52 protein-coding genes and 1 tRNA gene (2 of these 53 cut by a window edge) are annotated in these 57,305 nt (G+C 61.0%); 47 read left to right on the forward strand and 6 right to left on the reverse strand.

What is annotated here, in order from left to right:
• Positions 1-580 carry the start of an insulinase family protein gene (locus tag B3H65_RS05425; RefSeq protein WP_286684439.1) on the reverse strand. Its footprint begins 2,468 nt before the window's first position, so 580 of the gene's 3,048 nt are visible here — the first part of the coding sequence; it begins with the start codon at positions 578-580; the stop codon falls past the left edge of the window.
• A gap of 517 nt (positions 581-1,097) precedes the next feature.
• On the opposite strand from B3H65_RS05425, the gene B3H65_RS05430 reads away from it, so the two are divergent.
• A complete protein-coding gene (locus B3H65_RS05430) occupies positions 1,098-1,574 on the forward strand; it encodes a hypothetical protein (protein ID WP_286684440.1) in 477 nt (158 codons plus the stop codon).
• Here B3H65_RS05430 and B3H65_RS05435 read toward each other — a convergent pair.
• Positions 1,535-1,891 (reverse strand): hypothetical protein, encoded by a 357-nt coding sequence (locus B3H65_RS05435; protein ID WP_286684441.1) that lies wholly within the window; start codon positions 1,889-1,891, stop codon positions 1,535-1,537. The genes B3H65_RS05430 and B3H65_RS05435 overlap by 40 nt on opposite strands.
• A gap of 209 nt (positions 1,892-2,100) precedes the next feature.
• Here B3H65_RS05435 and B3H65_RS05440 point away from each other — a divergent pair, with 209 nt between their 5' ends.
• A complete protein-coding gene (locus B3H65_RS05440; protein WP_278563526.1) occupies positions 2,101-3,138 on the forward strand; it encodes a DMT family transporter in 1,038 nt (345 codons plus the stop codon).
• Positions 3,139-3,270: 132 nt separating this feature from the next.
• Here B3H65_RS05440 and B3H65_RS05445 read toward each other — a convergent pair whose 3' ends face one another.
• Entirely contained in the window at positions 3,271-4,236 is a 966-nt protein-coding gene (locus B3H65_RS05445) for an SPFH domain-containing protein (protein WP_286684442.1), read from the reverse strand.
• 276 nt (positions 4,237-4,512) lie between these two features.
• Positions 4,513-6,171, reverse strand: coding sequence for a carboxypeptidase M32 (locus B3H65_RS05450; RefSeq protein WP_286684443.1), 1,659 nt, complete (start codon positions 6,169-6,171; stop codon positions 4,513-4,515).
• A gap of 965 nt (positions 6,172-7,136) precedes the next feature.
• Between B3H65_RS05450 and B3H65_RS05455 the strand changes: the two genes are divergently transcribed.
• The 7 genes from B3H65_RS05455 to B3H65_RS05485 all read left to right on the forward strand — a co-directional run bounded on the left by B3H65_RS05455 (position 7,137) and on the right by B3H65_RS05485 (position 15,210).
• Positions 7,137-7,913: a DUF1016 N-terminal domain-containing protein gene (locus tag B3H65_RS05455; RefSeq protein WP_286684444.1), complete on the forward strand. Its 777-nt coding sequence runs from the start codon at positions 7,137-7,139 to the stop codon at positions 7,911-7,913.
• Between the two features lie 172 nt (positions 7,914-8,085).
• Positions 8,086-8,319, forward strand: coding sequence for a hypothetical protein (locus tag B3H65_RS05460; protein WP_286684445.1), 234 nt, complete (start codon positions 8,086-8,088; stop codon positions 8,317-8,319).
• A 310-nt stretch (positions 8,320-8,629) separates the two neighbouring features.
• Positions 8,630-8,902 carry a DUF1778 domain-containing protein gene (locus B3H65_RS05465; protein ID WP_009140962.1) on the forward strand — a complete coding sequence of 91 codons (273 nt, stop codon included), beginning with the start codon at positions 8,630-8,632 and terminating at the stop codon, positions 8,900-8,902.
• A complete protein-coding gene (locus B3H65_RS10480) occupies positions 8,899-9,375 on the forward strand; it encodes a GNAT family N-acetyltransferase (RefSeq protein WP_414630710.1) in 477 nt (158 codons plus the stop codon). Before B3H65_RS05465 ends, B3H65_RS10480 begins: the two co-directional genes overlap by 4 nt.
• 1,299 nt (positions 9,376-10,674) lie before the next feature.
• Positions 10,675-11,751, forward strand: coding sequence for a phenylalanine--tRNA ligase subunit alpha (gene pheS / locus B3H65_RS05475; RefSeq protein WP_270481130.1), 1,077 nt, complete (start codon positions 10,675-10,677; stop codon positions 11,749-11,751).
• Positions 11,752-11,796: 45 nt separating this feature from the next.
• Positions 11,797-14,262: a phenylalanine--tRNA ligase subunit beta gene (gene pheT, locus B3H65_RS05480; RefSeq protein WP_286684447.1), complete on the forward strand. Its 2,466-nt coding sequence runs from the start codon at positions 11,797-11,799 to the stop codon at positions 14,260-14,262.
• Positions 14,263-14,397: 135 nt separating this feature from the next.
• On the forward strand, positions 14,398-15,210 hold the full coding sequence (locus tag B3H65_RS05485; protein WP_286684448.1) for a hypothetical protein: 813 nt from the start codon (positions 14,398-14,400) through the stop codon (positions 15,208-15,210).
• Positions 15,211-15,325: 115 nt separating this feature from the next.
• On the opposite strand, the gene pyk is transcribed toward B3H65_RS05485, so the two are convergent.
• The gene (gene pyk, locus B3H65_RS05490) at positions 15,326-16,786 is read right to left on the reverse strand and encodes a pyruvate kinase (RefSeq protein WP_117679184.1); all 1,461 of its coding nucleotides are present in this window, start codon (positions 16,784-16,786) and stop codon (positions 15,326-15,328) included.
• A gap of 666 nt (positions 16,787-17,452) precedes the next feature.
• Here pyk and B3H65_RS05495 point away from each other — a divergent pair.
• The 34 genes from B3H65_RS05495 (at position 17,453) to B3H65_RS05655 (ending at position 51,006) form a co-directional block, all read left to right on the forward strand.
• Positions 17,453-20,131, forward strand: a complete 2,679-nt coding sequence (locus B3H65_RS05495; protein ID WP_286684449.1) for a cation-translocating P-type ATPase — start codon at positions 17,453-17,455, stop codon at positions 20,129-20,131.
• Between the two features lie 454 nt (positions 20,132-20,585).
• Positions 20,586-21,797 carry a ribosome small subunit-dependent GTPase A gene (gene rsgA / locus B3H65_RS05500; protein ID WP_286684450.1) on the forward strand — a complete coding sequence of 404 codons (1,212 nt, stop codon included), beginning with the start codon at positions 20,586-20,588 and terminating at the stop codon, positions 21,795-21,797.
• Between the two features lie 293 nt (positions 21,798-22,090).
• On the forward strand, positions 22,091-22,744 hold the full coding sequence (cpaB, locus tag B3H65_RS05505) for a Flp pilus assembly protein CpaB (protein ID WP_009140951.1): 654 nt from the start codon (positions 22,091-22,093) through the stop codon (positions 22,742-22,744).
• 122 nt (positions 22,745-22,866) lie between these two features.
• On the forward strand, positions 22,867-24,180 hold the full coding sequence (locus tag B3H65_RS05510; RefSeq protein WP_281695045.1) for a P-loop NTPase: 1,314 nt from the start codon (positions 22,867-22,869) through the stop codon (positions 24,178-24,180).
• The gene (locus B3H65_RS05515) at positions 24,177-25,514 is read left to right on the forward strand and encodes a CpaF family protein (protein ID WP_286684451.1); all 1,338 of its coding nucleotides are present in this window, start codon (positions 24,177-24,179) and stop codon (positions 25,512-25,514) included. The genes B3H65_RS05510 and B3H65_RS05515 overlap by 4 nt, the downstream gene beginning before the upstream one ends.
• Positions 25,487-26,443 carry a type II secretion system F family protein gene (locus tag B3H65_RS05520; RefSeq protein WP_286684452.1) on the forward strand — a complete coding sequence of 319 codons (957 nt, stop codon included), beginning with the start codon at positions 25,487-25,489 and terminating at the stop codon, positions 26,441-26,443. Before B3H65_RS05515 ends, B3H65_RS05520 begins: the two co-directional genes overlap by 28 nt.
• Positions 26,443-27,093 (forward strand): type II secretion system F family protein, encoded by a 651-nt coding sequence (locus B3H65_RS05525; protein ID WP_117679198.1) that lies wholly within the window; start codon positions 26,443-26,445, stop codon positions 27,091-27,093. Before B3H65_RS05520 ends, B3H65_RS05525 begins: the two co-directional genes overlap by 1 nt.
• 9 nt (positions 27,094-27,102) lie before the next feature.
• Positions 27,103-27,453 carry a hypothetical protein gene (locus B3H65_RS05530; RefSeq protein ID WP_286684759.1) on the forward strand — a complete coding sequence of 117 codons (351 nt, stop codon included), beginning with the start codon at positions 27,103-27,105 and terminating at the stop codon, positions 27,451-27,453.
• A 162-nt stretch (positions 27,454-27,615) separates the two neighbouring features.
• A complete protein-coding gene (locus B3H65_RS05535; protein WP_147327629.1) occupies positions 27,616-28,032 on the forward strand; it encodes a hypothetical protein in 417 nt (138 codons plus the stop codon).
• A 40-nt stretch (positions 28,033-28,072) separates the two neighbouring features.
• Complete coding sequence (locus B3H65_RS05540; protein ID WP_040362326.1) at positions 28,073-28,294, forward strand: hypothetical protein; 222 nt, start codon at positions 28,073-28,075, stop codon at positions 28,292-28,294.
• Positions 28,251-28,811 carry a TadE/TadG family type IV pilus assembly protein gene (locus B3H65_RS05545; RefSeq protein ID WP_286684453.1) on the forward strand — a complete coding sequence of 187 codons (561 nt, stop codon included), beginning with the start codon at positions 28,251-28,253 and terminating at the stop codon, positions 28,809-28,811. The genes B3H65_RS05540 and B3H65_RS05545 overlap by 44 nt, the downstream gene beginning before the upstream one ends.
• Before the next feature lie 37 nt (positions 28,812-28,848).
• Positions 28,849-30,858 carry a hypothetical protein gene (locus B3H65_RS05550; RefSeq protein ID WP_286684454.1) on the forward strand — a complete coding sequence of 670 codons (2,010 nt, stop codon included), beginning with the start codon at positions 28,849-28,851 and terminating at the stop codon, positions 30,856-30,858.
• The gene (locus B3H65_RS05555; protein ID WP_286684455.1) at positions 30,858-31,385 is read left to right on the forward strand and encodes a hypothetical protein; all 528 of its coding nucleotides are present in this window, start codon (positions 30,858-30,860) and stop codon (positions 31,383-31,385) included. Before B3H65_RS05550 ends, B3H65_RS05555 begins: the two co-directional genes overlap by 1 nt.
• Before the next feature lie 47 nt (positions 31,386-31,432).
• Positions 31,433-31,717, forward strand: coding sequence for a DUF192 domain-containing protein (locus B3H65_RS10485; RefSeq protein ID WP_414630713.1), 285 nt, complete (start codon positions 31,433-31,435; stop codon positions 31,715-31,717).
• Positions 31,718-31,775: 58 nt separating this feature from the next.
• Positions 31,776-32,519: a class I SAM-dependent methyltransferase gene (locus B3H65_RS05560; protein WP_286684456.1), complete on the forward strand. Its 744-nt coding sequence runs from the start codon at positions 31,776-31,778 to the stop codon at positions 32,517-32,519.
• A gap of 394 nt (positions 32,520-32,913) precedes the next feature.
• Positions 32,914-32,986: transfer RNA gene (locus B3H65_RS05565), tRNA-Phe, on the forward strand.
• A 267-nt stretch (positions 32,987-33,253) separates the two neighbouring features.
• Entirely contained in the window at positions 33,254-34,318 is a 1,065-nt protein-coding gene (locus B3H65_RS05570; protein ID WP_117679207.1) for a glycoside hydrolase family 5 protein, read from the forward strand.
• Between the two features lie 53 nt (positions 34,319-34,371).
• Positions 34,372-35,277 carry a 16S rRNA (cytidine(1402)-2'-O)-methyltransferase gene (rsmI, locus tag B3H65_RS05575; protein WP_286684457.1) on the forward strand — a complete coding sequence of 302 codons (906 nt, stop codon included), beginning with the start codon at positions 34,372-34,374 and terminating at the stop codon, positions 35,275-35,277.
• Positions 35,278-35,447: 170 nt separating this feature from the next.
• Complete coding sequence (metG, locus tag B3H65_RS05580) at positions 35,448-37,070, forward strand: methionine--tRNA ligase (RefSeq protein ID WP_286684458.1); 1,623 nt, start codon at positions 35,448-35,450, stop codon at positions 37,068-37,070.
• Between the two features lie 113 nt (positions 37,071-37,183).
• Positions 37,184-38,074, forward strand: a complete 891-nt coding sequence (gene rsmA / locus B3H65_RS05585; RefSeq protein ID WP_286684459.1) for a 16S rRNA (adenine(1518)-N(6)/adenine(1519)-N(6))-dimethyltransferase RsmA — start codon at positions 37,184-37,186, stop codon at positions 38,072-38,074.
• A gap of 12 nt (positions 38,075-38,086) precedes the next feature.
• Positions 38,087-39,115 carry a TatD family hydrolase gene (locus B3H65_RS05590; protein ID WP_286684460.1) on the forward strand — a complete coding sequence of 343 codons (1,029 nt, stop codon included), beginning with the start codon at positions 38,087-38,089 and terminating at the stop codon, positions 39,113-39,115.
• Positions 39,116-39,541, forward strand: a complete 426-nt coding sequence (locus B3H65_RS05595) for a hypothetical protein (RefSeq protein ID WP_286684461.1) — start codon at positions 39,116-39,118, stop codon at positions 39,539-39,541.
• 311 nt (positions 39,542-39,852) lie between these two features.
• Complete coding sequence (locus B3H65_RS05600) at positions 39,853-40,986, forward strand: phosphate/phosphite/phosphonate ABC transporter substrate-binding protein (protein WP_220395551.1); 1,134 nt, start codon at positions 39,853-39,855, stop codon at positions 40,984-40,986.
• Between the two features lie 100 nt (positions 40,987-41,086).
• Positions 41,087-41,971, forward strand: a complete 885-nt coding sequence (phnC, locus tag B3H65_RS05605) for a phosphonate ABC transporter ATP-binding protein (protein WP_009140930.1) — start codon at positions 41,087-41,089, stop codon at positions 41,969-41,971.
• Positions 41,968-42,804 carry a PhnE/PtxC family ABC transporter permease gene (locus tag B3H65_RS05610; RefSeq protein ID WP_286684462.1) on the forward strand — a complete coding sequence of 279 codons (837 nt, stop codon included), beginning with the start codon at positions 41,968-41,970 and terminating at the stop codon, positions 42,802-42,804. Before phnC ends, B3H65_RS05610 begins: the two co-directional genes overlap by 4 nt.
• Positions 42,804-43,682, forward strand: a complete 879-nt coding sequence (locus tag B3H65_RS05615) for a PhnE/PtxC family ABC transporter permease (RefSeq protein WP_286684463.1) — start codon at positions 42,804-42,806, stop codon at positions 43,680-43,682. Before B3H65_RS05610 ends, B3H65_RS05615 begins: the two co-directional genes overlap by 1 nt.
• Positions 43,683-43,745: 63 nt before the next feature.
• Complete coding sequence (locus tag B3H65_RS05620; RefSeq protein ID WP_286684464.1) at positions 43,746-44,225, forward strand: phosphonate C-P lyase system protein PhnG; 480 nt, start codon at positions 43,746-43,748, stop codon at positions 44,223-44,225.
• Positions 44,222-44,995, forward strand: a complete 774-nt coding sequence (gene phnH, locus B3H65_RS05625) for a phosphonate C-P lyase system protein PhnH (RefSeq protein ID WP_286684465.1) — start codon at positions 44,222-44,224, stop codon at positions 44,993-44,995. The genes B3H65_RS05620 and phnH overlap by 4 nt, the downstream gene beginning before the upstream one ends.
• Entirely contained in the window at positions 44,983-46,131 is a 1,149-nt protein-coding gene (locus B3H65_RS05630; protein WP_286684466.1) for a carbon-phosphorus lyase complex subunit PhnI, read from the forward strand. The genes phnH and B3H65_RS05630 overlap by 13 nt, the downstream gene beginning before the upstream one ends.
• On the forward strand, positions 46,121-46,975 hold the full coding sequence (locus B3H65_RS05635) for an alpha-D-ribose 1-methylphosphonate 5-phosphate C-P-lyase PhnJ (protein ID WP_117679219.1): 855 nt from the start codon (positions 46,121-46,123) through the stop codon (positions 46,973-46,975). The genes B3H65_RS05630 and B3H65_RS05635 overlap by 11 nt, the downstream gene beginning before the upstream one ends.
• Positions 46,976-47,893 carry an ATP-binding cassette domain-containing protein gene (locus B3H65_RS05640; protein ID WP_286684467.1) on the forward strand — a complete coding sequence of 306 codons (918 nt, stop codon included), beginning with the start codon at positions 46,976-46,978 and terminating at the stop codon, positions 47,891-47,893.
• 93 nt (positions 47,894-47,986) lie between these two features.
• Complete coding sequence (locus B3H65_RS05645) at positions 47,987-49,267, forward strand: alpha-D-ribose 1-methylphosphonate 5-triphosphate diphosphatase (RefSeq protein WP_270480911.1); 1,281 nt, start codon at positions 47,987-47,989, stop codon at positions 49,265-49,267.
• Entirely contained in the window at positions 49,264-50,028 is a 765-nt protein-coding gene (locus B3H65_RS05650) for a phosphonate C-P lyase system protein PhnL (RefSeq protein ID WP_286684468.1), read from the forward strand. Before B3H65_RS05645 ends, B3H65_RS05650 begins: the two co-directional genes overlap by 4 nt.
• 81 nt (positions 50,029-50,109) lie before the next feature.
• A complete protein-coding gene (locus B3H65_RS05655; protein WP_286684469.1) occupies positions 50,110-51,006 on the forward strand; it encodes a PHP domain-containing protein in 897 nt (298 codons plus the stop codon).
• Here the strand turns inward: B3H65_RS05655 and B3H65_RS05660 are convergent.
• Complete coding sequence (locus tag B3H65_RS05660; protein WP_286684470.1) at positions 50,999-52,438, reverse strand: D-alanyl-D-alanine carboxypeptidase family protein; 1,440 nt, start codon at positions 52,436-52,438, stop codon at positions 50,999-51,001. The two genes, B3H65_RS05655 and B3H65_RS05660, sit on opposite strands and share 8 nt — an antisense overlap.
• Positions 52,439-52,589: 151 nt before the next feature.
• Between B3H65_RS05660 and B3H65_RS05665 the strand changes: the two genes are divergently transcribed.
• The 4 genes from B3H65_RS05665 to pstB form a co-directional block, all read left to right on the forward strand.
• On the forward strand, positions 52,590-53,291 hold the full coding sequence (locus B3H65_RS05665; protein ID WP_009140918.1) for a response regulator transcription factor: 702 nt from the start codon (positions 52,590-52,592) through the stop codon (positions 53,289-53,291).
• Positions 53,292-53,459: 168 nt separating this feature from the next.
• A complete protein-coding gene (locus B3H65_RS05670) occupies positions 53,460-54,821 on the forward strand; it encodes an ATP-binding protein (protein ID WP_286684471.1) in 1,362 nt (453 codons plus the stop codon).
• A 129-nt stretch (positions 54,822-54,950) separates the two neighbouring features.
• The gene (locus B3H65_RS05675; RefSeq protein WP_270480921.1) at positions 54,951-56,390 is read left to right on the forward strand and encodes a sensor histidine kinase; all 1,440 of its coding nucleotides are present in this window, start codon (positions 54,951-54,953) and stop codon (positions 56,388-56,390) included.
• 356 nt (positions 56,391-56,746) lie between these two features.
• A protein-coding gene (gene pstB / locus B3H65_RS05680) for a phosphate ABC transporter ATP-binding protein PstB (RefSeq protein WP_422652258.1) crosses the window boundary here: on the forward strand, positions 56,747-57,305 show its 5' portion. Its footprint extends 248 nt past the window's final position; 559 of the gene's 807 nt are visible here — the first part of the coding sequence; the start codon lies at positions 56,747-56,749; its stop codon lies off the right edge, out of view.

A 57,305-nucleotide genomic window follows, 5' to 3' on the forward strand; every position in this document is an offset into this window, starting at 1 on the left:
GGTCGGAAAGGGCGCCCTTCATCTCGTTGAAGACCACGCCGTTGTAGCGCAGGGTGCCGTCTTCAAGCTGGCCGCCCTGGGGAACGTCCAGCTCGTAGTGCCAGCCCTCCTGCTCGAAGATGGCGGGCTTGGTGTAGATGGCGGGGTTGAGCACGGCGTCCATGTAGACGCTCGCCAGGTTCATGAGGTCCTGCTCGTTAGTGGAGGCGACCGGGTAGACGGTCTTGTCCGGGTAGGTCATGGCGTTGAGGAACGTCTGCATGGAGCTCTTGATGAGGTCGACGAAGGGCTCCTTGACGGGATAGCGCTCGGAGCCGCACAAAACCGAGTGCTCCAGGATGTGGAAGACGCCGGTGTCGTCTGCGGGCGGGGTCTTGAAACCGATGGAGAACGACTTGTTCTCGTCCTCGCAGGGCAGGTACAGCAGGCGCGCGCCCGATGCGTCATGGCGCATGACGTAGGCGTGGGCGTCGAGCTCGGGGACGTCTTGGTCGCTAAGGACGGTGAAGCCGTGGAGGACGGGGTTTTTGCCCAGAAGCGCGGCGGCGCGCTGGATGGCGCCGGTTTGCGATGCGGTCATGGTGCTCCTATTCTGCGGTGGCGGGTCGCGGGCGGCGGGGCTTGCGGCGCGCGGCGTGCGTTATGCGGCATGCACGCGCTTGGCGCTCGCGGCGATGCGATCCGATGTGAATTTGCCTAAGGCATAGCTTACCCGTTAGAGGGTGCGTGGTTGCAGTGCGGGGACAATTGGGCCTTGGCGGTGCTTGCGGAATGCTCACGGCTCTTGTTTTTGCCACCGTTTGTCGGCGTCACCTGGTACCCGCCGCCGAAACAGGGTGTTGCGGCTTGAAGCGCGATGGTATCCTGCGATAACCAACGATATCGATAGGGGTTTTACAGATGAAGCGCTTTACCACTGCGGAGGGTCGCGGCCAGGCGGTCGTCGCCATGGTTGGCTGCGCGTTTCTCTTCGCCGCCCTGGGCACGCTTGTGTACAGCCGGTTTTGCACGAGCATTGGCGCGGCGGGGCTGTATAACCGCGCGTCCGTTGGCGTTGGCTTTATTCTGTTTGGCATCTCGATGGCGCTCTTCACGCCGTGCCTCTATTTGCAGCGCTTGCATCGATCCCATATCGACCCGTCCAGCTTGGCAGGGAGCTCAAGGGCGTTGTCCTGGGATCTCTTTGCTACGGCGTGGCGTTTGTCTTTGCCATGGGGGCGCTTTCTTCTGCGGACGAGACCGGCGTGGTTGGAATTGCGCTCGCAATCGCCTGTGTCGCGGTGGCCGTTTGCTATCGCCGTTACCGCAAGAAGAACCCCATAGCGTATAAGCATACCGGTTCGGCCGCCCTTGTGGTGTTTTGCGGCGCGATGGCGGCGTTCTCCGTTGTGGCCGGTGCACTTTCATTCGGCGAGGTCCTCGACGACCTCTCTGGCGGGTGGAGGCAGAACGAGTTCGCGTTCTACGGCGCGAGCGTCAACCGTCCGAGCGGCCGCGGCTCCATGCTTACGCCCACCACGATCGAGGTCGATCTTTACGAGGACGTCGCGGCGGCGGATACGGCAAGCGGGTAGCGATCTTCGAGCGGCACCTCGTCCACGTTGTCGAGCGTCGCTTGGACGAGGTCTTCGCTGCAGCCCAGAGCAGAGGCGAGGACCGCGGGAGGGTAGGCGAAGCTGCCGTCTTGCTGGGTGAGCGTCTTGAGGGCGCCGACAAGCCAGCTGTTGGGGGAGACGTTGAGCTGGAGCGCGGATGAGATCTCTTGTTTCTTGAGGGAGATGAGCGCTTCGCGGTGATAGGAGCTCGCCTGCGCCAGGCGCTCGTCCACGATCTCGCCGATGGCGGAATCGCTTGCGATGATATCGATGGCCTCTTGCATGGTGCGGTCCATGTTATCCTCCGTTTGCCGATGGGCGGCGTTCGAGCTGGGCGGGCGTCGGACTCGTGTCCTTCTTGTCCCAGTATATGCTTTAGCGTGGTGCATCGTTTTGGGTGGCGCTATAAAAAACTTGCCGTGACCTTGCTTTTTGGTGTTGTTGCAGTGCGTGGTTGTGCGATATGGTGGACGCCTATGGGGACGAATGATGGGAGAAGAATCGCATGACAAGCAAGCTCGCCGGGCCGGAGAATCAGACAGGGGCGCATGCCGCGGAGGCTATTGCCGAGGAAGCGGCGGACGAGGAGCGCGTGCCGTCTGACGGTCGCGACGCCATGTCGCGTGCTCAGCGTAAGGCATGGCGTGAACGTCTGAATGATAAGGCGGCCCGCCAAGCGCTGGTGGGCGTTGTCGCGACGCTCGCCGGCGGTACGTTTTGGGGATTCTCGGGCACGTGCGCCAGCTTTTTATTTGAGAATTACGACATCGACACCATGTGGCTCACCTGCATGCGCCAGATTCTTGCGGGCGCCACATTTTTGATTGTGGTGCTGATGTTCGACCGTAAGCGTCTGTTCGGGTTGCTCACCACGCCCAAGCACCTTAAGACGTTGCTGATGCTCGCCGCGTTCGGCGTGTTCTTCAATCAGTTCTTCTACCTGTTGGCAGTGCGCCTTACCAACGCTGGAACGGCCACGGTGCTGCAATGCCTGCAGCTGGTACTGATTATGGCGTACACGTGCGTGACCGTGCGGCGCCTGCCGCGTCGCCGCGAGCTTGCCGGCTTGCTTTTGGCATTTGGCGGCACGTACCTTATCGCTACGGGTGGCGACCCCACCCAGCTGGCGATTCCGCCCGAGGGCTTGGCGGTTGGACTTATCGCCGCGGTGGGCGCTGCGTGCATGTCCATCATTCCCACCAGCATTCTGCCCATCTACGGTTCCGCCATCGTTACGGGTACGGCGATGTTTATCTCGGGTATTGTGAGCTCGATTTTTATCCAGCCGTGGAACAACGTGCCCGCTTTGGACGGCGTGGGCTGGGGCGCGTTGCTGGTGCTGATCTTTGTGGGATCTTGTTTGGCGTACGCGCTGTACCTGCAGGGCGTGAAGGACATTGGCTCTGTGCGCGCCAGCCTGCTGGGTACGGTGGAACCCGTTTCCGCCACGGTGACCAGCGCCTTGTTCCTGGGCACCTTCTTCGCTCCCACGGACATCATCGGTTTCGCCCTCATCATCTTCATGGTGTTCCTGACGGCGTAGGAGCGTGCTGGCGAATACTCGTCTAAATAGGCGTTTGTGCAAAAGACGGCCCCGACCTCCATTGCGAGATCGGGGCCGTTGCCGTTTGGCGCGCTTGACGCCGGGAGTCACCTTGCGCGAGCGGGCGAGGTGCTACTCGGTTGGGTCCACGGCGGGAACCTTGATGCCCTCGCCGGCTTGGTCTGCGGTGATGATCTGCTCGAACATGCTGGTGGAGTCGCGGAAGTCCGTGGGCAGCACCACCGTCGCGGCCTTGCCGCTCTTGGCGAACTCGCTCATCATCTCGGTCCATTGGGTGAACATGAACAGCTGGTTGGCCTCGTCGTTGCCAACGCCGGTCTCCTGGATGGTCTCCAGGGAGTCCTTGATGCCCAGGGCGATGGCCTTGCGCTGGTTGGCGATACCCTCGCCGGCCTTCTCCATGGCCTCCGCCTCCGCCTTGGCCTCGGTGACGCGGCGGATGCGGTCCGCCTCGGCCAGGTCCTGCGCCGCGGCCTTGGTGCGCTGGGCGGCGTTGATCTGGTTCATGGAATCCTCGACCTCCGCCGGCAGCGCGATCTTGGTGATCAGCGTGGAGACCAGGGTGAAGCCGTAGGCGTCCATCTGCTCGGAGACGGTGGCGTTGACGTCCTTGGCGATGTCGTCCTTTTTGGCAAAGACCTCGTCCAACGTGTAGACGGGGATGGAGGAGCGCAGGGCGTCCGTGATGAAGTCGCGCATCTGGGCGACGGGCTGCTGCAACATGTAGTAGCTCTTGTACACGCCTGAATCCGCGGGGCCGGAGCCCATGTCATAGCTGACGTGGTACTGGGCGGAGACTTCCAGGCCGATGGTGACGTTGTCCTCGGTCTTCACGTCGATATCGAATCCGTTCTTCATGGTGCGAAGGCTTACCGTGGCGGCCTTGCGGTCGATGAAGGGGATCTTAGCGTGGAACCCCGCGCCGACGATGCGGTGGAACTTGCCCAGGCGCTCGATGATGACGGCGTGCTGCTGCTTGACCACAAAGAAGACGTTGCCGGTGAGCGCTGCGATCACAAGCAGGATGAGGACGAGGCCTATAAGGCCGCCAAAGAGGTTGAAGATTGCGTAGAGCATAGGTGCTCCTTCGAACGGGTTCTGGGCTCAAGGACGGTGCCGCGCGCTGGCTACGGGGCGTCGCGGGCGCCGCTCGGCTTCAGAACGGTCTACGTTAGGCAACAGGATACCCATTTGCATCGGTGAGAAATGCCATCTGCCGCTCGCCGCTTCACGGTGCCGTTCGCCGTCGCGTTCCAAAGAAAAGGGCGACCCGCGCGGGGCCGCCCAAAGCGATGCTCGTCCAAAGACGCAAGCTGATGCGGCGAAAAACAGCAGCGCCGTACTGCCGTGTTTCTAGAGCTTGTACAGGTCGCGGAACTTGGTGGAGAGGTAATCGCAGAAGAACGTGGCGTCAAAGGGGGCGCCGCAAGCGCCGGCGATGAGCTCGGGTGCGTCCTTGCCGCGGCCAAAGCGCCAGATGTTGTCGCCCAGCCAGGTGCGCACCGGGGCCAGGTCGCCGGATGCGCAGGCGCCCTCGAGGTCGATGCCCGCTGCGCGCATGGCGGGAACGTACTGCGCGTCGTAGGCGCTGCCCAGGGCGTAGCTGGGGAAGTAGCCAAACGCGCCACCGGACCAGTGGGTGTCCTGCAGGGCGCCCTCGGTGTGGGTAGGAACGTCCAGACCAAGGTACCGCTTGGTCTTTTGCGCCCACAGGGCGGGAACGTCCTTGGCCGTGGCCTCGCCGGAGAAGAGCATGCGCTCGATCTCGTAGCGGATCATGATGTGCAGCGGGTAGGTGAGCTCGTCTGCCTCGGTGCGGATGAGCGAGGGCTGGGCGATGTTGACGGCGCGGTAGAGCGCATCCTCGTCCACGTTGTTGTAGACCTCCGGCGCGTGCTTGCGAAGCAGCGCGAGCAGGGGGCCCATAAAGGCGCGGGAGCGGCCGACGGTGTTCTCGAAGAAGCGGCTCTGGCTCTCATGGATGCCCATGGAGGTGCCGCCCTCAAGGCAGGTGAAGGCGTAGGCGGGGTCGACGCCCAACTCGTAGATGGCGTGGCCGGCCTCATGGATGACGGAGTAGACGTTGCTCATGAGGTTGTCCTCGTAGATGTGCGTCGCCACGCGCGCATCGCCCACGCTGAAGCCCTCCGAGAAGGGATGCTCGGTAAACGCCAGGGTGGTGGAGGCCATGTCCAAGCCAACCAGCTTCATAAGGTCGAAGGACAGGTTGCGCTGGACGCTCTCCGGCACGCGCGCGGTGAGGAAATCCGCCTGGGGCTGCTCGCCGCGCTCGGCGATATCGCGGACCAGTGGAACCACGGTTTCGCGGACCTGGGAGAAGAACTTGTCGTAAGAGGCGGCGTCCATGCCGCGCTCGTACTGGTCCAGCCAGACGTCGTAGGGATCGCGGGAGCTGTCGAGGTAGCCCGCCTGGCGCTTGAGCGCATCGACCATGCGGTCGATGTAGGGCTCGAAAGAATCCCAATCATTGGCGAGCTTTGCCTTGTGCCACACGGCGTCTGCCTCGCACGTGAGGCGGCTCCATGCCTCGACCTCTTCCTGGGGGAATGCCATGGCCTCGCGTTGGTCGCGCTCGAAGACGCGGACCTCGTCGGCGAGCTGGGCGTCGTCGAGCTTGCCCTTGGAGAGTGCCTTGTTGAGCTTATGGACCAGCTTTTGGGCGCGTTCGCTGGTGAGGATCTGGTGGTGCTCGCCGGCGAGCGCGGCCATCGCTTCGCCGCGGGCGGGGGCGGCGTTCTCCGGTGCAACCGTGGCCCCGTCGAACTCGGTGATCTTTAGCAGGTAAGAGCGGGTCCACAGCTCGCGCTGCAGGGCGCGGAACTCCTCGGCGCGCTTGGGCGCCTGGCAGACATGGCCTTCTTCGTGGCCGTGGCAGCAGCAATCGCCGTCGCCGTGTTCGTGCCTATGCTCGTGCTTGCCGCAGCATTCGCCGTGCTTGTGCTCATGCTTATGGTCGTGTTTGCAGGTGCAGTCATCTTTGTGTTTACCCATGGTGCCTCCTGGCGCGTACGTGGGGGTTTGTTTGACGATTGAGAGTGTACCCAGCGGGCGGGGAAACTGTCTATGAAAGCGCTGTCGGGTGCTATGCATGCGCGCCCAGCATAGTGCAAGGTCAGGCGGGTGCCTACATTTCAACAATGCATAGATAAAAGGGCGCTGGAAACCGTTGCCGGTCGCTGTGGCAGTTGAGGACCACGAGGTGGGTAAGGCAAGGTCCGCAGGCCCCAGTTTTTGCGCGAGAAGGGCTTTATCTTTGGCAGAAAGGGCGGCACGGCGGCAGTCGGGCAAGGTGCAAGTGAATTCTAAGAGACGGGCATGCTAGTTATGTCTCCAATCTATCTCTAGAATCTTGCCCCCATCGAGGCCCTTCTTTGCGATGGTCATGGCGGAGAGGGCCGTTTTGAGTATGCACGGCCCTGAAGCACCCGCCTCGTGGCCCTCAGCTGCCATCCCCAGCGGAGGCGGTTTGTCGAATGGGGTTAGCTGGCCATCTCGATGCCCTGGCGAATGCCGTCGACTCCCAGCCTGCCCTGTCCGTAGGCCGCCAGGTCGCCTTCCTTGACGACAAAGTGGGTAACAGGCACGCCGGTTACGCCCCTAACTAGGCGCGCTCCTCGGGTTCGAAGCCCCCGAAGTCGTTCTGATGGTTGTAGTGGCGCCACCCCGAGCGCAGGGCTGATCCCAATAGACCGATATCGCCGTAGCATGGGCGGAGAGCGGCTATCGCGGGCGCGGGCGATGTCGCTTGTTGAGCGGATTTGCGTATCGGGGGTAAGTGAGGCAGAGGGAACGCATCATCGCATCTGGAGGTAACGCTCCTAAGCGCTCGCTTCCCAAGCTCATTTCCGGTGAGATTGAGGTGCGATGTTATATCCGGTCGGCGTGCTATGCTCGCCTGAGCTGGGTGCCACATTGTGTGCCATTCGTTGCACAGTCTATAAACTGGATGATCTGCAATGTCGCTGAACACGGGTGAATACAAAGAGTCTCTTAGTCGTGTGGTCAAGGTCATCTCTTCCACGCGGTCGAATGCGGCGCAGAAGGCTTCTGCAGAGATGATTCGCATGTACTGGCTCATAGGCAACGAGCTTGTGGCGCGTTCGGAGTGGGGCAACAAATACATCGAAACTCTGTCGAAGGACATTAGGGCTGCATTCCCCGGCATCAGGGGATTCTCGGTCCGTAGTCTCAAGTACATGGCAAAGTTCGCTCGTGAGGTGGATTCTGAATTGTGCAGCAGTTGCTGCACAATTCCATGGGGTCATATGATGCTGCCCCTCGACAAGACCGAGCCCGGGGAAGAGCGATTGTGGTACCTGAACGCGACTATCGAAAATGGCTGGTCGCGTGTGGTCCTTGACCATCAGATCGATTTGCGGCTCTACGAGCGCCAGAAGCTTGCCGGCAAGGTGACCAACTTCTCTCGCACCTTGCCCGCACCGGAGAGCGAACTTGCCCAACAGGCGCTCAAAGACCCGTACGTGTTCGACTTCATCACCACCAGGCAGGGCCACCAGGAGCATGAGATCGAACAGCAGATGGTCGAGAACGCAACTGCTCGAACGCGACGCATCGCGATCCTAGCGGCATCGACATCTAGGCGTTCAGCCTCAATCGAAGATCGCGTACCATATCCAGGCGGACGGGGTGTTTCCCGAGAAAGGTTGCTACGCGAAGTAGCGCCAGTGCGCTTGCAGTCGCAAGACTCCTGCAATGTCAGTTATCTATTTTAGCGTCTATCATTAAGGCCAATTTAAAATGGACAGTGTGCAATTTATCGGCGCGCGTTCAGAGTATGGAGGCGGCTCATGATCCCCATAGATGCATTCATGGCGCTTTATGACGCGCTCCCCGGCAGCGACGAGATCGAGCTTCAGTTTTTTTGGCGAGCGGCCTCATGACTACATGGTTATCAAGGATGAGGATTGTGCCATATTCCAGGCCTATGGGAATGGCGAGCGTGCCTGGGTTTCGTTTCCGTCTATTGGGGACCTCATCGCCGCTGATCTGCCCGATGGCATCTGCCTCGCGCGCGACTGGGACGAGCTTGAGGTGGTCATCGTCGACAGCACATGGGTGCTGCCCAATGAGTGGGACATCGCGGATCTTGAGAAGCGCTTTTCTATCTCGCTTGGCTAGCCAGCGTACGCCGTGTTTAGCGCTTGTTGCGTAAGCGAACTGATGCTTCATCGATGGTCCGAGAAGGGGCACCGATCCAATGGAGCGCACCTTGCTCCCGTGTGCTCGCTACAAATCCCGCAGTCTGAGGATGCTTGCAATGCCGGCGACGAAGGTGTCGAATTCCAGCGGGCAGGCGTTCGATCCAGAATGCTCGGCTCCATGCCGTATATGGTGCTCGCTGCAACGCCATGTGGACGCGCTGGTCCCTCAGCGCTACAATCGTACGTAGTAATTCCGTACAAATGTCACGCTTAAAGAGGGGGACGACATGGCAGCGCCCGCTTTGGAAAAGCCCTGCAGGATGGACCTGAGGCTCACCAGCTCCCAGCGAGCCAATTATGAGGAGGCGGCGGCGCTCAGGGGCCAGACGCTCACGCAGTGGTCGACTTCCAAGCTCGATGAGGCGGCGGCAGCAGATATAGAGGCAGCGCGCCTTACGCGGCTCACGGGGCCCGCGTTCGAGGAGTTCTGCTCGATGCTCGACGCCCCGCTACCGGAGTCGACCCGCGAGCTCCTGGCCCGTGAGGAGATCTGGGCATGACGGCTGGGTTCTCCCGGCCCGTTCAGCTTGCGGCGGGGGAGGGCATAGAGGGCTTCCATTGCGGCGTCGAAATCGTTGATTCGTGGGCCGCGCGCCATGCCGCAACCGCTCGCGTGCGGGGAACGGCCGTGGTCTACGTGTCGCGCTGCGCCGGGCGCGTGGCAGGCTTCTATGCGCTGAGCACTCATTCCGTCGTGCGGTCCGACATCGGCGGGGGATGGCTCTCCCGCAACGCCCCCTCCCAGGTCCCCGCCGTGCTTCTGGGGATGTTGGGCGTGGACGACGATTTTAAAGGAATAGGGCTTGGCGCCGCCCTGCTACGCGATGCGATCGTCAACGCCTCCAAGGTCGCAGCGATCGCCGGTGCTCGGGCGCTCGTGGTCGATCCCGTGGACGATTCGGCGGCGGCGTTTTATGCCCGTTTCGGGTTCAGCCGCATAGGAGATTCGGGCCGTATGGCCATCAAACTGTAGATCGAATGCGGGTATGGTTCTTTTGAAATGAGGGGTGCGCATGGGGTTCGGCTCAGCCGCGCTGCCGCCCCTTGGACCCCGCCGACTTACGACTACCGCGAGACCGTCCGCCGCATCGACGAGGCCATGTTCTAGTTCGCCCTGCCGTTCCGAACCCATGGCGTCCTCTTTAGCCATCTTGAAGGCGGCCCATGCGGGGTCGCCGGCGTAGAAGGCGATGCGGGTGAGGATCTCTGCCATCTCGGACTTGGCGGCGCCGCTATCGAGCCGCTCGCTGCCGGCGAAGTAGGCCAGGTAGATGGGCAGCATGGGCAGTAGGCGGGGGGAGATGAAGTTGATGATGCCCTCGAGAAAGGATGCGAGGTAGGTCACGGGCCGTCCTGTTCGCGAGATGGGGCGGTTTTCACTGCGGCAATTAGATTGGCGTTCACGGTCTTTGCGCATTGTAGAAAATATGTTCGATATGCCGCGCAATTGTCGATGACTTGGTCACGGTGTGTGGGTGCTTCGTAACGCGCATCGTTGCGTTTGGCGATGAAGCCCTTCTTGGTAGGGGCGTCGCATCAAGAAATAACAAGGTCGCTTCGTATGGGCAAAAGGCGGTCTGGCTGTCTTATCTTGCGATAAATACTATTTCCACTACAAAAACGATAATAACGATAAAAGCGATAATGGCGAATAGCTTCTGGTGTCGTGCCAGATTGTCGAGCCCACGGCGCGTGGGTATGTGACGTTTTCGATTCCGTTTATGCGCGAGTGGCTTGTTCAAAATCGCAGGAGCCTACTCGCGAGGTATGGGGTTGAGTTATAGACGGAGAGGGACGAGGCTTGTCCGACTTGTTTGCAAGTTCTGCAAGTTCTGTCGGCTTAAAGGGTGATGCACTCTTTTAGTCTGATTGCGTTGTGTTATCCTTCTGCCGATTGCGTTGACGGAGAGGTTGGGCCTCGCCGCATCGTTGCCAAGAGAGGGAGGGTCGCCGGCTGCAAGCCCGCCTGCAACGATAGAAGCCTGAGTTCACTCCCGAGCTGCGACTTGAACGGTGGTTCCGCGATACGGGCGTGTAAGACGATATTTGCGCTCGTTTCCGCGTGTTCGTACTGAGTAGGGAAGCCGCCCGCCTGAGCGACATCGGGCAAAAGAGGGTTCGCCGGGAGGACAGCCGGCGGCCAATCAAGGTGGTACCGCGGAAATCCGATCCGTCCTTGGGAGTGTGAGCGATCACATGATTCCAAGGGCGGATTTTTCTATGGAACAGGTTGGTGCCGTGATGCGGCGCCGCTTGGAAAGAGAGGGAACAGATGAGTTTGATCGATGAACTTGAAGAGCTCGAACAGCGAGCGAAGGAGCTGATCGAGGGTGCGGAGACGAGCGACAAGCTCGAGGCCGCGCGCGTGGCGCTTCTTGGCCGCAAGGGCGAGATCACCGGCCTGATGCGCATGATGGGCAAGATCTCTCCCGAGGAGCGCCCCGTTTTGGGCAAGCGAGCCAACGAGATGCGCCGCATGGCCGAGACGCTGCTGGACAACCGTACCCAGCAGCTCAAGCGCGCCGCCATTAGCGAGCTCATGGCAACCGAGGCCGTGGACATCACCCTGCCGGGCGCTCGTCCTAAGATTGGCCACCAGCACCTCATCAACCAGATCATCGAGGAGATCGAGGATGTCTTCTGCGGTATCGGCTACACCGTGGAGACCGGCCCGCAGGTCGAGAGCAGCTGGTATAACTTCACCGCGCTGAACGCCCCGCTGGACCACCCCAGCCGTTCCGCCCGCGACACCTTCTACGTGAAGGACAACGCTCCCGGCACCGCCGCCCATCCCGAGCAGCATGCCCATGGCGAGTCCGACGTGCTGCTGCGCACCCAGACCTCTGGTGTTCAGATCCATACCATGGAGTCCCAGAAGCCTCCTATCTACATGATCGCCCCCGGCCGCGTGTACCGTCCCGATACGGCGGACGCCTGCCATCTGCCGCAGTTCCATCAGGTAGAGGGCCTGGTCGTTGACAAGGGAATTACCTTTGGCGACCTCAAGGGCACGCTCGACTACTTTGTTAAGTGCATGTTTGGCGAGGACCGCGCCACGCGCTATCGTCCGCACTTCTTCCCGTTCACCGAGCCCTCTTGCGAGGTCGACGTCTCCTGCGGCGTGTGCGGCGGCAAGGGCTGCCCCTTCTGCAAGCACTCCGGCTGGATCGAGATCCTGGGCTGCGGCATGGTCGACCCCAACGTCCTTATCAACTGCGGCATCGACCCCGACGTGTACTCCGGTTTCGCCTTTGGCGCCGGCGTGGAGCGCATCGCCGCGCTTCGCTACGACCTGCCCGACCTGCGCGCCCTGGTTACGGGCGACATGCGCTTCCTCGAGCAGTTCTAAACACGCCCAATCCAAACGCTGATTTCATTCCAAAGGAGTACATAGATGAAGGTTTCATACGACTGGCTTTCCAGCATGGTCGAGGTTCCGGAGGATCCTTCCGAGCTCGCGACCGAATTCATTCGCACCGGTACCGAGGTCGAGGCTATCGAGACCGTGGGCGAGTCCTTTGACCACATTGTGACTGCCAAGGTGCTTTCCAAGGAGCCGCACCCGGACTCCGACCATATGTGGGTCACCAAGGTTGACGTGGGCGCCTGTAACGTGGATGCCGACGGCAATCCCGAGCCCCTGCAGATTGTCTGCGGCGCTCAGAACTTCAACGAAGGTGACCACATTGTGACCGCCATGATCGGCGCCGAGCTGCCGGGCGACATCAAGATCAAGAAGAGCAAGCTGCGCGGCGTGGTCTCCATGGGCATGAACTGCTCCGCTCGCGAGCTGGGGCTTTCCAGCGATCACACGGGCATTATGATCCTGCCCCAGGACGCTCCCGTTGGTATGCCGTTCTCCCAGTACCACGGCACGTCTGATACCGTGCTCGACTGCGAGATCACGCCCAACCGCGCCGACTGCCTTTCTATGATCGGCATCGCCCGCGAGGTCGGCGCCATCTACGACCGCGACTTCCATGTTGAGCTGCCCGCTATCAAGGCCGAGGTCGGCCGCGCTACCGCCGATGAGGTCACGGTTGAACTTGCGGACGAGAACCTCTGCAGCCGCTACGTGGCCCGCATCGTCCGCAACGTGAAGGTTGGCCCTTCGCCCGAGTGGCTGGTGGAGCGCCTGAACGCCTGCGGCATCCGTCCCCACAACAACATCGTCGACATCACCAACTATGTGATGATGCTTACCGGCCAGCCGCTACACGCATTCGACCTGTCCACCTTCGCCGAGCGCGACGGCAAGCGTTCCGTAGTGGTTCGCGCCGCGCACGAGGGCGAAACCTTCCGCACCCTGGACGATGTGGAGCGCACCCTGGCCGAGGGCATGGCGCTGATCACTGACGGCGAGCGCCCCGTCGCTCTTGCCGGCGTCATGGGCGGCATGGATTCCGAGATCGAGGACGATACCGTCGACGTGCTGGTTGAGAGCGCCTGCTTCAACGCCGGCCGTACCTCGCACACCAGCCGCGACCTCTCGCTTATCTCCGACGCCTCCATTCGCTTCGAGCGTCAGGTGGACGAGACCGGCTGCGTGGACGTCGCCAACGTCACCTGCGCCCTTATCGAGGAGCTTGCCGGCGGCGAGGTCGCTCCGGGTTACGTGGACGTCTACCCCGCGCCCAAGACCATCGAGTCCATCGAGTTGCGCTACGCCCGCGTGCGCGACTTGTGCGGCGCCCCCATCGAGATCGACTTCATTCAGCGCTCCCTGATCCGTCTTGGCTGCAGCGTCGAGACCGCAGGAGAGGGCCGCGAGACCGTTTTCACCGTGACGCCGCCCTCCTTCCGCCCCGACCTGCCGCGTGAAATCGACCTTATCGAGGAGGTCTTGCGTCTGTGGGGCATGGGCCGCGTCGAAGCGACCATCCCTGCCGCCAAGAACCACATCGGCGGCCTCACCCATCGCCAGCAGCAGATTCGCAAGGTCGGCCGCGTGCTGCGTTCCTGCGGCCTCAACGAGACCATGAACTTCTCATTCGCTGCTCCGGGCGACCTTGAGCGCATTGGCATGGGCGAGGAGGGGCTTGGCTGCCCCGTGGTCCTTATGAACCCGCTGGTGGCCGAACAGACCGAGATGCGCCGCTCGCTTATTCCGGCGCTTCTGCAGGCTGTTGAGTACAACATCTCCCACAGCACCGCCAACGTGCAGCTCTACGAGACCGGCACCGTCTTCATTGGTCGCGAAAACGCCAGCGCCCCCAAGGAGCGCGAGAACGTCGCCGGCGTCATGTCTGGTGCTATGGGCGAGATCTCCTGGATCAAAAAGCCCATGCCGCTTCGCTTCTTCGACGGCAAGGGCGTGGTCGAGGAGCTGCTTGACCAGATGCGCGTGCCCAAGGTACGTTTCCGTCCCGCCGAGGGCGAGGGCTATGCCTTCCTGCAGCCCGGCCGCTGCGCCGAGGTCCTGTCCGGCGGCGTAGTGCTCGGCTGGGTTGGAGAGATCCATCCGGATGCGCGCGACGTCTACGGTATCGATATTCCCGTGGTCGCCTTCGAGCTCAATCTGGACGCGCTGCTGAGCGTTGCCGGCTCTCAGGAGGCCTACCACGAGTTCTCGCAGTTCCCCAGCGTTGAGCATGACCTGGCCATCGTTGTGGACGACAGCGTTACCTGCGAGGACCTTGAACGCCGTCTGCGCAGTGCCGGCGGCAAGCTGCTGGTTGGCGTGCGCTTGTTCGACGTCTATCGCGACAAGGAGCGCGTGGGCGAGGGCAAGAAGTCCATGGCGTTCGCGCTGACCTATCGCTCCGACGACCACACGTTGACGTCCGAAGAGGTCGAGAAGACCCATCAGAAGCTGGTCACCAAGGTGTGCAAGGCCGTTGGCGGCGAGGTCCGCAGCTAATCGTCCACATACATGCCGTTGATGCGGTGGTCGTATAATGCTCCGGTGCGCGTAGCGGCGTGCCGGAGCCTTTTGTAAGAGGATGCCCGTGCCGGGCGCCGCGCTGATATGAATGCGAATCTAAGGGGTGCGTTCATGCCAAGTTGGAACATCCATATTGCCCAGACTCAAGAGGTGCTGGCGCGCGATTGCTCGCTCACGCGCGCGGTTCGCGACCAAAATGCCTTTTTGTTTGGCAATCTTGTGCCGGATATTCGTGTTGGCTACATGGTGCCGGGGATAGCCGCTCCCATTCCTTATCGCATTACCCATTTTGCCAAGCCGGAGCCTATCCCTAAGCCGCGTGAGGACGAGTTTTGGCGTACCTACGTTGCGCCCGTCCTGCACGGCTTGGATGGTTCGCGCGTTGTCGCCCTCAGTATCGAGGCGGAGCGAGATCGCATCAACCGTATTCACTACCCGGCTCGTTATGAGAACGAGCCTGCGATAAAGGAGGATCCCCGGCAGGTGGCTGCGGCGAATTCCACCGCAGTGGCTGACGTGGAGGCATCGTGCGTAGATTTGACGCTTGGCACGTGGGCCCATTTGTTGGCGGACAACATTTGGAACACCCGCGTGAACGAGTATCTTGAAGCGCATGGCGGGCGCCCCAGCGACTCCTTCCGCATCAAAAAGCAGAGTGATTTCGATTGGTTTGGCCGTTCTCGTCCTCTGCACCTCATTCCCGTTGCATCTGCGCGTCTTATCGAGGCGGCGGCGCGATTTGCCCAATACCCCATTGAAAGGGACCTGGTTATCGCCACGGCCGGCGTAGCTCATGAGACGGCACGAGTGAACGAGGGGACCGATCAACACCCGCCTTACCAGCTTCTTTCGGACGAGTTCTTTGCACAGACGTTTGCAGAGGTGGTCGAGCAGACCATAAGTCTGTTTGAGGAACGCGCTTAAACAAGCTCGTGAGGTTTTGTATAAGGCTCCTATCAAACAGCGTTAAAAAAGAAGCCCCCCGCTGGACCTTCTCAATCCAGCGGGGGGGCTTTATTTGCACGGTTGGTGTTAAACCTTAGCGGACCTGGGCCACGCAGCAGACGTTGGTCGAGGTGATCTTGTCCTCCAGGGTGACGGAGGTAGCGGGGTCGCCGGCGGTAACAACGGTGATGTCGCCCTTCTTGAGGAATCCGCGATCACGTGCGGCGTCGATGGCGTGAGCAGCGGTCAGGCTGACATCCTCGCCCTCGGTCTCAACATGGAAGGGAACAACGCCCCAGTACATGAGCATCTTGGCAACAGCCCAGTCATTGCGGGTGAAGGCGACGATGGGCATGTTGGGACGGAAGTGGGACACCAGGCGAGCGGAGCGGCCGGTGGTGGTGGGGACGGTGATGCACTTGGCCTTGACGGTGGTGGCCATGTTCACAGCGGAGAGGCCCACAACGTTGTTGATCACGCGGGTACCCTTGGCGCCCTCGGGAACCTTGAGCTCGCGGTGGGCGGGCAGGTGGCGCTCGGTCTCCATGGCGATGCTGGCCTGCATCTTAACGGCCTCAACCGGGTACTGGCCGGCGGCGGACTCGCCGGAGAGCATGACGGCGTCGGTGCCGTCATAGATGGCGTTGGCGACGTCGGCAACCTCTGCGCGGGTGGGGCGGGGGTTACGCTGCATGGAGTCGAGCATCTGGGTAGCGGTGATGACCGGCTTGTAAGCGGCGTTGCACTTGGCGATGATCTCCTTCTGGATGAAGGGGACCAGCTGCGGGGCGATCTCGATGCCTAGGTCGCCACGAGCAACCATGATGCCGTCGGACTCCTCGAGGATCTCGTCGAAGTTGTCGACGCCCAGGGAGCTCTCGATCTTGGGGAAGATGGAGATGTGCTCGCCGCCGTTGCTGTCGAGCAGCTCGCGGATCTCGCGGACGGCCTTGCCGCTGCGGATGAAGGAGGCGGCGACGTAGTTGACGTTCTCGGAGATGCCAAACAGGATGTCCTGACGGTCGCGCTCGGTGATGGCGGGCAGGCTCAGGTCGACGTTGGGGATGTTGACGCCCTTGCGCTCGCCAATCTCGCCGTTGTTCATGACGATGCAGTGCATGTCGGCGCCCTCGACGTGGTCGACCTTGAGGTCGATCAGGCCGTCGTCGATCAGGATGTGGGAGCCGGGCTTAACCTCGTTGGGGAGGTTGAGGTAGTCAAGGGAGATGTGGCTGGAGTTGCCAAGGTTCTCCTCGGTAGTGGGCTCAGCGGTGACGATGATGGAATCGCCGGCGGTGACGGAGACCTTCTTGTGGCCCTCGAGCAGGCCGGTGCGGACCTCGGGACCCTTGGTGTCGAGCAGGATGCCAATGGGCTGGCCAAGCTCGGCGGCGATGCGACGGACGCGCTCGATGCGGCCGTGGTGCTCCTCATAGGAGCCATGGGAGAAGTTGAAGCGGGCGACGTTCATGCCCGCCTTGATCATCTCGCGCAGGATATCATCGTTATCGCAGGCGGGACCCATCGTGCATACAATCTTGGTGCGCTTGAACATTCAGACCTCCATCTGACGTGGCTTTTAGCGCTAATACAACCGATAAGCATTATAGGGGAATGAAGGCGGCTCGGATATTACTTTTACCGCATCAATGTCAACCCTCTACTACGCGAACGGGTGGTTAAACCCGTTGGGCGTAATCGATTTAATAATGCGCGTGTTTGGACAAAAGATTTCTCGGTGGCGGTAAATTTCTACGTAGTTCCACAATTATGTTTGCTTTCGCGCGTCTTATGTTTGGGACTGTTCGAGAAGTTTGCAGAGCGTGGTGCGCGATACGCCCAAAATGCCCGCCGCCTCTGGTCTGATTCCATCAAGAATACCTTTTAGGTTGTGGGCGATCAGTATCGGGACGAAGCCTCGCTGCTGCGTCGAAAAGGGCAAGGGGGTTCCGTGTGGCAGCTGAGAGGGAGAGCCTGTCTCAAGACGAGCGCGCGGAATGGCCTTGCGCCGCGTAATAAGAATAAATTATCATCAGTTGTGGCGAGCTGGCACCAAATCTGGAACCTCTGTTGGTTTCTATACTAGGACGGTAAGGGTTGGGTACCATATCGACCTATGACAAGCCCTTGCCCCTCCTGGGGGAATTATAATCGGGTGTCAGACTGTTGGAGTGGGGTGCGGACGCACCGCATCCCAAGAGAAAGTTCCAGGAGGGATTTTATGGAGAAGGAGTACCTGGCTTCGGCCGAGGATGTGCTCGCTGCACAGTCCTCTAACGCCGAGACAGGCCTGTCCGCGGCTGAGGCCGCCTCGCGCCTTGCGAGCGTTGGTCCTAACAAGCTGGACGAAGAAGAGAAGACACCCATGTGGAAGCGCTTCTTCGAGCAGATGGCAGACCCCATGGTCATCATGCTGCTCGTTGCTGCTGCCATCTCGGTGATCACCGGCTTCATCCAGGGCGAGCCCGAGTGGGCGGACGCTGTGATCATTCTGTCCGTCGTTATCTTGAACTCGGTTCTGGGCGTGGTCCAGGAGGCCAAGTCCGAGCAGGCCCTTGAGGCCCTGCAGGAGATGAGCGCCGCCCAGTCCAAGGTTATGCGCGACGGCAAGCTCGTCCACATGCCCAGCTCCGAGCTGGTTCCCGGCGATATCGTCCTGCTCGAGGCGGGCGACTCCGTGCCGGCAGACTGCCGCGTTCTCGAGAGCGCTTCCATGAAGATCGAGGAGGCCGCCCTTACCGGCGAGTCCGTCCCGGTAGAGAAGCACGCCGATCAGATCGCCCTTGCCGCCGATACCGATGATGTGCCGCTGGGCGACCGCAAGAACATGTGCTACATGGGTTCCACCGTGGTGTACGGTCGCGGCCGCGCCGTTGTTGTTGGCACCGGCATGAAGACCGAGATGGGTAAGATCGCCACCGCCCTCACCCAGGCTAAGAAGGAGCTCACCCCGCTTCAGATGAAGCTCAACGAGCTTTCCGGCATCCTTACCAAGCTCGTTCTCGCTATCTGCGTGATCATCTTCGCCGTCGACATCTTCCGCCACTTCGGCGATCTCGGTTCCAACCCCGCCATGCTGCTCGACACCTTCATGGTCGCCGTGTCCCTGGCCGTTGCCGCTATTCCCGAGGGCCTGGTTGCTGTCGTCACCATCGTGCTGTCCATGGGCGTCACCAAGATGTCCAAGCGCCAGGCGATCATTCGCAAGATGACCGCTGTCGAGACCCTTGGTTGCACCCAGATCATCTGCTCCGATAAGACCGGTACCCTTACCCAGAACAAGATGACCGTCGTCAAACACGAGCTCGCCTGCTCCGAGGAGAAGTTCCTTGCTGGCATGGCCCTGTGCTCCGATGCTAAGTGGGACGAGGAGAAGGGCGAGGCCGTTGGCGAGCCCACCGAGTGCGCTCTGGTCAACGATGCCGCCAAGGCTGGCATGAAGGGCCTCGACGTCGAGCACCCGCGTGTGGGCGAGGCTCCGTTCGATTCCGGCCGCAAGATGATGTCCGTTGTGGTCGAGGAGGCCGACGGCACCTTTGAGCAGTACACCAAGGGCGGCCCGGACGTTGTTCTGTCCCGCTGCACCCATGTGTACGAGAACGGCGAGATCGTCCCCATGACCGACGCCCGCCGCGAGGAGATCCTCACGGCAAACAAGGCCATGGCCGATCAGGCCCTGCGCGTTCTGGCCCTGTCCAGCCGCACCTATACCGAGAAGCCTTCTGACTTCAGCCCCGCGGCCCTTGAGCACGATTTGGTGTTCTGCGGCCTGTCCGGCATGATCGACCCGGTCCGCCCCGAGGTCACCGCTGCTATCGCGGAGGCCAAGGAGGCCGGTATTCGCGCCGTCATGATCACCGGCGACCACATCGACACCGCCGTCGCCATCGCCAAGGACCTGGGTATCGTTACGGACGCCTCCCAGGCCATTACCGGCGCTCAGCTCGACAAGATTTCTGACGAGGACTTCAAGGAGAAGGTCACCGACATCTCCGTCTACGCCCGCGTCCAGCCCGAGCACAAGGCTCGTATCGTCGATGCCTGGAAGAGCCGCGGCAACATCGTCGCCATGACCGGCGACGGCGTTAACGACGCTCCGTCTATCAAGCGCGCCGACATCGGCGTCGGCATGGGCATCACCGGTACCGACGTCACCAAGAACGTCGCGGACATGGTTCTCGCCGACGACAACTTCGCCACCATCATCAACGCGGTGGAGGAAGGCCGTCGTATCTACGACAACATCCGCAAGGTTATCCAGTTCCTGCTGTCCGCCAACATCGCCGAGGTTCTCTCCGTCTTTGTCGCGACCCTGATCGGCTTCACCATCTTCCAGCCGGTTCAGCTGCTGTGGATCAACCTCATTACCGACTCCCTGCCCGCGCTCGCGCTTGGCATGGAGGAGGCCGAGGGCGACGTTATGAAGCGCAAGCCGCGTAACGCCTCCGACGGCGTCTTCGCTGGCGGCATGGGTCTCGATATCGCCTTCCAGGGCGTCATCATCACCCTGCTGGTGCTCGCCTCCTTCTTCGCGGGCGTCTACTTCGACATGGGCTACATCGACATCGCCGACATGATCGCCGGCAATGCCGACGCCGAGGGCGTCACCATGGCATTCATCACCCTGTCCATGGTCGAGATCTTCCACTCCTTCAACATGCGCAGCCGCCGCGCCTCCATCTTCTCCATGAAGAAGCAGAACAAGTGGCTGTGGGGCGCCGCCGCCCTCGCGCTGGCGCTGACCGTCGTTCCCGTCGAGGTCGACTTCCTGGCCGAGGTCTTCGGCTTCATGCCGCTGCCCGTCCACGCGCTGCTGACCGCTCTTGGCTTGGCATTCCTGATCATCCCGATTATGGAGGTCTACAAGGCAATCATGCGCAAGGTCGAGAAGGACGCGTAAAACCGTTTTTGTTCGCTTGCACATAGCGACCCATTAGGGGGTGCGGCTTCAAAGCCGTGCCCCCTTTTTATGAGCGCTCCTTATTGGGTTGTGGCGGATTTATCTTCTGGACCTTGAGCGGCGTTTGATTCTGATGCGGTCCTTGGTTGTGCGTGCGCGCAGCTGAGCCGTTGCTGTGAGCTTTTGTGCGATTCAATGTGTTTCGTATGACATGTGCGAATAAGTGATGCAAACACGCAACTTTAGAGAACAATAGCCTTAGAGCCAAGGAAACTAACTCTACCTCCAGCGGCTCCACATGTGCAGGTCGCCCCGTGCTCGGAACGCGGGACGACCGTTTTTTATGAATGGACATTGGTGCGCCCCGAGCGCGTTGGCTATACTCACAGACGTAGAATCAGCTAGTATGAGCGGCTTATTTGACGTATGGATGCCGCGTGCGATAGGAGCTTCTGTGGCAAAGCAAAAGGCAAAGAAGACTAAGGCGGCAAAGGGCCGTTCGCGCGCCCGCCGAGCGGAGGTGCAGGCGCTGCGGTCTGCCGGCTCCGATTCATCGATGGACGAATCGCTGATAGAGGTCCTGCCTAAAATCGATGCGCTGCAAGATGTTCCTTCCTTTGGCGATATGCGCGTGGACCAGTCCCAGGCGGCTGCCTTCCAAACGTTTGTGGACGAGCTTCTCGCGGCGGGCGAGGATGCCATGGCGGGCGCCATGCGCATGGGCGTTGTGGTTAGGCTTGATCGCGGCTTTCCTTTGGTGGCGACGGAAGGACTGACGTTGCGCGCCGAGCACGCCGTTGCGTTTGCGAAGGGGGCGGACATGCTGCCCGCCGTGGGAGACGTGGTGGCCGTGAGGTGCGATCCCGGTCACGACATGGGGGTAATCGAGCGCGTCTTGCCCCGCCGTACCACGTTTGAGCGCTGGCGCGGCAAGAACCGCGGCGAGCGTCAGGTGCTTGCCGCCAACGTCGACATCATCTTCATCGTCCAGCCCTTGGGCGCGGCGCGCGACAGCGTCAAGCTTATGTGCGACCGCATTTCAAGATCGCTCGTTCTGGTCAACGATTGCGGCGCGACTCCCGTTGTGGTTCTCACCAAGGCGGACCGCTGCGATGAAGACGAGCTCTCAAGTGCGGTACGCCATATAGAGAATTTGGTGGGCGAGGGGGTTCGCGTTCTTGTGACCTCTTCTGCTGACGGGCGAGGTTTGGATGAGGTCCGCGCCTGTATTCCCAAGGGGACCTGCGGCATGATCTTGGGCGAATCGGGAGCGGGGAAATCGACCATGCTCAACGCGCTGTTGGGACACGATGCCCTGGCGACAAGCGGCGTGCGCGAGCGCGATGATATGGGGCGCCATACAACCGTTGCCCGCGTTATGGTGGCGCTTCCGGATCCGTGCGGCGTTATAGCAGATGCCCCGGGCTTGCGCAGCCTGCCCCTGGTTGGCCATGAGCGCGGTCTTGCTCGAACGTTTCCCGAGGTAGTCGAAGCCGCCCGCGCTTGCCGCTTCAATGACTGCACGCACACCCATGAGCCTGGCTGCGCGGTTCTCGAAGCGGTCGCGGCCGAGGAGATTAACCGCGCTCGCGTTGACGCGTTTTTGGCTTTGGCTGGTGAGATGCGCGTAAGTGCCCAGTCCCTGGATCCGGATATTCATTTGTAGAGACGCCTTGCTGGCGAATAATGATGCTTTGCGGCACCGTTGCGTGAAAACGGGTGCAATTAGACGCCTTCTTGCATGGTGGCGCGCGCTGCGTTAGTACAATTTGTTCGCTCGATATGCCCCCAATCTTTCAGGCGGTGGAAGATTGGGGGCATACATTTGTAAGACCGCGTTTCACTTTCTTAAATGGCTCTCTGTAGCATGCGGCATCCCTTCCACAATGGAATCCACGCACCGACAGTTGGTGGCTGAGGTCGCCTTGATCGGGCGCTGGTGAACGAGGGGAGTATGGTGTGAAACGCAGGACGAGAATAGCTTTAAGCGTGATTTCGGGCGTCGCGGCGGCTATAGCTGCGTTGCTTTATGCATCGTCTGTTCAGGCGGAGGCCCAGAAAGCGCAGCAAGATGCCCTTGCCCGCTACGGCGGAGAGGTTGTTTCGGTATGCGTGGCAACGCGTGATATCGAACCCGGAGACGTGGTGGACGAGAGCTGCATCGCAATGGAGGAATGGCTTGCGAGCCTGCTTCCCTCGAGCGCGGTGACGTCGATGGACGACGTGCTGGGGAAAACCGCGACCTCGCGCATTCCGAATCGCGCCCCCTTGAGCGCCGCTTATTTCAAGAAGGACGAGAACGCCGTCGAGGTTCCTTCGGGCAAGGTCGCCGTGTCCGTTTCAAGCGATCCCGAGCACGCAGTCGGAGGGGCTTTGGTGCGAAACGCGGTGGTCGATGTCTATGTATCACGGGACTCGATTGCCGACCGCTTGGTGCGCGCCCGCGTGCTGGATACGAGCTCGCTTGCCAACGGCGGCGGGGATATCTCATGGGTGACCCTGGCGGTGGACCCCGCATCGGTAAAGGAGTTGCTGGCTGCTACAACGCAGGGTGCGGTGACGCTTGTGGTTCCGGGCGATCTTGAGCAGGACGAGCAAGGGGGCGCCGCATGATGGGCTCCGTGTGGTTGACATGTTGTTCGCGCGAAGCTTATGCGCGGCTTTTTACCGAGGTGCGGGCGAGGGATGCTCAGGCCAACGTGCTGAGATTTGGTGGAATGGGAGATCTCTCGCACATGATCGACGGGTTTCCCAATCAAGACGTGAACGCTGCCCTTGTGGCGGAAGCGGGGGACGAGGATGCTCTTGCTGCCGTTGAGTCGATATCGCGCGGCGGACGAGCAGGGCAAATTCTCGTCCTCGCCGATTCACGGGATCCGGCATGGTTCGCCCGGCTGTTCTACGCCGGGGCTACCGAGGTTATTGCGGCGGGCCCGCTGGCGGCGTCGTCGATTGAATCGAATGAGGCATGTGCGGTGAGAGGGCCAAATGATGCCGCGGCCGTTGCGCGGCCCGCTTGCAATAACGAAGAGCCGACTGCTGCCCTGGCGTCAGCAGCGGCGCCCGCGATGGAGATGCCTGCAGGACGGCTGCCCACCGAAAAGGCCGCAGGGCCGGAACCGAGGGAGGCGTCGCGAGGTGCCTCCTCGACCGTCTCCTCTCTAGGGATGGGGCGGCGCGCCCTGCGCTCGCAAGGCGATGCCGGGCAACAGGCGGGCGCTCCGCTGGTGGCGGCCATATCCGGTAGGGGAGGCGTGGGGAAGTCGACGCTGGTAGCGTCCCTTGCATATTGCAGCGCCCATATGGGGTTGCGGGCGGCAGTCATAGACGCCGATCTGATGTTTGGAAACCAGCACGAGCTTTTAGGCGTCGATGCACCGCTTGATCTTGGCTTGCTTCTTGATAAGGGGGTGTCGGTCTCGCCCGAGGCCGCCGCCGAGGCGACCGCCATGAAAATAGCACCCGGCCTTACGTTGTGGGGCCCGCTTGAAGCTCCGGAAATGGCGGAGGTTATGGCTGCGCCCGTTGATGAATTGGTGCGCGTGCTCCGCGGGGCGGCAGACGTGCTCTTTGTGGATACATCGACATTTTGGGGCGATTGCGTCGCCTCCCTGGTGGCGTCATGCGACCGGTGCCTGGTTGTGGGCGCGCCGGGTGCCTGCGCTGTCTCTTCGTCAATAAAAGCAATGGGCCTGGCGTCGCGCGTGGGAGTTCCCGGCACCAAGATGACCGGCGTGTTCAACCGCTTTGGCGGAGAGGGGGCGGGGGAGGAGCAGGCCATGCGCTATGAGATGGGCGTTGCGCTGCATTCGCGCGCGAGGATTGCGGATGGAGGCGATGAGGTGCGCGGTATGGCGGCGTTCGGCCATCTGGACAGCTTGCTTCTGGGTCCTGGGGCCTTTGCGACCAGCGTCCGCTCTTTTGCGCGAGAGTTGCTGCGCGAATTGGGATGTCCAATCGAGGCGGATGATCTTGGGATGAAAGCGGCGGCGGGGGTGCGCCCCCGCATACGGTTGCCATGGAAAAAGAGGGTTGGTGATGCGGCATGACGGTGATGGGGAGGGTGAAGGAGGCCGAAGGGCGTCTTGGTTCCGTGAATGCCGCGGAAAAGGACTCGGCGAAAAGCCGTGCGATTAAGGCCGAAGCCAAGAGGGCCTTGATGGAGCGCGTCGGTTTTGCCGAGGTGGCGCGAATCGCTGCGGGATTGGATGCGGCCGCCGCTCGAGAAGAATTGCGGCCCGCCGTGGAGGCGGTGCTGAATGCGGACGGGCATGGAAATCTGCCCGAGTGCGATCGAGAGCTCATAGTGGGCGAGGTGTTGGATGATGTGGTGGGGCTTGGCCCGCTCCAGCCGTTGCTCGAGGACGATAATGTGACGGAAATCATGGTCAACGGCATGGATTCCGTTTTCTTCGAGCGTGCCGGCGAGCTTTACCCCCTCGGTCCCCTGTTTGATAGCGAAGAGCAGATTCGCATCGTGGTCGATCGCATCATCTCTCCTTTGGGCAGGCGCGTGGATGAGCGGAGCCCGCTGGTCAACGCCCGTCTTCCTAGCGGATATCGCGTCAACGTGGTGATTCCTCCCGCAGCTATCGATGGAACCTGCGTGACCATTCGAAAGTTCTCGGACCGGATTAGCTCTTTGGACGAGCTTGTAAGGCTGGGATCGCTACCAAGTTGGTATGCGGGCTTGCTGTCTTGCGCGGTTAAATTGCGACAGGATTTGGCGGTGGCGGGGGGAACGGGTTCGGGCAAGACGACGCTGCTCAACGCGTTGTCCTGCGAGATTCCAAAGAAAGAACGGATTGTGACGATTGAAGATTCGGCCGAGCTGAAATTTGCGCGTCATCCCCACGTGGTAAGGCTCGAAGCGCGAGAGGCGTCGATTGAGGGGCAGGGCGCCGTGACCATTCGCGACCTTGTGACAAATGCCCTGCGTATGCGTCCAGATCGCATTGTGGTTGGCGAGGTGCGCGGCGCCGAGTGCATCGACATGCTGCAGGCTATGAATACGGGGCACGATGGATCGCTGACCACGCTGCATGCCGGCACGCCGCAAGAGACCATAGTTCGCATGACGCTTCTGGCTCGTTTTGGAATCGACCTACCTAGCGACCTTATCGAGGAGCAGATAGCCATGGCTCTCGATGGGGTGGTGATGTCGTTGCGCAGGCCGGATGGAAAGAGGTTTGTGGGGTCGTATTGCGGTGTGGAGAGAGGGGCGTCCGGCGGGGTCGAGCTGAAAGAATACGTTGCCTTCGATGCCGCATCGGCGACATGGGAGTTGGTTCAAGAGCCGGAGTTTATCGAGCGCTCTCTTCTGGAAGGCGCCCTAGATCAGGGGGAGGTGGACGAATGGAGGCGGTCGTGTTCTGCGGCATAGCGGGGCTTGTGGCGTTTTGCGTGGCGGGTCTTTTGCCCGGCGGTGCCGTTGCATCGCGGCCTTGCGGGTTTGCCGCCGGCGGTGTCAACCAGATTCTCCTGCTTACGGGCCGCATCTTTGATCGAGCCCCCGGGGCCGTCGATGTTTTAGCGAGCCTTGCCGAGCCATTTCGCGATATGGGGGCTGCAAAACGGCTGCTCTTTGGTTCTTCTGGCGAAAGCGGAGGGGCGGTGCTTGATAAGAGGCGCGCGGCTGCGATGGTTGTTCTGCTCATGGGCGTCGGAACGGTCGTGGGCGGGGTGGCGTCGCTCTCTGTCCCTGGGGCGTTGATAGGTGCTGGCGTCCCCGTGATGGTTCTTGCCGTGGCGGGCGGTCGCGCGAAGAAGGCGACGGCGCGTGACACGGAGCGAGCGATGCCCGAAGCCTTTGGGGCATTATCGATTGCGCTGGGGTCCGGGCATTCGTTGGCGCAGGCGATGCGGTACGTAGGCGTTCATTCAAGGGAGCCCGTTCGTTCTGAGTTCATGCGCGTTGGCTTTGCTATCGATTGCGGGTTTTCTGCTACCGAGGCGCTTGACGGCCTTATCACAAGGCTGCGCGCTCCCGGTCTGGATATGGTCGCCCTGGCGCTGAAGGTGTCCCAGAGGACGGGCGCGCCGCTCAAGGATCTTTTGGAAGAGGCAGCACGGCTGGTGGGGGACCGTATCGAGCTACAGCGGACGCTCGACGTGAAGACATCGCAGGCGCGTATGTCTGCCCGCCTGGTAGCGGGTATGCCGGTTGCGATGATTGCGTTTCTTACCTTGCTCTCCAGCGATTTTAGAAAGGGCGTGGCGACTGTATCGGGAGCGTTTTGCGTGCTGGTGGCACTAGGTCTCAATGCGGTTGCCTGGCTGGTAATTCGAAAGATCATGAAGGTGGAACTGTGATGGATGGCGAATGGCTTGTATTCTGCACCGCCCTGTTCTTCGGGAGCGCCATATGGCTTGCGAGCGAAGCGAACGAGCGCGCTTCGGCCCGCGCAGCGTCCAGCGTGTCAGGTCTTGTTGCGCAGGCGGTGCGGGCAACGAGGGGCGTCATCGATATCGTTCGCAACCGTATTGAGGCTTGGACAGGGTCTTCCGGTGTTGACGGGGCGGTTTCGTTGGGCGAGGCATCTGAAATGATCGATTTGATCTGCCTGGGGCTGTCTGCGGGATTATCGTTCGACGCATCGCTTTCTCTGTATTGTCGCGAGCGCGATACAAAGCTTGCCCGTCGTATGGAGCAGGCATGCATGAGCTGGCAGATTGGCATGCAGACAAGGGAGGAGGCGCTTATGGATGCGGCTGCCGATTTGGAGTTGAGGGCTTTGGAATCGTTTGCCACGGCGGTAACCCAGGCGCTTACGTTGGGCGCCCCGCTTGCGTCCACGCTTTCGGCTCAAAGCGCCGAGTGTCGTGCCGCGCATCGCGCGGAGGTCGAGCGAAATATCGAGCGGGCGCCGGTAAAAATCCTCATTCCCACGGGCACGTTGATTTTGCCCGCGTTGCTGTTATCGATTATAGGCCCGCTGCTTGCTGCCGGCGGGATGGTATAGGAGGTAGAAATGGAGCGCAACTGGATGACCGAGCGATTGCGGGGATTGGCCGCCCGCCTCAGGGTCGCGCCTGCGGAGGCGAGTGACCGGGCGCGGGGCGACGGGAGCAAAGGGGCAGGGGGCGGTGCCGGTTGCACCTCGCCGCGCTTAAGGGACGGTGGACCCCGGGCGGCGGTGTTGCGCCTGCGTATGGCGGGTCGAGGGGCGCCGCGCCTTCGAGAAGAACTTGCTCAGGGAACTACCGAGTACGCCATCTTGGTGGGCGTGCTCGTGGTTATCGCCATCGTCGCCATCATCGCGTTTCGCGACAAGGTGAGCGAGTTGTGGGAAGCGATTTCCTCTGGCATCAACAGCTTGTAGGGGATGGTGCCCGTGGGCTTGCACGCGAGTACGCCTCGACGTCTTCTCGCCTCGGCGGCCCCCGTAGTGCTGTGCGTCTTGGCAATCGCCCTGTCATTTGCGTTTGTGAGAAACGGGTCCAGGGGTGATGGCGGGGCGTTGCCAAATGACTCGGGTGCTAATATGCCAGCATCTGCAGGGGGCGCTGCGGAAGAAGGCGATGAGGGTGAGGGGGAGGGATTGGCCATCGGGGAGCTGGCGGGGCAGTTTGCTCAGGACGATGAGGTTGTTCGCGAAGTCTTGAATGCCGAGGCGTCCCTGTCGAGCCCGGATGCGTTTCTAGATGACTTGTCTGGTGCGGGCGAGCCGGTGGAGACGGTTGGATGGACGGACGCCGTGGGGCTGGAGCATGCGGGCCGTGAGGTGTTGGGAGCCTACGAGCGGGCGGGAGCCTCTCTGCAGATGCACGGTTATCTTGATCTGCATGGAACCGCATGGGCGGCCGTTCTGCGGGGAGGAGAGTGGGTCGACGTTGTTTCGGTTACCGGCTCGCACGAGGGCGCTGCTTCCGTTCGCGTGGCGCGCATCAAGGCGGGGTGAGGGGATGCCGCCGCGGCGGCGCGATGTTGTGGGAGACGTTATGAGGGGTAGTTCGTTGGGGCGCCTGCACGAGCCGCGTGCATCTGAAAGTGCCCAGGCAACGCTGGAGATGGCTTTGTGCACGGTCGCGCTCTTGGGGATGATCCTGGGAGTCGCGGTGGTATGGCGAGCTGCCGAGCGCGGCGTGCTTGCCAGGTTGGTGGAGGAGGCGGCGTCTCATGGGCTCGATGTCGCTGGCGCAATCGATGCGGCGCTGTTTTAGCAGGGGAAGATCGGCGGCGGATCCCGGGTTTTGGGAAGCGACGGCGGGGGAGGAGCGTGCCCAGGCGACGGTTGAGGCCGCCGTGCTTCTTCCGAGCTTCCTCATCGTCTTACTCCTCGCCTTGCAGCCGATCTGCCTGCTTTACACCACGTCAATCATGGAGTCCGCGGCATCGCAGGCGGCGCGCTTGTTGGTTACGGGCGAGGACGTCGATGACGAGTCGGTCCAGGCGTTTGTTATGCGCAGGCTCGCCGCCGTTCCGGACGTCTCGATCTTTCACGAGGGAGGCCCGCTTTCCTGGCAGGTGGAGCTTGAACGGACATCGGGCACCGCGGGCGCCGTGGGCGTTTCTATAGAGGGGACGGTGAAGCCCCTGCCGGTGCTTGGCGCGTTTGCGAGTGCGTTTGGGGAGACGAACGCGATGGGCGATGTGCGTTTGCGCGTCGAGGTGTCTTATGACGGTAGGCCAAGCTGGTTGGAGGGCGGCTATGGCGATTGGATTTCTACATGGGGCTAGTCGGCGCCACGGGCCCGTACGGGCTCGGCGGCTTGGTGTGGATGCCTTTATAGAGGACGGTGCCTATACTACGCTTGCCGCCGCGGTGTCGATCCTGCTGGTTATGGCACTTTTGTTCTCGTCTACGTCGGCGATATGGAGCATGTCGCGGGCGGGCGACACGCAGACCGCGGCGGACGCGACAGCCATGGCGGGCGCAAACGTGGTCTCCTCGTACCATACGGCGGCGACCGTTGTGGACGCGAGCATCTTGAGCTTGGGGCTTACGGGGTTTGTGGTGACCGGCGTTGGTCTAGCCGCGACCCTGGTGCCCGGCGCGCAGACGGCGGCGGGGCAGATGGTCGATGCGGGCGTTCGCATCATCAAGATGAGAAACGAGTTCGCATCATCGACGTCTCGTGGCCTAAAGACGCTGGAAGATGCCCTTCCCTGGCTCGTCGCCGCTAACGGAGCGAGGGCCTGCTCCGCTCAATCATCCGAATCGGTGGAGTTCAGCGGATCCGCTATGGCGGTTCCCCGCGAGTCGGCCTCCGAGTTCCCCGCGCTCGAGGGGTCGGAGATAGAAACAGAAGAAATAGAGGTGGGCGCGGACGAGCTTGACCAGGCGGCGACCGACCTTGCCCGTGCGAACGAGAAGGCTGCCCAGAAGAAAGAGGCGGCATGGCTTGTGGATTGCGGAAGAGAGGGCGCGAACATGCAGGAGCGCGCGGCCTCGCTCTCGGGCTTAAGTGCGGCGGAGAACCCGGATTACGCATCGAGTCTTACGTGGGAGCCGATGGTGGCGCTTGATCGCACGCGCGCGTATTACCGCTGGCGGCGCGACCATGATAAACCCGTGGGTTCCGGTGTGGAGGCGCGTGCCGACGCGGCGGCGCGCCATGCGTTCTACACCTACGCATGCGAGGAATTCGCAGATGCACGCGTCGAGGAGGTTGACGGGCGCATGGCGGCAAGCGTGCCGATGCTTCCAAGGAATACGGAAGAAGTGAAGGGAACCCGGCTGTATACGGATGCTTGCTGGCCCACGTCTTACGAATCTCAGGGTCTTACCCTGCACTTCGGTTCATCATGTCCCGGAGCGACGGGTACTGTAGGCCCCTCGCTTTCGCTGCAATCCATCGACGCGTCTGCTGCGCATGAATGCGAGGTATGCAAATTCAGCGTGACGGACGTGGGAAAAGCCCCTGCCGCATCGACGTCGATCGACAACGGATACGAGTACCACCTGCGCGAGTTTATTCGAGTGTTGCAAGAATACGTCGACGCCCACAACGAGCAGTTGGAGCAGGAAAGGCGTGCGAAGTCCAAGGCGGAAGGCGCAAGCGATGCATTTGAAGACGCGATATCGGTTCTTGCCGGCAAGAGGCCCAGGATAGCGCCGCCCGGTCGCGCGGGGTGCGTCGCGATGGTGGCGAGTGGGGAGATTTCTGCGGACAATGTTCTTTCCAACCCCTTTGCGCCTACGCCAGAGCTGCAGCGGAGGGGAGCCATCTCTGCCGCCGTGCTCGCGCCCGATCCGGCGACTCGTGAGAACAACGTGCTATCGAATTTCTTCTCGACGGTGCAGGAGCGCGTGGGCGATTGCGGCGCCGTGGGGCTTATCGATGATGTCATGGGCCTTTGGGGCGATCTTCTTATCTCCTATGGCGATTTGGGCGAAGGCCTTGGCGATGTGATGGATGGGCTGCTGGGGGGATTGGATGCGCTGGGCGCGGGGCCGCTGGCGTCCTGGTTGTCCGGCAGAATCAGCGGGGTGGTGCGCGGCCTTGGATTCGAACCGGTCGACCTTTCGTGTAAGAAGCCCGTGCTTACGGACAGCTCAAACGTTATAGCCCAGTCGGATGTCGCCGGGTTGGGTGACCTTCAAAGCGCGCTGCGGTCAATCCCGCTGGGGTCCACCGATCCGGGGGCGATTCTCCAGGCGGCTGGATACGCGGTAGGGGAGCGCATATACGCTACGGAGTTTACGCTCGCAAGCATCCCGTTGCCGGGCGGCGGCAGTATTCCTCTCACCATTCGGCTGGGAGACTTGTTCAAGGGGTGGTGATGATGAAAAGAAGAGCAATGCGCAAAGGCATGCTCGGGGCGCCGACGCCGGTGCGCATTTGCCTGTCGGAAGAGGCTGCCCAGGCAACGGTTGAGATGGTTGTTGTGGTGCCGGTCCTGCTGGTGCTTGCGCTCATCGTTTTCAACCTCATGCGGTTCGCGGCGGCGACGGCTCGGTTCGATAGGGTTGCCCCCGACATCGTGATCGCACATGGCGTTTCGACGTCGGGCGCCGAAGGTGCGGGATTGGACGATGGCGGCATGGGTTCTATCCAGTCCGAGTTGGAGCGTGCGATGGAGGGTCATGACGTCGAGGTCGATGTTTCATATGCAGATGCCGAGGGCGAAGGAGTCGGCACCGCCGTCTTGTCTCTCGCCGGGGCGCTGAGAACGTATAGCTGCACCATGATGTACAGGCCTTGGCCGTCGGGGTTGAGCATAGCGGGCGTGTCTATGGGCGCTCCCGCAACCTTGGGGCATGTGCGTGAGGTGACGGTGGACCCTTGGCGACCGGGGGTGCTGGTATGAGCGGGCGGGCCGACGGCGGGCATGTTGCGGTTCCTTGCCGCATCGCCATGGTGCATACTGGTTGGGGTGCCTGCAGGGTGATTGCAGCGAACACGTTTTTCAAAAGGCTGCGGGGGTTCATTGGTAGGCGGCCCGAGCGGTGTGCAGGCGATGTCATTTGGTTTTCCAAGTGCTCGTCTGTCCACACGTTCTTTATGGGGCACGCCTTGGATATTGTGTTTGCCGACAAGGAGGGTAGGGTGCTGCTGTCTTTGGAGGGCGTTCCCCCATGCCGAATCGTTTGGTGTCGCGGGGCGTCTTTTGTGCTCGAGCGGTTCTCTAGGGGACGGTAATTCAGGGTAGGATGAGAAGAATGTTGTGGTGCGCATCGCGCCTTGGGGAAGGAGCACCATGAAGAACTATTACGGCAGGCTGTGTATGGAGACCTACGAGGCGCTTCACGCAGCGGCTCCCGAAGATGAGCTGGCGTTCTACCTTTCTTACGCACGCGCTGGGGACAAGATTCTCGAGCCCATGTGCGGCAGCGGCAGGTTCCTCATCCCCTTTATGGAGCGCGGGTTTGATATCACGGGCATAGATCTCTCGGAGGAGATGCTCTCGGCGCTGTATCGAAAAACTCCGCAAGCGCATGCATTCAAAGGGGACATCCTGGAATTCAGCTCGGACGTGCTCTACGACTACATCTTCATTTCTTCGGGATCGTTCTCGCTGTTTACCGATGCGGAGACTGCGGATGGGGTGCTCGTGAAGTTGCGGTCGCTTCTGGCGCCGGGAGGAAAAATGGTGATTGCGGCCGAGTCCATGGCTGGGGCGTGTAATGGGGACGGGTCGTATCGCCTGGTGTCCGCGATGCCTTTTGACGATGGCGGCGAGCTGCGATTTAGTTCCATGGACCGCTACGATGCGAAGACCCAGACGCAGTATTCGCCCGGTCGCTACGAGCTGTACCGTGACGGCGAGCTGGTCGAGAGCGAATGGATGGATTTCCAGATTCGCCTTTATCGTTTTGGGGAGTTGGAGCAGCGGCTGGAGCGGGCGGGTTTTGCGAGCGTGACGACGTATCGCTCTTTTGATAAGGAACCCTCGAAAGGGGATATGGACGAGATGTTTCTCTATGAGTGCTCGGTTGGATAGGTTTCCTTGCTTTGTTTCCAGGTAGTTGAGGAGACGTGGTGGATGGCTGAGTTTCGGGCATTCTATCACGCGACTTTGATGGTGCTAGATGTTTGTTGCCGTCTTTTGAATGGAGCTCTGTTGAGGGTTTCAGCGATGTGGAGCTCGAATATCTGGACGTGTTTGTCCACAACAATGCTGCGCTTATTCTTCGTCTTGCCCGGGAAGTGTCTAAGACTTGTGCCTGGGCTTTACCTCTTTCTTGGATTTGTAATCAATTATTGGACGGGTGAGGATGGGGAGCTGCCCTCCAAAGTCTCCAGACGCATCCGCTCCAAACTTTTTTAAAATTCTCGTTTGACTCCCGCTTGAGATTTGATATAGTAATTGAGCTGCAAGTCAGCACGACATAAACGGCCAGATAGCTCAGTTGGTAGAGCAGCGGACTGAAAATCCGCGTGTCGAGGGTTCGACTCCCCCTCTGGCCACCCTTTAACTTCCAGCCTCCCTCCTTGGGAGGTTTTTTCATATCCATCGATCGTGCGTCGGTGGGCGTTTTCCTGATGGTTGCGGAATGCTCGCCGCAGGCGAGCAAAGATCGGCATCAATCTTTATAGTTCCTTACATATCCGACACTCGCGGCGTGTGGTGCGATATGTGTCTGCACGGGCGAGTATACTCTTGCGAAGACACTGTAGACGCAGGCCTAATGCAAGCCGTCTCACACACCACATTCGCACGTAAAGGGGCATGGCATGGACGATAGAATTCGAGGAGTCAATCTTTCGGGATGGTTTATCCCCGAGCCCTGGGTCACGCCGTCCTTGTTCGCCGCTACCGGCGCCAGCACGGATGCCGAGCTGCAGGAGAATCTGGGCACCGTTGAGTACAACGAGCGAATCCGCCAACATTACGAGACCTTCATTACCGAAGAGGACTTTAGGCGCATGTCGTCCATCGGCCTCAATGCGGTGAGGATTCCTGTTCCCTGGCACGTTTTTGGCCTGCAAAACGATGCGGCAACCTACATCTCCGCAATCGATTACATCGATCGTGCGATGGAGTGGGGCTCCAAATACAACGTCAGCGTGTTGCTGGACCTTGCCACCGTTCCCGGTGGTCAGGGCGACTCCAACGAGCCCCAGACCACATCGCGCTATATCGCCGACTGGCATTCGTCCACAAACGGACGCCATGTGGCGCTTGAGGTGCTGGAGCGCTTAGCTGCTCGCTACGCCGTGGCAGACGCCCTGTACGGTATCGAGTTGCTGGATTCCCCCGTCATGAGCGTTCGAAAGAACATGTTCACCATGACGGACGGCATTCCCGGCCACTATTTGCGCAACTTCTATCGCGATGCCTATGACCTTTTGCGCAAACATATGACAAACGACAAGGCCGTGGTCTTTTCCGCTTCGGGTTATCCGGGCTTGTGGAAGCACTTTATGCGCAGCTCGCAATATAAAAACGTCATGATGGACGTTCATTTGTATCACTATCATGATGAGAACGCCCAGGACATCACCTCCCCGCGTGGTCTTTCCGCTGCGATCGCACGCAACAAGGCCCAGATTCGCGAGGCGGTGGGAACGGGTTTTCCCGTCATCATCGGCGAGTGGTCTGCGGCTGCCGTCATGTCCAGCGCTTCCGTTACGCCCGAAGGACGCTCCGCGTACGAGCGCGTTTTCGTGGCAAACCAGCTTGCTTCTTTCTCCCAAGCGGAGGGCTGGTTCTTCCAGACGTGGAAGACGGAGAAGCGCATCGCCGCCTGGGATGCGCGCCTTGCGCTGGGAACCCTTGAGCGCGCGATGCTCGATTAGCTTTCATCCCTTGTGTTCTCGCCTCGACCCTGCGATTTGGACGGTTACTTACTATGGCAGCATGCAGCAGCACTTCCGGGCGCCTCATAATCGTTGGCACGCCCATTGGAAACCTTGGCGACCTTACGCCGCGCGTGGCGCAGGCCTTCGAGGCGGCGGATGCTATCTGCTGCGAGGATACGCGCGTAACGTCAAAGCTACTGGCCCATTTGGGAATCTCTCGTCCGTTGGTGCGGTGCGACGAGAACGTGATCGCATCGCGCTCGCCCGAGCTGATCGGCCGCATGCTGGCAGGCGACGTGATCGCGTTTGCTTCCGACGCGGGCATGCCCAGCGTCTCCGATCCCGGGCAGGTTCTGGTGGACGCGGCGCGCGAGGCGGGTGTTGACGTGGAGGTGATCCCCGGCCCTTCCGCTTGCGTGACCGCGCTGGTTGCAAGCGGCATTCCCTGCGAGCACTTCTATTTCGAGGGCTTTTTGCCACGCAAGCACGGGGAGCGCGTGCGCAGGTTGTCGCAGTTGGCGGCGATTCCCGGTGCGCTGCTGTTCTACGAATCGCCCCACCGCGTCGCGGCGTCGCTCGAGGCGCTCGCCGAGGTCTTTCCCGCCCGTCAGGTCGCCCTTTGCCGCGAGCTCACCAAGCTGCATGAGGAGGTTTTGCGCGCGCAGGCTCCTTACCTGCTTGAACAGGTGCGCGAGCGCGGCGAGCTTAAGGGCGAGATGGTGCTGGTGGTCGCCCCTCCGTCCGAAGAGGAGCTGGCATCGTTCGCCTCTATGATGCCGGGCGCGGCAGTAGGGGCTGCGGGTGCGGTCGATGTGGACGAGGCGCTGCAGAAAGACATTCAAGATGCGCTGGCGCAAGGTGAGCCGGCATCTGCCATAGCCAAGCGGTTGAGCCAGCGCTATTCGCTCAAAAAGCGCGCCGTGTACGAGCGAGTGCTTGCTGCTCAGGGCCAATAAGATTGATGGCGTCGGTTTAGACAGGCCGATAGAGTTGCTGGTGGAGTCGGTGGAGGCTGGCGGTACGTTGTCCCATCTTCGTCCAAATATGCGGTAAAATGGCAGGTTGGAATAACCTGCGCAGATAAAGAACGCTGCGCCGTATAGAGTTTGTCGGAAGGGAATATGCCATGGAGCATTCTAAGCCCTCGTACTACATCACCACGCCGATCTACTACGTGAACGCCAAGCCGCACCTCGGTACCGCATACTCCACCGTCATGGCGGATGTCCAGGCTCGCTTTCAGCGTGCAAACGCCCACGACGTGAAGTTCCTCACGGGCATGGACGAGCATGGCGAGAAGGTTGCCGAAGCCGCGGAGAAGAACGGTTTTGATTCTCCCCAGGCATGGTGCGATTCCATGGAGCCTAAGTTCCGCGATCTGTGGGAGACGCTGAATATCTCCAACGATGACTTCATCCGCACCACCCAGGATCGCCATACCGCCGGCGTGCAGAAGTTTTTGCAGGTCCTGCTTGACCGCGGTTACATCTACAAGGATAGTTACGACGGTTGGTACTGCCGTCCGGATGAGACCTACTTTACCGAGACGCAGGTGCGCCATCATGAGGAGGAGCGCCGCGCCAAGGGCATGGACGCCGCCGACCCCGAGCACCCGCTGTGCCCGGATTGCGACCGTCCTCTCGAGCGCATCCAGGAGGAGAGCTGGTTCTTCAAGCTTTCCGCTTTCGAGCAGCCCCTGCTCGACTTCTACGAGTCGCACCCTGACTTTATCCAGCCCGAGACCCGCCGCAACGAGGTGCTCTCTTTTGTGAAGGGCGGCTTGAAGGATCTTTCCATCTCTCGCTCCACGTTCGATTGGGGCATCCAGTTCCCCTTCGATTCCAGGCACGTGGCTTACGTGTGGGTCGACGCCCTGATTAACTACCTGTCTGCCGTAGGCTATGGCGCCGAGGGCCAGGAGGCAGCCGATGAGGTCGCCTTCCGCTGGCCCGCGCAGGTGCACGTGGTGGGTAAGGACATCATCCGCTTCCACTGCGTCATCTGGCCTGCGCTGCTGATGGCGGCAGGCCTTCCCCTGCCCGAGCGCGTGTTTGTCCACGGTTTCCTGACCGTGCGCAACGAGGAGACCGGCGCGGCGGAGAAGATGAGCAAGAGCCGCGGCAACGCGATCGCCCCCGAAGAGGTCATCGAGCTTTTGGGCGTCGACGCGTACCGTTACTACTTCATGTGCGACGTTGCCCACGGCACCGACGCTCCCATTAGCTGGGGTCGTATGCGCCAGGTTTACAATGCTGATCTCGCCAATAGCTGGGGCAACTTGGTGTCCCGTTCGCTCAACATGGCCGGCAAGTACTTCGACGGCTGCGCTCCGGTTCGTCCTGCCAATTTTGAGCAGGCCACTCCGCTGAAAGAGGCGTGCGAGGGTATCTACGAACGCTATGCCGCATGCATGGAGGCCTTCGATTACTCCGGCGCCGCACAGGAAGTGCTCGCCGTGGTGTCCGCCGCCAACCATTACATCGAGGACATGGCTCCTTGGGCGCTGTCGAAAGATCCCGAGCGCGCCGACGAGCTTGCTCTTGTGATCTGGAACCTGCTGGAGGTCATCCGCATCGCTTCCGAGCTCTACGCACCCTTTATGCCCAGCGTGTCTGCAGAGGTGCGTCGCCGTCTGTCCCTTCCGCAGGAGGCGACCAGCAATTTGGCCGAGGCTTGCCAGTGGGGCGGCCTTGCCGGCGGCGAGCCCGTGGAGAAGGGCGACCCGCTGTTCCCGCGTCTGGTTGACTAGGGCTCCCGTGCGCCCGGGGCGCATATATGCTATTTGATGTTCGGACCTGTCAGGCGGCGCATCCGCATGGCAGGTCCTCCGTGTTAAGAACCGAGGAGACCATAGGAGGAGCAATGACCACGTCGCCGCTGGCGAATCCTTCCGCGACCCGCGCGCTGCTGGAGACCTACGGACTTGCCACCAAGCACCGTCTGGGCCAGAACTTCCTTATCGACAACCATGTGATCGAGCGCATCTGCGCCCTTGCAAGCCTATCGAGCGACCAGCTGGTGCTAGAGGTTGGCCCGGGCATTGGCACGTTGACGCTCGCCCTGCTGCAGGATGCTGGTCACGTGACATCTATCGAGATGGACTCGGAGCTTGAGCCGGTGTTGAGCGCGCATGCCGCCCTCAACGCTAATTTCTCGTTCATCATGGGCGACGCGCTCAAAGTTGCGCCCGAGCAAATTGCCGAGGCATCCGGCGGTGAGCCCAGCATCTTGGTCGCCAACTTGCCGTATAACGTGGCTGCAACCATCATCCTTTCGTTCTTCCAGACCATGCCCAGCCTTAACGCCGCGGTTGTCATGGTGCAAAAAGAGGTTGCCGACCGTATCGCCGCGCAGCCGGGCACCAAGGCGTTTGGCGCTTACACGGCAAAATTGGGCCTCTACGGACGCGTTACGGGTCGCTTCGAGGTGCCGCCGCGTTGCTTTATGCCCGCTCCGCACGTTGACTCTGCCGTGGTGCGCATCGACAGGCGGACTAGTGGGGACGAGGTGTTCGACCTCATAGCATGGGCCGAGGGCGAGGGCTGTACGCGCGACGATATTGCACGGGTGACGGAGGCGGCGTTTGCCCAGCGCCGCAAGACCATTCGCAACTCCATGTCTTCCTCGGGCTTTGAGAAGCAGAAGCTGGACAAGGCTTTTGGAGCCTGCGACATTGCGCCCACCACGCGTGCGGAGGCCCTGAGCACAAGCGACTTTATTCGCCTGGCCGCCGCGCTGGCGCAGCAGGGTTAGGGGTGAGCCGCCATGCAGACCGACCCTCGTTTTTCGCTAGTGTTTGCAAAAAAGAAAAAGGAATTCGCGGTTCCGGCGCCGCTGGCTCCCATCGCGGATACTCATGCGCACCTTATGAGTTTTTGGGATAAAGATCCGGCCGAGGCTATCGCCCGGGCCGCGCTTGCTGGCGTGCGGCAGATGACTACCATCTGGGATCCGCTGGCGGACCATCTCGATGCCGCTACGTATCACGAGCAGCTGGTTGGCTGGATCGATCAGGCGAAAGACCTGCTTGACCAGGCCCTTGCCGCCGGTGTGGCTCCGTTGGAGCCCGCTGGCGAGCTGATTGGACCCTGTGCGGATGCATGGGATTCCAATCCGCGGGCGCTGCTATCGCGCATTTCTTTCCTTGCGGGCGTGCATCCTTATGGCGCGCCCGAGTATACAGACGATGTCCATGCCCAGGTGCTCGAAGCGCTCGATAGCCCCTTATGTTCCGGCGTGGGCGAGATCGGCTTGGATTATCATTTTGACGCGGAGGACAATATCGAGGCGGCGCCGCATCAGATGCAGATGGATGTTATGGCCCGACAGCTTAGCCTTGCCGTCGAGCGCAACCTACCCGTTGAGTTGCATCTAAGGCATGAAGCGGACGATGTTGAGCGCTCGTCTCATCTGGACGCCTATAACGTGCTCAAGCGGGTTGGCGTGCCGGCTGCCGGTTGCGTACTGCATTGCTTTGGCGAGGACCGTGCAACTATGGAGCGCTTCTGCGACCTTGGGTGCCATATCGCTTTTGGCGGCGCCGCCACTTTTAAGCGCAACGATGAGGTTCGAGAGGCTTTCGCGGCATGTCCGCTTGATCTGCTGTTGTTTGAGACCGACTGCCCGTATATGGCTCCCGAGCCCATTCGCGGACTTGAATGCGAACCCGCTATGATTCCCTGGACCGTCGAGGCGCTGACGGGTTACCGTTCAAGCGTGACGGGTGAGGATCCGGCGCAAATCGCGTATGCTGTCTGGCGCAATTCCCTCAAGCTCTTTGGAAGGCAGAATTAAATGAACGATACCAACGCTCAAGTCGATGAAACGCGGGACGAAGAGCGCGAGCCCACCTCCGCCGAGGTTCTTCGCGAACGTCGCAACGCGGCGATTGGCGGCAAGGCGGTTGATAACGACATTCATTTCTCCCTGCCGCTGACCAAGGTGTTTCCCGTTTTGCTTGTCGGCGCCGTGTTGTCCTACCTTGCGTCGAGCATGGGATCCAAACTGGGCAACCAGATGTTGTTCTACGGTGGACGCTGGGCGTGCTCGCTGCTCTTTGTGGCGGCGGTGGTTGTGTGGTTTGTCTCGCGCAGCCAGGCAAAAAAGATTACAGCCCAGCGTAATGAAGAGAAGTACGCCGTGGCTCGCGAGATTGCCCAGGCAAAGCAGGAGAAGGCGCAAGCCAGGGCGGCAAAGAAGCGCAAGCGCCGCCGCAAGTAGCATCTTTTGCGATTGATTTTGAGTCATGATGCGGATCGCGTTGCAGACCGATTCTCGTCCATATCTCATTCACAATTGTCTTGGATGCGTTAACGTTTGGATGCGCCAAGACCGGGATGAGTATCGTTTTGGTCAAGAAACACATCGCACCGTGCGTTCCATAATCAAATACCCGTAATGCAAGTTAGGGCCTGGACAGGCATGTCGTGCGCGGCGCCGTCTAGGCCCTTTGCCTTTCTATCATCTGTTCTGCTGTTCAAGTACGCATTCGCCTCGCCTGCGGGCATAGGGGCGCTTGAAGGGAGAATCAGATGCAGTCCACTATCGAGAACGCCATGAATATCAACGACGATGCCCAGCGCAAGCTGCAGGTTTCGCGCCGCTCTTTTTTGAGCCTTATGGGCATGGGCGCCATCACGCTGGGTCTGGGCCTTGCGGGCTGCGGATCCACCGAGGGCAAGGGCGGTGCCGCTACAACCGGCTCCGACGAAGGCTCGACCGTCGACAAGATCACCATGGTGTGGCTCCCCAACGAGTCCTCCGCTGAGTTTGACAAGGGCCGCGAGGAGTTTGGCAAGGTCCTGGAGAAGTACGCCGGCGTGCCGGTTGAGCTTATGACCACTACCGACTACAACGTCGCCATCGAGGCCATCGCCTCTGGTAAGGCGCAGCTTGCCAACATGGGCGCCGAGGGTTTCATCCAGGCTCAGAAGAAGAACGCTAAGGTCATGCCGCTGGTCACCACTTCTGACACCGACGGCAAGCTGGATGGCGCCAAGTACTTTAGCCGCATCTGCGTTCCCGCAGACCAGATGGACCAGTATAAGGACGATTCCGATCCCACCGGCTACTCCATCAAGAACGTCAAGGGCAAGCGCATGAGCTTTGTCTCCGCTACTTCCACCTCTGGCTTCAAGGTCCCCTCCAACGCCATCATGGACGCCTTCCCGGACGAGGTCGCCTCGACCGATGAGCTCACCAAACCCGGCTTCTTTAGCCAGGTGCTCTTTGGTAACAGCCATCCCGGTTCCGCCGTCAACCTGCTGCAGGGCGATGCCGACGTGGCGGCGTTCGACGATATCGACGTCGACATGTATCTGGACGTTCCCACCGATGACCGCGACAAGGCCAATTCCGCTGGTCAGGTTTACAACGTTAAGGATGGCGCCGCCCAGCCCTTCGACCGCGTGCAGGGCAAGAGCTTTGGCATCATCCAGTCCACACCGGTGCTCAACGGTCCCATTGCGGTGAACACCGAGGTGCTTCCCCAGGACATCATCGACAAGCTGCTCGAGGGCCTCACCTCCAAGGAGACCGCGTCCGACGAGCTTCTGTTTGCGCCCGAGGACGTGGAGGATTCCGGCGCCGTGTGGAGCTTGGGCGACACCGCCGGCTTCATCGCGGTTGAGGATAGCTGGTACGACCCCATCCGCAACCTTGCTTAAACGCTTGGCGTGAATACGGTTGGCCGAGCGTGCGGGCAATGCGAAACCGCGCGCCCGGCCTCCTTTTTATTGTCGACAGTTCCAAAGAAAGGGGAGCGCCATGACACAGCATGTGCCGCTTCTGAAAATCACGGGGCTTGGCAAAAGTTATGATGGGCCGCGCGCGACCGGCCAGCGTCATGCCCTACAAGGCGTCGACACCACTATCGAGGCCGGCGAATTTGTTGCGGTGATCGGTCCGTCCGGCGCGGGTAAGTCGACGTTTTTGCGCTGCATCAACCGTTTGATCGAGCCAAGCGAGGGCAGCGTGGTTTTTGAGGGCCGCGACATCACGCATCTTCGTCGCGGCGACCTGCGCGCAGTCCACACCAAGATCGCCATGATCTTTCAAAATTACAACCTGGTCTACCGGCTGTGCGCCATCCAAAACGTGTTGCACGGACGCCTTGGCTACAAGAACGCCCTGGCGGGGGCTTTGGGTCTGTATACCGAGGACGAGAAAGCCCGGGCTTTCGAGCTTTTGGACGAGGTGGGGCTGGGCGAGTTTGCCTACCGCCGCGCCGACCAGCTCTCTGGTGGTCAGAAGCAGCGCGTCGGCATTGCCCGCGCATTGATCCAAGACCCAAAGATCATTTTGTGCGACGAGCCCATCGCTAGCCTCGACCCCAAGAGCAGCCGCATGGTTATGGAACACCTGTGCCGCGTGACCAGGCAGCACGGCATCGCATGCGTGGTGAATCTGCATCAGGTTGACTTTGCATTGGAGTTCTCGGACCGCATCATCGGCCTGCGCGAGGGCGAGAAGGTTTTCGAGGGCACACCGGACGAGGTGACGCCGCAGGTTATCGCCCGCATCTACGAGGGTGATGAGGAAGCCCTGGTCGATGTCGAGGTAGCCGGTCCCGCACCGCTTGCGTCCGGCGTGCCCGTTGCGGACGTTTCGGCGGTTGGTGTTGGCGCCACGGCTCCTGGCGGTGCGCAATGAGTACCGTCGATGCCGCGTGCCCAAGCGCCTGCTCGCGCGCTTCCGTTGATCTAGGGTGGTTTCGCCGCCGTCAGCTCATCACCATCGGCGGCGTAGCGCTTGCCGTGGCGGTGTTCCAGCTGGGTGCCTCTATCTGCGACTTCAGCTTGGCCTACGCGTTGATGTCCGTGCCCGCCGCGCTTGCATGGATGCTGCAGAACTTTATGCCCACGGCATCTTCTTTGGGCGAGCTTGGCTACGTGTTGGAGCAGACGGTCTCCACTGTGCTCGATTCCGTGGCGGCGACGGTGATCGCTGCTATTTTGGGCATAGTCTTGGCCGTGCTTGGATCGCGCACCGTCGGCGTGGAGTGGGGGCCGGTTCGCGGTATCATTCGCGCCTTTGCAAGCGTGGTGCGCAACGTCCCCATGGTCGCATGGGCGCTGCTTCTTCTCCTCTCGTTCAAGCAAAACGAGTTCACTGGGTTTTTGGCTCTGTTCCTTACCACGTTTGGCCAGCTTACGCGCTTCTTTTTAGATACATTTGACGAGATTCCCACGGGACCCGTCGAGGCTCTGCGGGCGTGCGGTGCGAGTTTTTGGCACGTGGTGTTTCAGGCGGGCTTGCCGCTCGCCGCGGCGGACCTTATGAGCTGGATGCTTTATATGGTCGAGACCAACATTAGGTCCGCAACGCTGATTGGCCTGCTTACGGGCACGGGCATTGGTTTTGTGTTCCAGCTGTACTACAACTCGTTTCGCTATGACTGCGCCGGGTTGGTCATTGTGCTGACCATCGTCTTGGTGCTGGCGATCGAGGCCGTCTCAAACGTGGCGAGGAGGTCGATGATCTAATGGCGGGCATGCAACTCACGCAATCGGCGGCGGCCGTGGTCGAGCGCGACGCTCGCGGGCGCCTGCGCACGTCCTCGTCCAAAGGCGCCAACCGCGCCATTCCCATCACCCTTGCGGTGTTGGCGGTGCTTACGGTGCTTACATTTGCGCGCATGCAGTATGGAGCGGTGGACTTGGGCCGGGCGGCGCTGCAGGCGCTGGCGGACGCTAAGGCCATGTTCTTGCAGCCCGCTCTCGACCCGCCGTACGGAGCTAGTCACTTTACCTGGGAAACCGTGGCGCAAAGCACGGTCATCACGTTGGCGGTTACCGTGGTGTGCACGCTGCTTTCCGCCGTGGTCTCGTTTTTGCTTGCTTTGGCGGCAAGCGAGAATCTGTCCAGCCCCGCGGTTTCCAACGCGGTTAAGGCCGTGGTCGCGGTTATCCGCGCCATCCCCACCATCCTGTGGGTGCTGGTGTTTACCGTGGCGATCGGCCTGGGGTCGGAGGCCGCCGTCTTGGGCATCTCGCTGCACTCCATCGCCTATCTCACCAAGAGCTATTCGGAGAGTTTCGAGGAGATCGACGGCGGCGTGATCGAAGCGCTGCGCGCGAGCGGCGCCGGCTTTTGGCAAACCGTGTTCCAGGCAGTGCTGCCGGGCACTATTACCAAGTTGTTGAGTTGGACGTTCATTCGCTTTGAGATCAACTTTACCAACGCGGTCGCCGTGGGCGCGTTTGCAGGCGCGGGCGGGATTGGTTTTCAGCTGTACCAAGCCGGCACGCGCTATTACAACCTGCATGAGGTGGGCGTGATCGTCTACGTGTGTATCTTGGTGGCGTTTGCGCTGGAGCTTGTCTCGGTGCGCCTGCGTCGGCGCTACATCATCAACGACTAGTAATAACGCTTGTGCGGCCGCAGTTGCCGTTGTGCACGGGCAATCCTTTTGAAAGGGGACCGCGTGATTAGCAGGAGAAAACGGACCGAAGCGCTTGTTGAGGGCGACCCTTTGTTGGCGGCCAAGCTGGCGCGCATGATCGAGGAGCAGCTTCGCGTCGAGGTGCTGTCCGCCCCGCGCCAGGGCTTGGTGATGTGCGAGGTCCGCGACACGGCCCGCTGCTCTCGCTTCTATATGGGCGAGGCCCTCATGACGGAATGCCGTGTGCTCGTAAGCGGTCCCGGTGCGGGTCAAGAGGCCGAAGGCTTGGGCGCGGTGCTTGGCGTGGACGAGGGCCTGTCCTACAGCCTCGCCGTTATAGACGCGGCATGCGCGCTGCCGGGTTCCCTGGAGTGCCGCATCCAGCTTGAGCAGTACATAGAAAACGCTTGGCACAGCCTGTGTGAGGCGCGCTCTGCGCAGGATGCGCAAACGCTTGCCTCTCGCGTGGCGTTCGATGAAATGGGAGGACAGGACATGAGCGTGCAGGCGGTGGCGAAATGACAACTTCTACGGCGCGCTTTGAGCGCAACGCGGATGCCGATCAGCAGGCTTTTAGGCTGCAGGCAACCTTTAGGGTGCTGCTCGACGCCATGGCTCGTCCCGGTGAGGTGCAGCGGCTTTTCGGCCTGGCGGATGAGGCCGCGCTAGCGGCGCGCGCGGGATTGATGCCGGCGACTATGCTGCTGGCGGATGCGTTGCTGGATTCTGCAACAAGCCTGGCGGTGACGGGCGAGGAGGGGACGCGCGCGGAGCGTTTGCTGGTGCGTCGGTTCCATGCGTGCGCTCGCGACCAACGCAGCGCCGCCTACGTGGTTGTTCCCGTGAGCGTTCGCGGAGACGTGGCGGCCGCGTGCGTGCAGGGCGTGACGGCTGGAACGCTTGAAGCCCCGCACCTGGGGGCGACGTGCATTGTCGAGTGCTCGACCTTGCTGGGGCGCGGGCGCGACGGGACCCTCACGGGCTCCTCGTCCAATGCTTCTCACGTCGCGCCGGACCAGTATGGCGAGCCGGGATCCGTGGCGGCGGCGGTCGCAAGCGCTCAAGCTGCCACGGAGTGGCGCATTACGGGTCCGGGCGTTGACGGGTCCGCCGTTATCGCCTGCGACCGCGGCGACGTGCTGCGGGCGCGCGTGGAACGCGAGGATGAGTTTCCCTGCGGAATCGATGTGGTGCTGGTCGACGGCGCGGGCCACGTGATCGCGATTCCGCGGTCCAGTGCAATCGAGTGCGCGGGCGCACTTGAAGATGGGGGTTGTTCATGGGATATGTAGCGGTGAGCGGCGGCGAGCAGGCAATTGCGGCGTCGCTTGACCTGCTTGAGCTGCAGCGCGTCTCGACGTGCCGCGCGCTGGATGCAGATGACGTCGCTCGCAGCTTGCCGTGTTTGGTCGAGCAGGTTATGAGCGAGGGCTCGCTGTGGGCGCCGGATATCGCGGCGCTTGCGGTAAAGCAGGCGCGAGGATCGGTCGAAGAAGCCGTCTTTCTGGTCCGAGCCTACCGTTCCACGCTGGAGCGCCTGTATACCTCGCGCACCATCGATACCGGCTGCATGCGCGTGAACCGTCGCATCTCCGCGGCGTTCAAGGACATAGAGGGCGGCCAGGTGCTGGGTGCCACGCGTGACTACAGCCATCGACTGATTGATTTTGGCATTGCGGATGAGGACGATGGTGACCTGCGCGAGACCGCTCGGGTTTTGCGGGAGCGCCTTGAGCAGGTGGCGCCGCCTGTGGGCGAGGAATCGCTAGAGGCTGTGCCCAAGGTGTTGGATTATCTGCGCCATATTGGGATGACTCCCACCTTTGAGCAGGATGATACGGAGCCCGTGGACATTACCAAGACGCCGCTGGCGTTTCCCGCTCCCCGCAGCGTGGTGCTGCAAGCGCTCACGCGCGGGCTCACGCAGGCGGTGGTCGCCATAGGCTATGCGGCGATTCGCGGTTTTGGCCTGTCGCATCCAACGGTGGGGGAGCTGCGTCGCGGAGATGTGCCGGTGACCATCGCGTCTGCGGACTCGGACGCGGCAAGCGAGGATGACGCCTATTACCTGGGAAGCATCCCCGTAGTTGAGGTGGAAAGCCTCATTGTCTCTGACGAAGTGGTCGATGGCCGCCACGTAAGCTCGCTCGACGTGGGCTATGGCCTGGTAATGGGCGGGGATGAGAGCAAGGCGATCGCCATGAGCGTGCTTGATCACAGCCTGCGGGCAGATGATGTGCGCTACCCCACGCAGGACCAGGAATTTGTTCTTACCCATATAGACGGGGTGGAGGCCACGGGCTTTATCAGCCATCTTAAGCTGCCCCACTACGTCACGTTCCAAAGCAAGCTGGATTCCGCCTTGCGTTCCAGGCGCAACGGCGGCCCGGCGCAAGATCTTCAAAACGAGGTCGCCCATGCAAAATAGCTACAACTTTGCGTTTTTGGACGAGGGTTCCAAGCGCGAGATCCGCCGCGCGATCCTCAAGGCGGTGGCCATCCCCGGCTACCAGGTGCCTTTCGCCAGCCGTGAGATGCCCATTGGGCGCGGCTGGGGTACGGGCGGTCTGCAGGTGACGTTGTCTTGCATCGGTCCTGCCGATGTGCTCAAGGTGATCGACCAGGGCTCGGACGCAAGCGTCAACGCGGTGTCTATCCGTACGTTGGTGCAGCAGACCACCGGAGTTGCGACCACCACCTCAACGCAGGAGGCCACGCTTATTCAGAGTCGCCACCGCATACCCGAGCGCCCGCTTACCCGCGACCAGCTTATGGTGCTGCAGGTGCCCACGCCCGAGCCGCTGCGCACCTATGAGCCGCGCGAGACCGTGACGCGCCGCCTGCACGCGGAAGCGGAGTACACCGGCGCCTACCTAGAGCTGTTTGAACAGATTGTGCGATACGGAACAACCACTACCGGCGCAGACCACCCTGTGATGGTGAATGGGCGCTACGTTATGGCACCCAGCCCCATTCCGCGCTACGACAACGGCCGCCTTGACAATGCTGACAACCTCTTTTTGTTTGGCGCCGGCCGCGAGAAGAAAATCTACGCCGTGCCGCCCCATACCAAGGTGGAGTCGCTCGCCTTTGACGACTACCCGTTTGTGCGCGAGGACTTTGAGGGCAAGCGATGCTGCGTGTGCGGTGCCACGGGCGTGTTCATGACGCAGACCGTGGACCCCGCTACCGGCGAGACCGCATGGCAGTGCTCTGATACCGACTATTGCTCTAACCACGTTGCACACCACAGGGAAGGCGGGCGCGCATAGATGGATAACGTACACAACGGCGCGAATGGCGCCGCGGTAGCGGCGGGCCGGCAGTTGCCTGCAACCGTGACCAGGAGCTTTGAAGATCTGCATCCCGTATTGCGGGTTAATCACCTGGCGAAGCGCTTTGGCGAGGGTTGCGACTATTGCCGCAACGTCAACGCTCCCCTGGAGCGCAACATCTGCCCCAGATGCGGCACCGTGCACGCCGTGCGCGACGTTTCGCTCGAGGTTCATCCCGGCGAGATCTTGGGTATTGTGGGCGAAAGCGGATCGGGAAAATCGACCCTCATGCAGTGCCTGTATTTTGACCAGCAGCCCACGTCGGGCGATATGCGCGTCTCGGCCTTTGACGGCGGCGCTGCCAATTGCTTCGAGGTGTCGCGCCAGCAGCAGCGCTATATTCGCGACCGCATCTTTGGCATGGTGTACCAAAATCCCTACCTGGGCCTGCGCATGAATTTCTCCGCGCTGTCAAATATTGCGGAGAAGCAGATCGCCGCCGGTTCGCGCGAGGTGGGGCAGATGGTCGACCGCGGGCGCGAGCTGCTTGAGCGCGTCAACATTCCGGTTCGTCGCGAGCAGGAGGCGCCCCGCGCGTTTTCCGGCGGCATGCAGCAGCGCGTCCAGATCGCCAAGGCGCTCTCCAACCGTCCGCCCCTGCTGTTTTTGGACGAGGTCACCACGGGGCTCGACCTCTCCGTGCAGGCTCGCGTGCTCGATTTGATTTTGCAGCTGCGCCGCGAGCTGGGAGTCTCCATGGTGGTGGTAAGCCATGACCTGGGTGTCATCCGCCTGCTGGCGGACCGCACCATGGTGATGCTGGACGGCCGGGTGATCGAGCACGGCCTTACCGACCAGGTGATGCAGGACCCGCAGCACCCCTACACGCAGGAGCTTGTGTACTCGCTGCTGTAGCACGGGCGAGACGCAAAAAGCCGCCGGGTACGGGCGCCCGCCCCTTAAATCGTCCAAAACGCTTAGCTACCTATATTTGGAGGAACTAAGAGCATGTATGTAATTCGCAACGGTATCATCGTCCAACCGGACCGCCTGCTCTTTGGGTACGAGCTGGTGGTCGATGCCGACCGCATCGCCGCCATTCAACAGCAGGGCACGCTTGAGGCGGAGCGCGCCGGCGCCGGCGTGATCGATGCGCACGGCGGCTACGTGGTGCCGGGCCTGGTCGATATTCATTCTGACTATATCGAGGGCGTTATCTCTCCGCGCCCCACCGTTCTCATGGATTTTCCCACGGCGTTTTTTGAGGCCGAGCGCGAGCTGTTGGGCCATGGCATCACCACCATGTACCACTCGCTCTCTGCCTATGGGCGCGATGTGATGGACACAAAGCCGGTGCGAGCTTGGGAGAATACGCAGCGCATCATGGCCCTGATCGCCGCATCCAAGCGCACCGAGGGGCGCAATGCCCACCTTATTAGGCATCGACTGCATTTACGGCTTGAGATCGACAACGTGGGCGTGGTTGAGGACGTCGCCCGCCATATCGCCGCCGGCGAGGTGGATGAGCTGAGCTTTATGGATCACACGCCTGGCCAGGGCCAGTATCGCGACTTGGAGATCTGGCGCCGGTCGGTTCGCAGCGACCGCGAGCTCTCTATGGAGGACGCCCTGGAGGTTGCAAAGGCTTGCGAGGAGTCGCCCAAGATTACGCTGGACGCGCTGACATCGCTCGCCAGCCTGGCGCGCGAGCACGGCGTGCCCGTTGCCAGCCATGACGACGACACGGTAGAGAAACTGGAACTGATGCAGCAGCTGGGCTGCACTATCTCGGAGTTCCCCATTAGTCTGGAGGTCGCTGCCGAGGCGCGTCGTCGCGGCATGAGCACCGTGATGGGCACGCCCAACATCTTGCTGGGCAAGAGCCATTCTGGCAATCTGTCTGCCAGCGAAGCGGTTCGCGGGGGCGTGGCGAGCTGTCTGTGTTCGGACTACTATCCCACCGCTATGCTGCAAAGCGCATTTGTACTGCACCGCACCTTTAAGCTGCCGCTTGAAGAGGCCTTTGCCATGCTCACCATCAACCCGGCGCGCGCCGTGGCGGCAGATGACCAAATTGGAAGCCTGGAAGAGGGCAAGAAAGCTGACGTGCTGGTTGTGCGCGAGGTCGAGGAGGGGCAGCATAGCTACCCGGTGATCACCATGGCAATGGTCGACGGCCGCGTGGTGTCTCGTACCTGGTACCCTTCGCTGCCAAGCATGTCTGCGCGTTTCGCGACCGATGCCGCGACCGTGGAAGAGACGCTTGTGGACGAGGGGGTGCGCGCATGAGCGGAGCGAAGTCTTTTGCGGGGGCGTCCGCCGCGGTGCCAGCCTCAACGCCGCTGCTTGATATCCAAGACGTCAGCAAGGGGTTTACCCTGCATGCCGCCGGGCGTCGCGTGAGCGGTTGCGAGCACATCTCGATGCGCGTGGGCCATGGGGAGTTCGTGGGCGTGACGGGACGCTCGGGTTCGGGCAAATCGACCATTCTCAAGTGCATCTACCGCACCAATCTGCCCGAGTCTGGCAAGATCCTGTATGATTCCGCTGCGTTTGGCGTGGTCGACTTGGCGACGCTGGATGAGCGGCGCATGATTTACCTGCGCAATAACGAGATTGGCTACATCAGCCAGTTTCTGGATTGCGTTCCGCGCACTACGGCTCGCCAGATCGTTCGCGCCAGCGCGTCAGAGGCGTTTGAGGACGAGGAGGCGATCGAGTCTGAGACCACGCGCATGCTGGAACATTTCGATTTTCCCAAGAACCTGTGGGATCTGTATCCCAACACGTTTTCCGGCGGCGAGAAGCTGCGCTTGAACATCGCCCGCGCTATGGTACGTCGTCCACGCTTTTTGCTGTTGGATGAACCTACCGCCAGTTTGGACAATGCCAGCAAGGCGAAGGTGCGCGAGCTGATCGAGCAGCTTAAGGCATCCGGTACCACTATGCTTGGCATCTTTCATGACCTTGAGTTTATGGAAGGCGTTTGCGATCGCGAGTACAACATGCAAGCAGGCGGGTTTGTGGCGGGGAGTTCTGTAGCAGAATAACGGTGAAGACCGGCTCCCGTCTGTGCGGGGTGCCGGGCGGGCGCCCAGGGAGTGACTGGAAAGCGATTGGGGAGGATTCACATGGCGATGGAATACGGTAGTCCGGCGGGAACGCTCGACCTACATATGCATAGCGTGTATTCAGATGGGTCGGAGACGGTCGAAGGGCTGATCGCTGCCGCTCAAGGTATGCGGCTGGCGGGCATCGCCGTGACCGATCACGATTGCCTGCGCCAGCTTTCGTCCATTCGCGCCGCCGCCCGCGGTGCTGCCGTGCCCGTGTTGGCGGGTGTTGAGGTGTCTGCCATGGATCCCGCAACGGGGCGCAAGCTGCACGTGCTGGCGTACGGCCTTGAGGCCACGCCCGCCGGCGACGGCCCGCTTGAGCGTATGGTGGACGCCACGCTTTTCGCCCGCACGCAGCTGTCGCTGTGGCAGGCGTGGACCATTATGCGCGCCGGTGAGACGTTTGACGGTCGCGAGCTATCGCTAGACGAGGCCATCGGCGTGGGATCTCGCAGCACGGGCTTTTATCGGCAGCATCTTATGGAGGCGTTTTCGCATCTGCCCAATGCGGACGAGCGACACCAGGCGTGCGTGAAGCGCCTTTTCAAGGGCGGTGGTATCGCCGACCGCACCATCGACTACCCTGCGGCGGAAGATGCGGTTCGTGCGATCCGCGAGCAGGGCGGTGTCGCCGTGTTGGCGCATCCGGGCCAGATGGATTCTTGGGCCGCGGTGCCGGGGTTGGTGCGCGCGGGCCTTCAGGGTATAGAGGTGCACCATCCGGATCACAGCTTGGCAGATGTCGAGCGCGCCCGCCGGGTCGCGGCGGAATACGGCCTGTTTGCAACCGGCGGTAGCGACTACCACGGTACCTTTGGCAAGCCCAAGGCCGTTGGCTGCCGGTATATTGGCGCGGATGAGGCGGGCGAGCGCGTTTCCCGGCTTTTTGAGGACGAGGTTCGCCTTAGCTAGCGGGCTGCGCGGCGGCTGCGGCGTCGCTGTCGCTGGCGGCGTTGTTGTCAGCGCCAACGGCGTCAAGATCCTGCGGGTCGACGGGTTCTATAAGCTCTTGGTTTTGAGCCGTGGCGTCCTCGCCCAAAACGGTGCGTACTAAACGGTCAAGCTGGACCATAAGCCAGTCGATGCCTTGGGGTGCGGATTGGTTCTCGGCGGCGACAAGCTCGGCGCGTGCGACCTCGCGGCCCTGCTGACTCAGCACCAGCTCGCCCACGGTGTCGCCGCGCTTTACGTCGCCCTGCACCCGGTCGATGTCAAGCGCGGCCTCCACATCGCCTGCCAGGCTAAACAGCGAGATCGCCTGCTCGGGATCTGCAAGCGTGACGTCGACGGTCTTGTCCGTCCAGTCGTCATGGGCGGCGCGGCCCACCAGCGGCGTGCCCTCGGCGGTTACGGCTTGCGTGCGGCTGCTGGCAACGGGGTAGCTAACCACGTGGTCGTAGTACCAGTTGGCCAGGGCGCGGGTGTCATCCCAGCGGGTGTCGCTGGTCTCGCTGCCCAGTACAACGGTGTAGATCTCGCCGCCCGTCTCTCGGTTGAACGCGCCAACAAAATTGGAAAGGGCGATGTAGGTGCCGCCGGTCTTGCCGCCAATGTTGCCATCCTGCCCCAATATCTCGTTGCGCTGCTTAAGCTCTATAGTGCGCTCGCTTCCGTCCGCGCTGGTGACGGTGATGTGGTTATCGGTGTCCGCTACAATCGAGCGGAACGCCTCGTTTTTCATCGCGTGGGCAAACATGGTTGCCACGTCGCGCGCGGTCGAGTGGAAATCGCCCTCCCAGCCATCGAAGTCCAGGCCATGGGGGTTGGCGAAGACCGTGTGGTCCATGCCCAGCTCCGCCGCCTTGGTGTTCATGGCATCGATAAAAGTCTGGTAGGGGTCATCGCTTTGCGGGTCGATGAGCGCTCCCACAGACGTTGCGATCGCCATGGCGGCGTCATTGCCAGACGGCATCATAAGGCCCTTGAGCGCCTCGGAGAGGGGGAGCTTGTCGCCCTCTTTAAGGTCGGCGGTCGACTGGCCAACGGTGGCCGCACGTTGGTCTACCGTTATGGTGTCATCAGGTTGGGCATTTTCAAGCGCGATGATGGCCGTCATGACCTTGGTGAGCGAGGCGATCTTTACCTCCGCGTCGGCATCGCGCTCAAAATAGGCTGTTCCGTCCTGGCCAACAACAATCGCGGCGGCGGCAACAATATCGGGCTGATCTTCCGCTGCGCGCGCTTGCTCCGCATAGGATGCGCCGCAGATGATATCCGTGTCGCGGACGTCCGCATAGGCAGACGGCGCCGTCAGCGCTCCCACAAGCGCAAGGGTTGCAGCGGAGGCAAGGGCGCGAATGCGGAACTTACGGGGGCGATGCGGCGGTTGTCTGTGTTTGAGCATGGTTTCCACCTTAAAAGAATGTGACCCGGCGGTGCGGTTGCGACGCCGCGCGCAAATGAGTGTAGACTGGCTAAAGATGAGTATACCTGCTGCCATGCGATTAATCGGGGGTCGCGTTGGCGCCAGACGGATAGCCCAAAGGGGAGGTCGCATGGACGCGCATATCCTTGTTGTCGATGACGAGAAGACCATTACCGACCTGGTTGGAATCTATTTAAAGAACGAGGGCTACCAGGTAACGCTTGCCTACACGGGAGCGGATGCGGCGCGAGAGATCCTGACAAACGAGTTCGACCTGGCGGTGCTGGATATCATGCTGCCGGACGTCGACGGCTTCGAGCTGCTGCGCACCATCCGCAACAACCATACGTATCCCGTCATCATGCTGACCGCGCGAGACTCGCAGACTGACAAGATCGAGGGCCTCTCGCTGGGTGCGGACGATTACGTGGTCAAGCCCTTCCGCCCGCTTGAGCTGGTCGCCCGCGTCAAGGCGCAGCTCCGTCGCTACACCAAGTACGGAGCCCGCGGCCAGGCAGAGGAAGAGGCCTCTGAGATCGGCTTTAACGGACTTGTCATCAACCGTGATTCGCGTAGCGTGATGGTGGACGAGAAGCCGGTGCGCTTAACGCCGCTCGAGTATTCCATCTTGCTGTATTTGGCCGAGAACCGCGGGCGCGTGGTGCCGGTCGCGGACTTGTTCCAAGCGGTGTGGGGCGAGGAGTTCATGTCCTCGTCCAACAACACGGTGATGGTGCATATCCGCCATCTGCGCGAGAAGATCGGCGACGACGCGCAGAGCCCGCGTTTCATCAAGAACATCTGGGGCGTCGGCTATACCATCGAGGGATAGAAAAACCGCAGGTAAAAGACTATATAGCAAGCAATCGTGCGTAGTATTGCATCAGGGATTGCACTAAATCTTGCAACGTAGGATTGCAAGATGTATACAAATCTTGCAACGTAGCGTGGCAAGATTTACCATTATCTTGCAACGTAGCGTGGCAAGATTGGACGTCTCATGAACTCGATAATTGCTGAGAAGATCCAGGATTTCTTCGACACAGGCATTCCCGAGGTGTTTGAGCGGGACCTTGAACTGGGTGCCGTGCAGCCTCCTGCACGTGGCAATCTTGCGATTGTGGTCGCGGGCGTTCGCCGTTGCGGAAAGACATATCGTCTCTATCAGGAAATGCATCGCATTGTTCAGGCGGGATACAGTTTCGACAATATCCTCTACTTCAACTTTGAGGACGAACGCCTCAGGCCATATGATTCGCAGCTCCTGTCGAAGGTTCTCGACACGTTTTATGCCATGCGTCCGCAAGCGAAAACAGAGGGCGCGTTCCTATTCTTTGATGAGATCCAAGAAGTGCCCGAATGGGGAGCTTTCTTGCGCCGCGTTATCGATACGCAAAAAGCGACAATGTACGTTACCGGTTCCTCGTCCAAAATGTTGTCAACGGGCTTGGCAAGCGAGTTTCGAGGACGTTCGCTAACTCGCGAGCTGTACCCCATGAGCTTTGGGGAATATGCGCGTTTTCGCGGCGTACGGGCAAAAGGCACGGGCGCCGGCGCGTCCATTGTGTTTGGCAGCACGTTGTCCGCCCAGTTGCGAAACCTCTTGCCCGAGTACCTTGAGCGAGGAGGGTTCATTGCCGCGCAAAAACTTTCTCCGGCAGATAGAATTTCTCTGTTGCAAGAATATGCCTACCGCACGGTCAACATGGACGTTGTAGAACGTTATGGAGTTCGCAACCAGGTGGTGGCCTCTCGGTTTCTAACTCGGTGCCTTGCCTCATCTGGCAGAGAGCTGTCGATCAATAAACTTGCGGCGCAGTTTAAGAACGCCGGCGTGTCGACGTCTAGGGCGACGCTCTCTAATTTACTCTCGTATTATCAGGAAGCTTATCTGGTGTTCGAGCTCAACGAGTTTTCGCGTTCGCTTGCGGACAATACGCGATCGGCCTCAAAGGTGTACGCCATCGACCCGGGAATGCTTATGGCGTTTTCGCCTTCAGCAAGCAGGGATGAGGCGCAGCGATTGGAGACCGCCGTCTTTAATAAGATGAAAAGGGTTAACGTGAGCCCCAGGCATGGCTCCCTTTCGCGGCTGCTGGTAACTGAGTTCGGCGCGATACGCCATGAAATCGACTTTGTGGTCGGTGACCCTCTTATGGGCGAGGCGTATCAGCTTGTCCAGGTGACATGGGACATGTCAAATGAAAAGACCCGTGCGCGCGAAATCTTGGGCCTGCAGGCGGGCATGCGCTCGCTAGGTGTACCCGAGGGTTGGATCGTTACTATGGACGAGGAGGACGAGGTTGCGTTTGAGGGCGGAGTCGTTCACATTGTTCCCGCGTGGAAGTGGTTGCTAGATTAGCTATGTGCGCACCGCGAGCTTAAGCAAGTTTTTTGTACACATGGACGCGAGCGCTCAATATACTCGATACCAAGATTAAACGCCCGAGTGCCCGTCACATCGGCGCTCCCATGTCTATAGGGGTATCCCATGGCTAAAAAGCACGGGGACTGCGCGCCCATCAATCCCATAACGGGTCGTCCGAATGATCCGGATGCGCCCGGTCCCAACACGCCCGGTCAAGCTGGTGCCGACGCAACCACGGCATCTACACCTGCCTCCAATCCATCTTTTGCCGCGGGCTCCGCGCAGTCTCAGGTGCCGGCGGCTCCGCCCCAGGACTTCGCGTGGGCGGGGGACGGCGTTGACCAGCGGGTGGACGATGCCATCCAGAAAGTACGCCGCGTGTTCGAGAGCCGCATCGTCTCTTGCGTGGTGCTTGGCCTGCTGCTTATCGAGTTGCTCGGCCTTGAGAACATCCTTATCGCGATGGTGGCGTTTGTGGTGGGGTACATGCTCATCGAGCGCTTTGTCAACGTCCGCCGCACCGTTACCATGGGCGGCATCGCCTGGCTGTCCATGCTGTTCATAGGTTCCCTTGTGACGCGGGCGGCCGGTCCGCTGTTCCTCAATATCGAGTACTTCTTCATGTTCTGCGGCTTCTTTTTGGCTCTTGCCATCTGCGGCAGCTTTTTTGCCGGACGGGCCATGTTTAACTTTGGGCGCGACCGCGGTCGCGAGGATGCGGACCGCGCCATCGCTCGGCACATGGTCGATCGCCTGGTGGACCACCGTGACAGTTGGGATAACTTGGATGGCGACTATCTGGAGGTCGAGGGCGCTATCAACCGGGTCCGCGAGCGCGAGCGCCAAAGCGCCCAGGCGCTGACCGATGAAGCGCGTCGCAAGGACGACCTGGTTACCTATCTGGCCCATGACCTCAAGACTCCGTTGGCAAGTGTGGTGGGCTATTTGTCGCTGCTGCAGGAGGCGCCCGATCTGCCCGTGGAGCAGCGCGTGCGTTTTACGGGGGTTGCGCTGGACAAGGCACATCGCCTGGATGCTCTTATCGAGGAGTTCTTCGACATCACCCGTTTCGATTTCCACGATATTGTTCTTACGCGCGGCTATGTCGATCTGGGCCTCATGCTTGCCCAGGTGGCGGACGAGTTCTACCCCATCTTGTCCGACCAGAGAAAAGACGCCTCTATCGAGGTCGAGCCCGGGCTTACCGTGCTGGTCGATGGCGACAAGATGGCGCGCGTGTTCAATAACATCATGAAGAACGCCATAGCTTATAGCTATGAGGGCTCGACCATTCGGGTGAGCGCGGACCGAGAGCAGGATGCGGCGACGGGCGCCGCCTGCGTGCGCATACGCTTTGAGAATCAGGGAGACCCCATTCCCGCGCCAAAGCTCAAGGTGATTTTTGAGAAGTTCTACCGCTTGGATGCCGCACGTGCGACAAATCGCGGCGGTGCCGGCCTTGGTTTGGCCATTGCGAAGGAAATCGTAAACGCCCATGGTGGAGCTATTGAGTGCATATCGACTCCCGAGCATACGGTCTTTACTATTACGCTCCCGGAATGAGACAATACACGCGAGGCTAACCGGGCTATTCCGACTAATAGTTCCAAGGTGGCCGTAGGTGGATGTGGACGAGGAGAACCTGCCGCGGGCGTGCGCGTCCGCAAGCTTGGCTGATACGGCTTGCGAGCCGGTTGGGTTTCAGGCATCGCGCAGCCTTCTTGTTCACCTCTGCCCGAGAGGCAAGGGGCCTTCGGGCCCTTTTCTCGTTGACATTACAATGCCCTAACAATTGCCTTTCACCTGCATGAAGTGTGCCACGTACCATCTGATGAGCTAATAGGCTTATGAGGAGGTAGCGAGTGGAAAACAACGAGCAGGAGTGGACGGACGCGGTCGCGTCGGCGCGCGCGTTTGAGATGGGGGAGCCCGTGGCGTCTCCGGTATATGCGGATAAGGCGCCCGAACCTCAGCATGATGTGCGCCTGGGCGTGGAGCATCTGGACCTGTTCTACGGCGACCACCATGCGCTTAAAGACGTCAATATAGCCATTCGCGATCGTGAGATCACGTCGTTTATCGGTCCGTCCGGCTGCGGCAAGTCCACGCTACTGCGCTGCTTCAACCGAATGAACGATAGCGTTAAGGATTGCCGTATCGAGGGCTCCATCACGCTGGACGGCGCGGACATCTACGCGGACTACAACGTGACCCGTCTGCGCCAACGCGTGGGTATGGTTTTCCAGCGCCCCAATCCGTTTCCCATGAGCATCTACGATAACGTGGCCTACGGTCCTCGCGGTCTTGGTATCAAGGATCGCGATGAGCTTGATGGCTTGGTCGAGGAGTCTCTGCGCCGCGCGGCGCTGTGGGACGAGGTAAAGGATAAGCTCAAGAGCTCCGGACTCGGTCTTTCCGGTGGCCAGCAGCAGCGCCTGTGCATCGCCCGCGCGCTCGCCGTCAAGCCCGAGGTCCTGC

Origin of the sequence: Collinsella sp. UBA1693 (assembly GCF_002320115.1) — a bacterium.
Taxonomy (GTDB): Bacteria; Actinomycetota; Coriobacteriia; order Coriobacteriales; family Coriobacteriaceae; genus Collinsella; species Collinsella tanakaei.

Bases quoted from the DNA above. Each gene is read 5' to 3' on its own strand.
- B3H65_RS05435 (WP_286684441.1), bottom strand. From the start codon at position 1,891: ATGGACCGCACCATGCAAGAGGCCATCGATATCATCGCAAGCGATTCC.
- B3H65_RS05440 (WP_278563526.1), top strand. From the start codon at position 2,101: ATGACAAGCAAGCTCGCCGGGCCGGAGAATCAGACAGGGGCGCATGCC.
- B3H65_RS05445 (WP_286684442.1), bottom strand. From the start codon at position 4,236: ATGCTCTACGCAATCTTCAACCTCTTTGGCGGCCTTATAGGCCTCGTC.
- B3H65_RS05450 (WP_286684443.1), bottom strand. From the start codon at position 6,171: ATGGGTAAACACAAAGATGACTGCACCTGCAAACACGACCATAAGCAT.
- B3H65_RS05455 (WP_286684444.1), top strand. From the start codon at position 7,137: ATGTCGCTGAACACGGGTGAATACAAAGAGTCTCTTAGTCGTGTGGTC.
- B3H65_RS05460 (WP_286684445.1), top strand. From the start codon at position 8,086: ATGGTTATCAAGGATGAGGATTGTGCCATATTCCAGGCCTATGGGAAT.
- B3H65_RS05465 (WP_009140962.1), top strand. From the start codon at position 8,630: ATGGCAGCGCCCGCTTTGGAAAAGCCCTGCAGGATGGACCTGAGGCTC.
- B3H65_RS10480 (WP_414630710.1), top strand. From the start codon at position 8,899: ATGACGGCTGGGTTCTCCCGGCCCGTTCAGCTTGCGGCGGGGGAGGGC.
- pheS (WP_270481130.1), top strand. From the start codon at position 10,675: ATGAGTTTGATCGATGAACTTGAAGAGCTCGAACAGCGAGCGAAGGAG.
- pheT (WP_286684447.1), top strand. From the start codon at position 11,797: ATGAAGGTTTCATACGACTGGCTTTCCAGCATGGTCGAGGTTCCGGAG.
- B3H65_RS05485 (WP_286684448.1), top strand. From the start codon at position 14,398: ATGCCAAGTTGGAACATCCATATTGCCCAGACTCAAGAGGTGCTGGCG.
- pyk (WP_117679184.1), bottom strand. From the start codon at position 16,786: ATGTTCAAGCGCACCAAGATTGTATGCACGATGGGTCCCGCCTGCGAT.
- B3H65_RS05495 (WP_286684449.1), top strand. From the start codon at position 17,453: ATGGAGAAGGAGTACCTGGCTTCGGCCGAGGATGTGCTCGCTGCACAG.
- B3H65_RS05510 (WP_281695045.1), top strand. From the start codon at position 22,867: ATGATCGACGGGTTTCCCAATCAAGACGTGAACGCTGCCCTTGTGGCG.
- B3H65_RS05515 (WP_286684451.1), top strand. From the start codon at position 24,177: ATGACGGTGATGGGGAGGGTGAAGGAGGCCGAAGGGCGTCTTGGTTCC.
- B3H65_RS05520 (WP_286684452.1), top strand. From the start codon at position 25,487: ATGGAGGCGGTCGTGTTCTGCGGCATAGCGGGGCTTGTGGCGTTTTGC.
- B3H65_RS05525 (WP_117679198.1), top strand. From the start codon at position 26,443: ATGGATGGCGAATGGCTTGTATTCTGCACCGCCCTGTTCTTCGGGAGC.
- B3H65_RS05530 (WP_286684759.1), top strand. From the start codon at position 27,103: ATGGAGCGCAACTGGATGACCGAGCGATTGCGGGGATTGGCCGCCCGC.
- B3H65_RS05535 (WP_147327629.1), top strand. From the start codon at position 27,616: ATGCCAGCATCTGCAGGGGGCGCTGCGGAAGAAGGCGATGAGGGTGAG.
- B3H65_RS05540 (WP_040362326.1), top strand. From the start codon at position 28,073: ATGAGGGGTAGTTCGTTGGGGCGCCTGCACGAGCCGCGTGCATCTGAA.
- B3H65_RS05545 (WP_286684453.1), top strand. From the start codon at position 28,251: ATGGGCTCGATGTCGCTGGCGCAATCGATGCGGCGCTGTTTTAGCAGG.
- B3H65_RS05555 (WP_286684455.1), top strand. From the start codon at position 30,858: ATGATGAAAAGAAGAGCAATGCGCAAAGGCATGCTCGGGGCGCCGACG.
- B3H65_RS10485 (WP_414630713.1), top strand. From the start codon at position 31,433: ATGGTGCATACTGGTTGGGGTGCCTGCAGGGTGATTGCAGCGAACACG.
- B3H65_RS05560 (WP_286684456.1), top strand. From the start codon at position 31,776: ATGAAGAACTATTACGGCAGGCTGTGTATGGAGACCTACGAGGCGCTT.
- B3H65_RS05570 (WP_117679207.1), top strand. From the start codon at position 33,254: ATGGACGATAGAATTCGAGGAGTCAATCTTTCGGGATGGTTTATCCCC.
- rsmI (WP_286684457.1), top strand. From the start codon at position 34,372: ATGGCAGCATGCAGCAGCACTTCCGGGCGCCTCATAATCGTTGGCACG.
- metG (WP_286684458.1), top strand. From the start codon at position 35,448: ATGGAGCATTCTAAGCCCTCGTACTACATCACCACGCCGATCTACTAC.
- rsmA (WP_286684459.1), top strand. From the start codon at position 37,184: ATGACCACGTCGCCGCTGGCGAATCCTTCCGCGACCCGCGCGCTGCTG.
- B3H65_RS05590 (WP_286684460.1), top strand. From the start codon at position 38,087: ATGCAGACCGACCCTCGTTTTTCGCTAGTGTTTGCAAAAAAGAAAAAG.
- B3H65_RS05595 (WP_286684461.1), top strand. From the start codon at position 39,116: ATGAACGATACCAACGCTCAAGTCGATGAAACGCGGGACGAAGAGCGC.
- B3H65_RS05600 (WP_220395551.1), top strand. From the start codon at position 39,853: ATGCAGTCCACTATCGAGAACGCCATGAATATCAACGACGATGCCCAG.
- phnC (WP_009140930.1), top strand. From the start codon at position 41,087: ATGACACAGCATGTGCCGCTTCTGAAAATCACGGGGCTTGGCAAAAGT.
- B3H65_RS05610 (WP_286684462.1), top strand. From the start codon at position 41,968: ATGAGTACCGTCGATGCCGCGTGCCCAAGCGCCTGCTCGCGCGCTTCC.
- B3H65_RS05615 (WP_286684463.1), top strand. From the start codon at position 42,804: ATGGCGGGCATGCAACTCACGCAATCGGCGGCGGCCGTGGTCGAGCGC.
- phnH (WP_286684465.1), top strand. From the start codon at position 44,222: ATGACAACTTCTACGGCGCGCTTTGAGCGCAACGCGGATGCCGATCAG.
- B3H65_RS05630 (WP_286684466.1), top strand. From the start codon at position 44,983: ATGGGATATGTAGCGGTGAGCGGCGGCGAGCAGGCAATTGCGGCGTCG.
- B3H65_RS05635 (WP_117679219.1), top strand. From the start codon at position 46,121: ATGCAAAATAGCTACAACTTTGCGTTTTTGGACGAGGGTTCCAAGCGC.
- B3H65_RS05640 (WP_286684467.1), top strand. From the start codon at position 46,976: ATGGATAACGTACACAACGGCGCGAATGGCGCCGCGGTAGCGGCGGGC.
- B3H65_RS05645 (WP_270480911.1), top strand. From the start codon at position 47,987: ATGTATGTAATTCGCAACGGTATCATCGTCCAACCGGACCGCCTGCTC.
- B3H65_RS05650 (WP_286684468.1), top strand. From the start codon at position 49,264: ATGAGCGGAGCGAAGTCTTTTGCGGGGGCGTCCGCCGCGGTGCCAGCC.
- B3H65_RS05655 (WP_286684469.1), top strand. From the start codon at position 50,110: ATGGCGATGGAATACGGTAGTCCGGCGGGAACGCTCGACCTACATATG.
- B3H65_RS05660 (WP_286684470.1), bottom strand. From the start codon at position 52,438: ATGCTCAAACACAGACAACCGCCGCATCGCCCCCGTAAGTTCCGCATT.
- B3H65_RS05665 (WP_009140918.1), top strand. From the start codon at position 52,590: ATGGACGCGCATATCCTTGTTGTCGATGACGAGAAGACCATTACCGAC.
- B3H65_RS05670 (WP_286684471.1), top strand. From the start codon at position 53,460: ATGAACTCGATAATTGCTGAGAAGATCCAGGATTTCTTCGACACAGGC.
- B3H65_RS05675 (WP_270480921.1), top strand. From the start codon at position 54,951: ATGGCTAAAAAGCACGGGGACTGCGCGCCCATCAATCCCATAACGGGT.